Genomic DNA, 54,678 nt, shown 5'->3' on the forward strand with positions numbered 1-54,678 from the left:
CGCCCAGCATCTTTTCCATGAAGCCGACGGTCAGCAGGTTCTGCGCGGCGGCGGTCTGGATGCCGACGTTCCAGATGCTGGTGGCCTGCGCCACGATGATCATGATGCCGGCGGCGATGTTGGAACGCTTGTCCACGCCGAAGGCTGCGATGACGCCCATCATGATGGGCACCACGGCCGCGCTGCGCGCGGTGGCGCTGGGCACCACGAGGCTCAGCACGATGGTCACGGCGATACATCCGATCAGGATGCGGCGCGTGCTGGTGCCCACCTTGGCCAGCGTCACCAGGGCGATGCGCCGGTCCAGCCCGGTGAAGGTCATGGCGGCCGCAATGAACAAGGCGCCGGTGACCAGCGCCAGCGCCGAGTTCGCGAAGCCGGTCAGCGCCATGCTGATCGCGGCCGAGGTGCCATAAACCACTTGCGGGTCTTTGATTGTCGGAGCCGTGCCCAGCAGGAAGGCCATCAGCGTCGTGATCATGATCGCGCTGGCTTCGTAGGACACGGCTTCGGTAATCCAGACCACCACTGCGAATGCCAGGATGGCGAGCATCCGGTGACCCGCGACGGGCAGGTCGGCGGGCAAAGGCATCATCAGTACGCCGATCATCACTAGGACGCCGGCGATGAGTCCGATTGGAATTTTGGTTTTCTTTGGGGCTTGCGAGGCAGGGACGGCGGCTTGCGCGGTCATATCCATCTCCGGTTGAGGTCAAACTGCCGACACACCGCCCCGCGAGCAACGGGATAGGTCAAATCGGTGTGTCGACGCTACAGCATGATCGTGACGGCATTGCGGAAAACCCGTATTGATACTGATCAAGCCTGTGGAGATTTGGGCTTGTGGAAAACCTCTGACGGGCATTATGCTCGTCGCCCCGCGCCGCCGGCAAGCGGAGATTGTTGCATGGAACAATGCAAATGGGCGGAAATAGAGACGGATGGAAAATTAATTAGATCGTTTCACGATACTAATTCGCGCCAGAGCCGGCAGGCAGCCCCGGCCGCTCAGCCCAGCGCCAGGCGCAGCTGCTCGTCCAGATGCAGCGTGGGCGCGATACGCCAGCCGCTTTGCGCGTAACGTAGCCAGCGGCCCAGCACCAGATGCGTCAGCAGGCTGGCATGCGCCGCGACATTGGCCTGCGGCGGCAGGCCGCCATCGGTGACCGCGATGCGCAGCGATTGCTTCAACGACGCCTCGATGCGGTCGTTGATGTGGTTGATGCGTTCCTGCAGGCGGTTGTCTTCCGTGACCAGCGCATCGCCGGTCAGCACGCGCGTCATGCCCTTGTTGCGTTCCGAGAAGGTCAGCAGCATGGAGACGGTCTGGTGGGCCTGGGTCAGGCCTTGGGGCTCGGCGATGGCGATCTGGTTCACCAGCGTGAAGATGCTGGTTTCGATGAATTCGATCAGCCCTTCGAACATCTGCGCCTTGCTGGCGAAGTGCCGGTACAACGCGGCTTCAGAGACTTCCAGGCGCGCGGCGAGGGCCGCCGTGGTGATGCGGGAGGCGTGCGGCTGCTCCAGCATCTCGGCCAGGGTTTGCAGAATCTGGGTCTTGCGCTCGCCGGGTTTGCTCGCCATGGAAGGGTCTGCTCTCGCGCAGGCTTGACGGTGAAGGGGAGGGGAGGAGCGCGCCGCTATCCCCGCAAGGGGCGTCGGCGTAATAGCAAATCACTGACGGAGTTTACCCGCAAGTCGACATAGGCCGGCCGCTGCGAACGGCCGCGGGCGAACGGCGTGCCGGGGTGATACACGTGCACCGTGCGCAGCCCTGCCTGGCGCGCGCCGCGCAGATTGGCCAAGGTGTCTTCCACCAGCACCGCGTTGCGCGCCTGCACGCCTTCGCGGGCCAGCACGTGGCGCAGCAGAGTGGGCGAAGGCTTGGGCCGGAACTCGCCGTGCAGCCGCATGTGCTCGATGGCCCAGAGGCTGTCGAACTGGCGCAGGATGCCCAGGCGCGCGAGCACCGCACGCGCATAGTGCAGCGGCGCGTTGGTCAGCAGCACCTTGCGGCCCGGCAGTCGGCTCAGCTTGTAGGCCAGCGCCTTTTCCGCGCGCACCAGGGGGCCGACGTCGAAGTCATGGCTGCGGTGCAGGAAATCATGGGCGTCCACGCCGTGATGGCGCACCATGCCTATCATGGTGGCGCCGTAGCGTTTCCAGTACTGCGAGCGCAGGTGGTTGGCAGTGTCGATGTCGACGTTCAGCGCCTCGACCACGGCCATGGTCATGCCGTGGTCGATCTTCGGGAAGATGGCGTGCGAGGTGTCGTGGAGCGTGTTGTCCAGGTCGAACAGCCACAGGCGTTCGGAATCGCCCGTGGCCGCGCGGCGCGAGCGGCGCACGCGCACCGCCGGCCGCAACAGGTAACGCTGTGCCCGCATCAGTGCGAGCTGATCATCGTGCCCACGCCCTGGTCGGTCAGGATTTCCAGCAGCAGGCAGTGCGGCACGCGGCCGTCGACGATGTGCACGGAGTTCACGCCGTTCTTGGCGGCGTCCAGCGCGGACGAGATCTTGGGCAGCATGCCGCCGGAGATCGTGCCGTCGGCGAAAAGTTCGTCGATGGTCTGGGCCGACAGGCTGCGCAAGAGCTTGCCGCCCTTGTCCAGCACCCCCGGGGTGTTGGTCAGCATCAGCAGCTTTTCAGCGCCCAGCACTTCCGCCATCTTGCCGGCGACGACGTCGGCGTTGATGTTGTAGGCCGTGCCGTCCTCGCCATAGCCGATGGGCGAGATGACGGGGATGAACTGGTCGTCCTGCAGCGCCTTGACCACGGCCGGCTCGACCATCGTGATGTCGCCGACGAAACCGATGTCGATGGGTTCGGACGGATTGTCCTTGTTGGCCATCAGCTTCTTCTGGGCCTGGATCAGTCCGCCGTCCTTGCCGGTCAGGCCCACGGCCTTGCCGCCGACCTCGTTGATCATCATGACGATGTCCTGCTGGACCTGGCCGCCCAGCACCCATTCGACCACTTCCATGGTCTCGGCGTCGGTGACGCGCATGCCCTGGATGAAGGTGCCTTGCTTGCCGATGCGGCGCAGCGCGTCGTCGATCTGCGGACCGCCGCCGTGCACCACCACCGGATTCAGACCCACCAGCTTCAGCAGCACGACATCATGCGCGAAGCTACGCTGCAGACGTTCTTCCGTCATGGCGTTGCCGCCGTACTTGACCACGATGGTCTTGCCGTGAAATCGTCGGATATACGGCAGTGCTTCAGACAGCACAGCGGCTTTGACAGCAGGAGACGAAACGGCAGCAGGGTCGGGGGTGTCGGTCATGGCAGCTAAGTCGGCAAATATACGTATGAGTGGTTAGAAAAAATGCCTGCACAAAAACGCGTTCGGGACGCGGTAGCGCAAGCATACGACGGATTGTAGTACCCACAGGTTTCTTATGCTTTAAACCCATGTTCATATGCCCGACAAATAACCGGCATTCAGGTAAATTGGGGGCGATTTCGCAACGGCCGGCCCCGCAAAAGGGGGCCGGGCCACACCGGCAGGGGCATCGGCCCCGATTTTTTACCCATAAAAGAGGCAACACATGCGTTTGAACTTTGTCCGGTCCGCTCTGGCGGCGTCGGTGTTCCTGGTGGCGGCGAACGCCGCCCATGCCGAAAAAGTGGTGGTGGGCGCGACCCAGGTCCCCCATGCCGAGATCCTGGAAGTGGTGAAGCCGCAACTGGCCAAGGAAGGCGTGGAGCTCGACATCAAGGTGTTCAGCGACTACGTGCAGCCCAACCTGCAACTGGCGGATAAGCAGCTGGATGCCAACTTCTTCCAGCACAAGCCCTATCTGGATTCCTTCAACAAGGACCGCAAGGCCACGCTGGTGCCGGTGGCGCTGGTGCACGTCGAGCCCTTCGGCGGCTATTCCAAGAAGATCAAGAGCCTGTCCGAGCTCAAGGACGGCGCGACCGTCGCGATCCCGAACGATCCCTCCAACGGCGGCCGCGCGCTGGTGTTGCTGCAGAAGCAGGGCGTGATCAAGCTGAAGGATCCGTCCAACATCCTGGCGACGGCCGCGGACGTGGTCGAGAACCCCAAGAAGCTGAAGTTCCGCGAACTGGAAGCCGCCATGCTGCCGCGCTCGCTGGACGACGTGGACCTGGCGCTGATCAACACCAACTACGCGCTGGAGGCCGGCCTTGTCCCGACCAAGGACGCCCTCTTCATCGAAGGCTCGGATTCGCCCTACGCCAACATCCTGGTGACCCGCGCGGACAACAAGGACGCGCCCGGCATCAAGAAGCTGGTGCAGGCCCTGCACACGCCCGAGGTGAAGAAGTTCATCCAGGACAAGTACAAGGGCGCCGTGGTTCCGGCGTTCTGATTCCGGCCCGCCGTGGCCTGATCTGGAAACCGCCCATCGGGCGGTTTTTCTTTTGGGCGCCGTCGCGAAGGGGCCGGTTGCCGGGCGAAAAAAAACCGCCCTGTCGGGGCGGTCCTTTGTGGGGCTGCGGCGCTCAGCCCGCCGCCAGGGCCTTTTCCACGGTGGCATGGAATTCCGCCACGTCGTATTCGCCCAGGTAGCGCTTGATGATGCGGCCTTGCTTGTCGATCAGGAAGGCCGTGGGCGTGAGGCGGATGTCGCCGAAGGCCCGGGCAATGTCGCCCTTGGTGTCCAGGGCCACCGGGAAGGGCAGCTTGCGCGTTTCGGCGAAGTTCAGCACGAAGTTGGGCGGGTCGTAGTTCATGGCGACCGCGACCGCCTGGTAGCCCTTGGCGGCGTACTCGTTGTAGGCCGAGATCGTTTCCGGCATCTGCTTCACACAGGTCACGCAGCTGGTGGCCCAGAACTTGACCAGCACGACCTTGCCGCGCAGATCCTGCATCGAGAAGGTCTTGCCTTCCAGCGTGGTGAAGGTGACGTCGGGCGCGGTCTGGGCGGGGCGCATGACGAACCAGGCGCCGATGCCGACCGCCACCAGGACGGCCAACGCGATGATGGCTTTCTTCATTTGATGGGCATGGCCTCTACGCCGCTGCTGGTGCCGGCCGCGTTATCGCTGCTTGCGCCGGCGCCGCTTTCGATGGGCGCTTTGGTTTCCGTGGAAGTGTTGGACTTGGAACCGGTATTCGACAGCCGAATGGCTTCCTCGCGGCTGATCGTCTCGAACAGTTTAACCACCTTGGCCACGCCGCCGACGTCGGCGGTGGCGTTGGCGGCATATTCGCCTTCGGCCTGCGTCACCTTGCCCATCAGGTAGACCACGCTGTGGTCGGTCGTGACCGCGATGGTGCCGGACGGCACGTACTTGGTGTTGAGCAGGGCGGTCTTGACCTTGGAGGTCAGCCAGGTGTCGTTGGAGCGCGTGCCGAACGAGGCGATGGGGCCGACGTTCAACTGGTTGATGACCTGTTTGACGTTTTCCACGCCCTGGGCGATGGCGGTGGCCTGGTTCTTGGCTTCTTCGGTGGGCACGTCACCGGTCAGCAGCAGGTGGCCGCCGTAGGCCATGGCATTGACGCGGGCGGTGTCGCCCAGCTTCTGCGAGATCTGGCTCTGCGCCTTGAACGCCATGTTCTGGTCTTCGAGCTGGATGCCGGAGGTGCGGCGGTCCGTCACGACGACCGCGGTGGTGGCAGCCGCGCCGCCCACGATCAGGGGCGCGCAGGCCGACAGCGAGAGCGCGGCGGTGGAGAGCGCCGCGGCGAGCATCAACGGGCGGACTGCGGTACGGACGTCAGAAATCATTCGGTGTCTCCAAGCAGAAGAGCGTCAATGCCGTCGCACAGCGCGTGCAGCAGCAGAATATGGACTTCCTGGATGCGCATCGTGCGATCGCTGGGAACACATAGATGGACGTCCATCGGCGTAATGAGTTCCCCCATCACGCCACCGCCCTTGCCCGTCAGGGCAAGCACGTGCATTTCGCGGGCGCTGGCGGCTTCCATGGCGCGCACCACGTTGGGGGAATTGCCGCTGGTGGATATGGCTACCAGCACGTCGCCTGCCTGGCCGAAGGCGTTGACCTGGCGTTCGAAGATCTCGTCGAAGCCGTAATCGTTGCCCACCGCGGTGAGGATCGAGGTGTCGGTGTTGAGGGCGATGCCGGCCAGCGGCAGGCGTTCGCGTTCGAAGCGGCCCACCAGTTCGGCGATGAAATGTTGCGCATCGGCGGCCGAGCCGCCATTGCCGCAAGCCAGAATCTTGCCGTTGTTTGCCAGGGCGCCGAACAGCACGTCCACCGCCACTGCCAGCGGCTCGGCCAGGACGTTCATGCTTTGTTCGCACGCAGCCATGGCGTCGCGAAAGTGCGACGTCATACGAGAGGTCATATCCATGGGCGCGATTATCTCACGGGGCCGAGGCGTGGTTCTGTCCAGGCGTAACGACTGTTAGGCAGGTCGTTACCGGGGGAGGGGCGGACTTCAGGCCTGCCAGAATGCGCCGCGCAGCCACTGGGGATCGCCGGCGTCGAAGACGACCGCGTCAAAGCGCGCCGCCGGCAGTCTGCCGCGCCAGTGGCGCCGGGCCAGCTCCGGCAGCCAGTGGGCCGCGGCGCGGGCCAGCCGGGCCTGCTTGTCCGGCCCGATGCTGGCCGCGGCGCCACCGTAGCGGCTGGGCCCACGCGATCGGACCTCGACGAACACCAGCGTGTCGCCGTCGCGCATGGCCAGGTCGATCTCGCCGGCGCGGGTCTGCAGATTGCGCGCCAGCAGGACCAGGCCGCGCGACTGTAGCAGGCGCAAGGCGGCGTCCTCGTGGTGGTCGCCCTTGCGCTGGGCGGGCGAGCGCCGTGGCGGCGGACGATCCGCGGGCGCTGCGCGGGAGGAACGGCGCCGGCGCCTGGCGGCGCGGCGGCGGGCCGCCAGGGCCAGTTCGCAGGCCAGTCGCAAGGTGTCGTCCGTCATGGGTGCTCCGGAAGTGGCGGGCATAGGCGGCTACACTGACATGGTTTCCCGTGTCTGTAGGCTGCAATGAATCAAAATGTCTCACCTCCCCCTGCCGGAGATGCCTGGTCCCGCGTTTCTGAACGCGTGGCGGGGCAGCATTGGCCTGCCTCGACGCTGTATGTCGTGGCCACGCCGATCGGCAACCTGGGCGACCTGGGGCTGCGCGCCTGGCACGCTTTGCAGCGGGCCGACGTGATCGCCGCCGAAGACACGCGCGCCAGCCGCGCCTTGCTGGACGCCTGGGGCGTGGGCACGCCGCTCATGGCCGCCCACCGCCACAATGAAGCCGCCGCGGCCCAGGCCATCTGCGAACGGTTGGCCCAGGGCCAGCGCGTGGCGCTGGTATCGGACGCCGGCGCACCCGCCGTCAGCGATCCGGGCGCACGCATCGTGCGTGCCGTGCGTGAAGCCGGCTTCGGCGTGGTGCCAGTGCCGGGTCCCAGCGCGGTCATCGCCGCGCTGATGGGTAGCGGCGTCACCACCGACGAAAACCCGGGCTATGCCTTTGCCGGATTTCCGCCGCCCAAGGCGGCAGCGCGCCAGCGCTGGCTGCGCACCTGGTGCGCCTTGCCCGCGCCGGTCGTCATGTTCGAATCGCCGCATCGGCTCGCGGCTACGCTGGCCGACCTGCTGGAAGTGTGCGGTCCGGACCGGCTCCTGACCGTGGCGCGCGAACTGACCAAGCGCTTCGAAGAAATCGCGACCTTCCCGATGGGCGAGGGCGCAGCCTGGCTGGCCGCGGATACGCACCGCGAGCAGGGTGAATTCGTGCTGATCGCGCACGCGCCCGCTGAACAGGAAGCGGATGAAGAAGCCGATCCGCGCACCGATGCGCTGCTGGACGCCTTGCTGGAGTCGCTGTCGCTGCGCGATGCCGCGCGCGTGGCCGCCAAGGTTTCCGGCCTGCCGCGGGACGTGCTGTACAACCGGGCGCTGGCCCGCAAGAAATCGGCGGAGTAAGGCATGGTGTATTCGACTATCGTGTCCAACAAGCCCGCGGATCCCGACGAACGCCTGGTCTATCGCGACATTCCTACGCCGCTGGGCGACATGCGCCTGGTCGCCAGTCCCAAGGGCCTGCGCGGCGCCTGGTTCACCGACCAGGAACTGCTGCCCGCGGCGGATGGCTGGATTCTCACGGACTCGGATCCCATCCTGGAGCAGGCGCGCCGCGAACTGGAAGAATGGTTCGCGGGCCAGCGCCGCGTCTTCGACGTGGCGCTGGACCCCGTCGGCACCACTTTCCAGCACCAGGTCTGGCATGCCCTGTGCGATCTGGAGTTCGGGGTGCTGGCCAGCTACGGCGATCTGGCGCGCACCGTGGGGCGGCCCAAGGGCGCGCAGGCGGTCGGCGGCGCCGTCGGGCGCAATCCGATCAGCATCATCATTCCCTGCCATCGTGTGATCGGGGCCGACACCTCGCTGACCGGCTTCGGCGGCGGCCTGCCGCGCAAGCAGGCCTTGCTGGCGCATGAAGGCAATCGCTACCGCAGCCGCAGCGCTAGCGCGCGCCGCGTGTGCGACGGGCAGGCCGAACTGCCTTGGTAGGCGGGCAGCCTCGATAGGTCTTGAGGTTTGCTACTGCGAGGCGATGCTGGGCAGGATGCCGATGCGGTCCGACACGATCTGCACGGCGTCCAAGGCGCTCTGCCGGTCGGGGTAGGGGCCGATCTTGACCCGATAGAGGTTATTTGACTGCTCGACCGACGCGGGCGGCGCGCCTGCGGCGCCCAGCTGCGTGTTGATGCGGCTGACCAGCGATTGCGCGTTGGCCGGCTGGCTGAACGCGCCCACTTGCAGGTAGACGCTGCCGATGCCGCCTGCGGCCGGCTGGCGCACCGGCGCTGAACCGGGTGCGGGCCCGGGTAGGGGTTCAGCCGCCAGCGCCACCGGCACGGCGGCGATGGGCGCGGCCACGGGCGAGGAGCCCGTCGCCGATGCGGGTTCGGGCGCGGCCGTGGCGGGCGCGCCTTGCGAGGCCAGCCGCCGGATCTCGTCCTGGGGGATGGCTTCCACGATCACCTGGCCGCTGCCGGGGCCGATGATGCCCAGCTTGTACGCCGCGACATAGGACAGGTCCATGATGCGGTCGCTGTGGAACGGGCCGCGGTCGTTCACCCGCACGATGATGGTCTTGCCGTTGACCATGCTGGTGACGCGGGCGTAGCTGGGCAGCGGCAGCGTGGTGTGGGCGGCCGTCATGGCGTACATGTCGTAGGACTCGCCGATGGACGTGGAATTGCCGTGGAACTTCTTGCCATACCACGAGGCGGTGCCGCGCTTTTTGTAGGGCTGGCCGCTGGTATCCGGCACGTAACGCTGGCCGAACACCACATACGGCCGGTTAGCGCCGCTGGCGTAGGGTTCGATCCTGGGCACCGCGTCGGGCACCTGGTCCAGGTTCGAGGGCGGATTCGCGTCCGGCCCGTCGTCCTTGTAATACCCGCCGCCCTTCTTGCGTCCGCCGGTGGAAGAACAGCCAGCCACGGCAATGGCCAGCAGCAGCATCACGAACAGGCGGGTCGGGCGGGACAGGGTCATGCGGATTCGTCAGGCAGTTGGGTGCGATGGCGCACCAGCAGCGGGTCGTGGTCGGCAAAGCGCAGCGCCAGCTGTTCGACCACATAGACCGAACGGTGCTGGCCGCCGGTGCAGCCGATGGCGACCGTGAGGTAATTGCGGGTGTCTTGCGTGTATTGCGGCAGCCAGCGGTTCAGGAAACCGGCGATGTCGTCGATCATCTGCCCCACCAGGTCAAAGCCCGCCAGCCAGGCGGCCACGGGCTCGTCGCGGCCGGTCAGCGGCCGCAGGTCGCGGTCGTAGTAGGGATTGGGCAGGCAGCGCACGTCGAACACCAGGTCCGCGTCGCGCGGCACGCCGCGCTTGTAGGCAAAGGATTCGAAGGTCAGCACCAGCGGCGCGCGGTCGGCCTTGATCAGGTCGCGGATCCAGACTCGCAACTGGCCCGGCGTCAGGTCCGAGGTGTCGATGACGTGTTCCTGCTCGCGCAGCGGCGCGAGCAGTTCGCGTTCCAGGGCGATGCACTCGGACAGCGTCGGGGTCTTGCCGCCATGCTGCAGACGGTCGGTCAGCGGGTGGCGGCGGCGCGATTCGGAATAGCGCTGCACCAGCGTTTCCGTGCTGGCGTCCAGGAAGACCACGCGCAGGCTGGTGCCCATGGCGCGCAGCGCGGTGACTACGTCGGGCAATTCGGCCAGTTCGCCGGGGGAGCGGACGTCGATGGCGACGGCAACGCGCTCCATGCCGTCATCCCGGGCGTTGGCGATGAACTCGGTCAGGAACCGCACCGGCAGGTTGTCGACGCAGGTATAGCTTGCGTCCTCAAGCATGCGCAGGGCGACGGACTTGCCTGAGCCTGAGATGCCGGTGACGAGGACGACTTTCAACATGGACATGATTGTGGCACGCTTTTCGAGGACGATGCCGGCGGGATGACATCTGATATGGCCGTAAACTGCCAATCTGCGCCTGTACCGCTTTGGTCCCCCTGGCGTAAGCTGGGGGCCGGATACTCGACAGATTCACATACGCGCCCCGCCGTCATGCGTTTCGGGGGAATGGAATTCGACCTAGATGTTAGCCTTCATTTCCTTTCGTAGTGTTTCACTGCCGCGTTTTTGGGCAATTTCCCTATTTGGGGTGGCTGCCGCCTTCCTCGCAGCGCCCGCGCCGGCCCAGCCCGCGCCCCAGGAAATCCTGCGTCCGGACACCATGGACGCCCGGGTTGCCGCCTGTACGGCCTGTCATGGCGCGCAGGGCAAGGCCGGCGCCGACGGCTACTATCCGCGCCTGGCCGGCAAGCCGCAGGAGTACCTGTACCACCAGTTGCTCAATTTCCGCGACGACCGGCGTCAGTACCGGCCCATGACGCACCTGTTGACCGGGCTGCCCGACGACTACCTGCGCGAGATCGCCGCGTATTTCTCTTCGCAGCATGTGCCGTATCCGGCGCCGACGCGCGCCGAGGTCTCCGCCGCCACGCTGGAAGCCGGGCGCAAGCTGGCCTTGAGCGGCGATGCTGCGCGCGGCCTGCCCGCCTGTGCCGCCTGTCACGGCGCCGCCCTGGGCGGCGTGCTGCCCGCCATTCCCGGCTTGCTTGGGCTGCCGCGCGACTACATCGGTTCGCAGATCGGCAGCTGGAAGAACGGCCTGCGCCGCGCGGCCGAGCCGGACTGCATGGCCGACATCTCCAACAAACTCACTCCCCAGGACATCGGCGCGCTGGCCGCGTGGCTGTCCTCGCAACCCGTCGTGGAACCCTACGCGCCAGAAGCCGCGGGTTCGATACGCCTGCCCGCGGAATGCGGCAGCCAGGCGCAACGGTAAGGGAGAGGCCGGATGTCGATCATGAAGAAAGTCCTGTCCCTCCTGTTGCTGCTCGCGGTCGTCGCCCTCGGCGGCCTCTACTGGTTCGGTACGCGCGACGACGCCAGCACCGGTCCCGCCGCGGCCGCGGCCGATACCGCGACGCTGGTGGAGCGCGGCCGCTACCTTGCGCTTGCCGGCAATTGCATGGCCTGCCACACCAGCCGCGGCGGCAAGGCGCTGGCGGGCGGCACGCCCATCCCCACGCCGTTCGGTACGGTCTACGGCCCGAACCTCACGCCCGACGAAAAAACCGGCATAGGCGCGTGGACCGCGGATGATTTCTGGCAGGCGCTGCACAACGGCAAATCGCGCGACGGCACGCTGCTGTATCCCGCTTTCCCCTACACCGAATACACGCGCGTGACGCGCGCCGATTCCGACGCGTTGTACGCCTATCTGCGTACCGTGGCGCCCGTGAACCAGCCCAACCGGCCGCCCGAGATGGAATTCCCCTATGACCAGCGGGCGCTGCTGGCCGCTTGGCGCGCGCTGTACTTCAAGCCGGGCGTGCAGGAGGCCGACGCGGGGCAATCGGTGCAGTGGAACCGCGGCCGCTATCTGGTCGAAGGGCTGGGGCATTGCGCCGCCTGCCATACGCCGCGCAACAGCCTGGGGGCGCTGCGTTCGGCCGACCCATTGGCCGGCGGCGTGATTCCGGTGCTGGATTGGTACGCTCCGCCGCTCACCAACGACATGGAAACCGGCATGGGCAGGTGGTCCGCCGAAGACATCGCGGCCTTGCTCAAGACTGGCATTTCCAAGCATTCCAGCGCCAGCGGGCCCATGGCCGAAGTGGTGCTGGGCAGCACACAGCACCTGACCGACGCTGACGCGCTGGCCATCGGCGTCTACATCAAATCCCTGCCCGCCACGGCGGCCTCAACGGAACGCACGCGGACGGCTGTCGCGCCGGCGGCCATGGAGCTGGGCGGCAAGATCTACCGCCAGCAATGTGTCCAATGCCATCAATCCGCGGGCGAAGGCAGCGGCACGGCGTGGCCCGCGCTGGCCGGCAATCCGACCGTGACGGCGCCGTCGCCCGTCAACGCGATCCGCATGGTGCTGGATGGCGGCTACGCTCCGGCTACGGCGGCGAATCCGCGGCCGCACGGCATGCCGCCCTTCGGACAACTGCTCAACGACGGCGACATCGCGATGCTGGTGACGTACATCCGCAATAGCTGGGGCAATGAGGCGGGCGGCGTGACACCGCTGGAAGTCAAGCGGGCGCGCGCCGCATCGACGCTGAACTGACGCGGAATCAGCGCGCCCTGATGGCCTGCGCGCAGGCCTCGCGCGCCAACTCCCCCAGCACGCGGATGGCGGCCTGCGCAGCGGCGTCCCAAGGATGCCCGTAGTTCAGGCGCAGCGCGCTGCCGAACTGGCCGCTGGCCGAAAAGATCGGTCCCGGCGCCACGCTGATGCCGCGCGCCAGCGCCTGGCGATGCAGCGTCAGCGCATCCACCGCGGCCGGCAGTTCCAGCCATAGGAAGAACCCGCCTTGCGGACGCGTCACGCGCGTACCGGCCGGGAATTCCTGGGCGATCGCCTCGGCCATGCGCTGCTGCTGTGTCTGCAGCGTTTCGCGCAGGCGGCGCAGGTGGCGGTCATAGCCGCCCTGCTCCAGGTATTCGGCGATGGCGCCCTGGGCGGGGCCGGACGCCGATAGCGTCGACGACAGTTTCAGGCGCTGCACGCGTTGCGTGTAGCGGCCGGCCGAGGTCCAGCCGATGCGGTAGCCCGGCGCCAGGCACTTCGAAAACGACGAGCAATGCAGCACCAGCCCCTGGGTGTCATAGGCCTTGGCGGGTACCGGGCGCACCGATCCGAAATACAGCTCGCCGTATACATCGTCTTCGATCAACGGAATGTCGTGGCGTGCAAGCAGCTGGACCAGTTGCCGCTTTTTCTCATCGGGCATCAGGCTGCCCAGCGGGTTCTGGAATTGCGTCATCAGCCAGCAGGCGCGCGGCGCATGACGCTCGATGGCGGCCTGCATCGCGTCCAGGTCGATGCCGGTGCGCGGATGCGTCGGTATTTCCAGCGCCTTCAGTCCATGGCGCTCAAGCGCCTGCAAGGCGCCATAGAACGTGGGGGCCTCGACCATGACCGTGTCGCCGGGCTGCGTGACCGCCTGCAGGCAGAGATTCAGCGCTTCCAGCGCGCCGTTGGTGACGACGATGTCGCTGGCCGGCACGTTGATGCCGCCGATCAGGTAGCGCAGCGCGATCTGGCGGCGCAGGCCGGGATTGCCCGGCGCCAGGTCTTCCACCGTGTCCAGCGGATCCTGGCGCTTGAGGTGCACGGCCATGGCCTGGGCCAGCCGCGGCAGCGGAAACAGCAGCGGGGAAGGGAAGGCGGAGCCCAGCGGTGTCACGTCGCGGTTGCGCACCGAGCCGAGGATGTCGAAGAGGCGTTCGCTGATCGCGAGCTCCGTCGATTCTCCGTCCGGACTGGAGGCGCCGGGTTCGGGCGGCAGGGATGCGGCAGGGGCGTTGACGTAATAGCCGGAGCGCGGCTGCGCCCGGATCAGGCCGCGCGCTTCCAGCAGATAGTAGGCCTGGAACACCGTCGACGGACTGAGGCCGCGCGCCGCGCACGCGTCCCGCACGGAGGGCAGCTTGTCGCCCGCGCGCAATACGCCGTCGCGGATCGACTTGGCGATCTCGGCGGCCAGAGTTTCATACAGGCTCAAGGTGCCGCCGGCCGATGTGCGCCTACTTGCTGCTTTGCAGGATCGCCATGGCCTGGCGTTCCATGAATTCGCCCAGCGTGTCGATGCCGCGCAGCTTCAGGATGGTGTTGCGCACGGCGGCCTCGACCAGCACCGCCAGGTTGCGGCCCGCGGCCACTTGCAGCATGACCTTGCGCACCGGCAAGCCCAGCATGTCCTGCGTGATGTCCTGCAGCGGCAGGCGCTCGAACTTGTCCTGTGCGGTGGCGCGCACCAGGTGCACGATGAGCTTGAGGCGCATCTTGCGGCGCACGGAGGTCTCGCCAAAGATGGTGCGGATGTCGAGCAGGCCCAGGCCGCGCACTTCCAGCAGGTTCTGCAGCAGCTGCGGACAGTGGCCTTCGATCATGTTGGGGGCCGTGCGCGAGAACTCCACGGCATCGTCGGCCACCAGGCCGTGTCCGCGCGAGATCAGTTCCAGCGCCAGTTCGCTCTTGCCCAGGCCGGATTCGCCGGTGATCAGCACGCCCAGTCCCAGCACGTCCAGGAACACGCCGTGCACGGTGGTGGTGGGCGCCAGCTTCTTGCCCAGGTAGATGCGCAGCAGGTCGATCAACTGCGCGGCCGCCACGGGCGTGGAGAGCAGCGGCACCTGATGCTGGTCGCACTGGTCGATGAGGTCTTGCGGCGGGGTCAGGCCGTCGGCCAGCAGGATCGCGGGCACGCCGCCGATCAGCAGCTCGTCCATGTGATGCATGCGGCGGCGCAGGTCGAAGCGGGTGTAGTACGCCAGCTCTTCCTGTCCGAACACCTGGATGCGGGACGGGTGGATCAGGTTCAAGTGGCCGACGAGGTCCGCGGCCGACATGCCGTCGTCGGGAATCGCGCGGTCCGCGGCGCCTTGGCCGGAAATCCAGTTAAAGGGGATTTTGTCGGCGTTGTCGTCGACGAGTTCCTGCACCGTGAGCATGGCAGCGCTTCCGCGTGGAGTTCAGAGTTGGCCGGTCGTGAGCATCTTGTGGACGACAGCGGGATCGGGCTCTGTGGCCAGGGCCTCGCGCAAGGCCTTGTTCGACATGAGCTGCGCCAGTTCGGCCAGGATGTCCAGGTGCTGCTGCGTGGCCGTTTCCGGCACCAGCAGGCAAAGCAGCATCGACACGGGCTGCCCGTCAGGCGCATCGAAAGTGATGGGCTGGGCCAGGCGGATGAAGGCCGCCAGGGCCTGTTCCAGGCCCTTCACCCGGCCATGCGGCACCGCCACGCCCTGCCCGAGCGCGGTGGAGCCCAGGCGTTCCCGGGCGAACAGGCTGTCGAAGACGAGCGCGCGCGCCAGGCCATGGTTGTTTTCAAAGAGAAGGCCGGCCTGTTCGAACGCACGTTTCTTGCTCGTTGCGAGCATATCGAGCACGACGTTGCCGGCGGGTAGGATGCGCGACAAATGATTCATCGGGTCATTATATGGTTATATGACGCACTGCAATAATCGGCCTCTGAGATGCGTCCTCGGCTCGGTCGCATCATGGGGCGGCAAGAGCGACAGCATAGACCGATAGCGGCGGATTGTGGGCATTCTTGCTCCCGGCGGCGGGGTTGGCCCTGGGGAAAGCGTCGGAAACCTGGAAAAAACGGAATCGCCGGCGGAACCGGGAATAGGGGGCAAATAAGGGGGGGTACTGCGGGAGGTACTACAAGGAGGGGAAGTTTGCCGATGCCCCAGCTGGACGTTGCGTCTAGCGGGACACCGGGACTCAGGCAGGATTTCTAGAATCGCTGTTTAGCTAGTCTCGCAGTGCGAGTGCTCATGAAGCGCGTTACTGCTGGGGTGGCGTTAGATTTGCCGCTTGCCGCTTCACGGACTCCGCCGTGTGACTTCGTACCTTGTCCTTGTGCTTGATGACCTGACGGTCGACTTTGTCAGCAAGAAGGTCTATGGCTGCATAGAGGTTTTCATCGGTTGCTTCACAATGAATGTCCTTACCGCTTAGACGCATGGTGATTTCGGCTCTATGCCGCAGGGGCTCTACCGAGAGCATGACCTGGGTATCGATGACGTGATCGAAATGCCGCAGCACTCGCGCCAGTTTGTTCATGACATATTCCCGGATGGCCGGGGTGACGTCGAGGTGACGACCGCAGATGCTCAGGTTCATAGTGTGCTCTCCTTCTAAAAGAGGAAAAAAGGGTGCGCAAAAAGCGCGGCTGATTCGTTAGGCGTTCTCCTTGATTGAGCGGGTTCGTTTAGTACTAGTGTATAGACTCGGGCCGATAAAACAAGCTGACCTAGCGCAAGTTCATGGCATTTTTATGGCTGAGGCCCCAGGGTGCATGCGGCTTTGCGCAGGCGGCGCCTAGGGGTCTTCCCCAGGGCCGCATTACATGCGGAAATGCTCTCCCAGATAGACCCGGCGCACGGCGGGATCGCCCACGATTTCATCGGGATGGCCGTCGGTCAGAACCTTGCCTTCGCTGATGATGTAGGCGCGGTCGCAGATGCCCAGGGTTTCGCGCACGTTGTGGTCGGTGATCAGCACGCCGATGCCGCGGCCCTTCAGGAAGCGCACGATACGCTGAATCTCGATCACGGCGATGGGGTCCACGCCGGCGAAGGGCTCGTCCAGCAGGATGAAGCGCGGGCTGGTGGCCAGCGCGCGCGCGATTTCAACGCGGCGGCGTTCGCCGCCCGACAGGGAGATCGCGGCGTTGCTGCGGATGTGGCCGATCTGCAGTTCTTCCAGCAGCGATTCCATCTGCTCGTTGATCTTGGGCGTGGACAGCGGACGTCCATCCGGCCCCAATTGCAGTTCCAGCACGGCGCGGATGTTCTGTTCCACCGTCAGGCGGCGGAACACGGAAGCATCCTGGGGCAGGTACGACAGGCCCATGTGCGCGCGCTTGTGGATCGGCATCGAAGTGATGACGGAGCCGTCGATCTCGATGCGGCCCGCATCCGCGGGCACCAGGCCCACGATCATGTAGAAGCTGGTGGTTTTGCCAGCCCCGTTGGGGCCGAGCAGGCCCACCACTTCGCCGCTGACCACGGACAGGGATACGTCCTGCACCACGGTCCGGCCGTTATAGGTCTTGCGCAAACCAGTTGCGCGCAGGCTGCCCTGCTTGACGCCCGAGGGCGCGGAGGTTACCGGAGTCGGCACTGAAGGTTGGTTCATCGTGGCTGCGAGTGGTGTTGCATGGGAGGCGTTCAACGCCCCTTCTTGGCTGCCTGCTGCTTGCGGCATTCGGCGATGGCTGCGTCCGACTTGGCGCGCGGTTCAGCCACCGAACGGACCCGGCCGCCGGCCGCGGCGGAGTTGGGGCCGCCATGGGCTTCGTAGGTGCCGGTCTTCTCGTTGTAGCGTACCCGCTCGCCGCGAATGGTATCGAACGGTTTCCCACAGACGTAGCGGATCACGACCGCCTGGCCGATCAGGTCGAAGGTGCTCTTGGTGCCGTCGTATTCGGCGCGCAGGCCGGTGCCTTCGATGAGCTCGAAGGTTTCCGGGCGTTCCTGGCGGATGGTCACGATCTTGCCCTTGTTGGCGGTGGCCGTGCCGTACTGGTTGCCTTGCGCGTCTTCGTTCATTTCCAGCACGTCGGACGTCAGGGTCATGAGGCCGCGCGTCATGTTGACGTTGCCGGTGAAGACGCTCTTCTTCTTCACGTCGTCGTAGTGCAGGGTGTCCGACAGGATCAGCGTGCTGGGCTCTTCCGCCGGCGTCGCTGCCTTGGGCGCCGGATCCGCGGCATGGGCCGGGGCCAGTGCCGAGGCCGTCAGCAGGATGGCGCCGAGCAAGCGGGTCGTCGGGGCAAGGAGAATCCGGAGGTCGGTCATGGTTTTTTCTGGTCAGTGTTGTTGGCGGGAATTTCGGTCCGGCGTTGCTGCCTGCCTTCGGAACCGGCAATTTCCACATCGGTCGATGCCGAAACCTGCAGTTGGCGCGTTTTGTTGTTGTAGTGCATGCCCGTGCCGTTCATGCGCGAACGGCCTTTGATGACTTCCGCCGGCAGGTCGGTGTAGACCACGTCGTCGTCGGGCAGGATGATCAATTGCTGGCTGCGCACGTCCAGCAGGTCGTTATTGGCGTCCGGCTGGCGGCGCACGTGGGCGTCGCCGTTCATGACGATGCGCTTGCCGCCTTGCTCCATCACGGCGGTCTTGGAGACGGCCACGGTGATGGGGTTGTCCTCGCGCTGGCCCACGGCGCGCGGCGAGGTCACATGGTAGGAATCGTCATCCGGGAAATGTTCGGCGTAGTCGCCTTCCAGCCGGTTGATGGGCTTGCCGTTCGGGTCGGTGCGCAGCATGACGAAGTCGCGCGACCAGGCGTCCATTTCGTGGGTGACGCGGCGCGGCGGATCCGTCTGGATGGCCCGCTGCGCGTAATCCGCCGCCCACCACGAGCTGGCGACCAGCACCAGCAGCAGGAACAGCGCGATCAGGGAGGGAAAACGTTCTTTCATCGGGTCTGCCGCAAGGGCGTATGGGTTGTCCTGGCGGTCATTGGATGGCGCCCGGGCCAAGCAGGCCAGGCGCCGCCAGGAAGGCGCCCAGGCGTCCCTGGGCCGCCAGCAGCAGGTCGCAGCATTCGCGCACGGCGCCGTTGCCGCCGGTGTGCGTGGAGACCCAGTGGGCGGCCTGGCTGACGTAGCCCGGCGCGTTCGGCACGCTGGCGGCGAAGCCGGCGCGCTGCAGGGCCGGCAGGTCGATGACGTCATCGCCCATGTAGCCGGTCTGGTTCAGTTGGACACCGCTGCGCTGCGCAAGTTCGGCCAGGGCGCCGCCTTTGTCCCGTACGCCCTGGATGACCTCGGCGATACCCAGCTCGGCGGCGCGGCGCGCCACGATGGGGCCGGAGCGCCCGGTCATCAGCGCAACCTTCAGGCCGCCTTCCATCAGCAGGCGCAGTCCGTGGCCGTCCAGCGCGTTGAAGCGCTTCTGGAGTTCGCCGTTGTCGCCGTAATAGAGGCTGCCGTCGGTCAGCACGCCGTCCACGTCGAACACCATCAGGCGCACTGCGGCGGCGCGTTCGCGCACGCCGGCGGGGATGCGGGCCAGGACCAGCGCTTCGGCCGGATGCGTCACGGGTACAGAAAGAGTCATAGTCATACCACTTTGGCGGCCATCAGATCATGCATGTGCAGGGCGCCGAGCAGAACGCCGTCGCTGTCCAGCACGAGCATGTGGTTGAGCCGTAGTTTGTCCATTTGCTGGGCCGCCTCGACGGCCAGCGCGTCGGGAGTGATGCTGCGGGGCGAGCGCGTCATGCCGGATTCGACGGTCAGGCTGCGGATGTCGCCCTGCCGGGCGATCAGGCGGCGCAGGTCGCCGTCGGTGAAGATGCCTAGGGGGCGGCGCTGCGCGTCGGTTACGACGGTCATGCCCATGCCCTTGGCGGACATGACTTCCAGCGCCTGGGATACCGGGGTGCCGGCCATGACGATGGGCAGGGCGTCGCCCTGGCGCATGACGTCGCGCACATGGGTCAGCAGGCGGCGGCCGAGCGCGCCGCCCGGGTGCGAACGGGCGAAATCCTGCGGGCCGAAGCCGCGGGCCTCCAGGCAGGCGACGGCCAGGGCATCGCCCAGGGCCAGCGCAGCGGTGGTGCTGGCCGTGGGCGCCAGATTCAGCGGGCAGGCTTCCTGCGCCACGCTGGCGTCCAGGTGGATGTCGGCCAGCCGGGCCAGTTCGGACTGCGGATTGCCGGTGATGGCGACCAGCTTGGCGCCCATGCGGCGGGCGACAGGCAGGATCGTCAGCAGTTCCTGACCGGAGCCGGAATAGGAAATCGCGATGAGGACGTCATCCTGGGTGATCATGCCCAGATCGCCGTGGACGGCCTCGGCGGCGTGCACGAAAAAGGCCGGCGTGCCGGTCGAGGCGAGGGTCGCCGCGATCTTGCGGGCCACGTGGCCGGTCTTGCCGATGCCGCTGACGACCACCCGGCCGCGGCAGGCCAGCAGCATCGCGACGGTCTGCGTGAAGCTGTCGTCCAGCCGGGCGGACAGGTCCATCAGGCCCTGGCATTCGATCTGCAGCGTTCTGCGCGCAGATGCCAGCGCGGTCTCGGACGATGTTGTGGGATGGTCAGTCATACGTGGATTTTAATATCAGTATGCGGGTTTGCCCCCGGAAAGGGCGTATGGCATGCTGGCGGGTCATTTCAACGGCTTTCCAACTTTTTTCCAGGCCCGCTCCATGTCCAGCATTTCCAGCCCCGTCCTTGGCACGCCTTTGTCCCCCTTGGCCACCCGCGTCATGCTGCTCGGGTCCGGCGAATTGGGCAAAGAGGTCATCATTGCCCTGCAGCGGCTGGGCGTGGAAGTCATTGCCGTGGATCGGTATGCCGACGCCCCGGGCCACCAGGTGGCGCACCGGGCGCATGTGGTCTCGATGACGGACCCGCAGGCCCTGCGCAAGGTCATCGAACAGGAACGGCCCCACGTTATTGTCCCCGAAATCGAAGCCATTGCCACCAATTTGCTGGTGGAGCTGGAAGAGGCGGGCGTGGCCCGGGTGACGCCGACCGCGCGCGCGGCCCAGTTGACCATGAACCGCGAGGGCATCCGCCGGCTGGCGGCTGAAACCCTGGGGCTGCCGACCTCGCCGTACCGATTTGTCGACACCGAAGAAGAACTGCGCGCGGCCATCGACGGCGGCATCGGCTATCCCTGCGTCATCAAGCCGGTCATGTCCTCCTCGGGCAAGGGCCAATCCGTCATCAAGAGCGCTGACGACGTCGAATCCGCCTGGCGCTACGCCCAGGAGGGCGGCCGGGTGGGCGGCGGGCGCGCCATTGTCGAGGGCTTCATCCGCTTCGACTACGAAATCACCCTGCTGACCGTGCGCGCCCGCGGCGCCGACGGCCAGGTCGAGACCCGCTACTGCGAACCCATCGGCCACAAGCAGGTCGACGGCGATTACGTGGAAAGCTGGCAGCCGCACCCGATGTCTCCCGCCGCGCTGCAACGTTCGCGGGACATCGCACTGGCGGTCACCTCCAACCTGGGAGGCCTGGGCATCTTCGGCGTGGAGCTGTTCGTGGCGGGCGACCAGGTCTGGTTCTCGGAAGTCAGCCCGCGTCCCCACGACACCGGCATGGTCACCATGATCACCCAGGTCCAGAACGAATTCGAACTCCACGCCCGGGCGTTCCTGGGACTGCCGGTGGATACCAGCCTGCGGCAGCCCGGCGCCAGCAGCGTCATCTACGGCGGGGTCGAGGCCGCGGCGGTCTCGTTCCACAACGTGGCCGAAGCGCTGGCCGAACCCGGCACCGACCTCCGTCTCTTCGGCAAGCCCGAATCCTTCGTCAAGCGCCGCATGGGCGTGGGCCTGGCCGTGGCCGAGGACGTGGCGGCGGCTCGCGCCAAGGCCAAGCGGGTGTCGGCGGCGGTGTCCGTCAAGGCCGGCTAACGCTTCTTTTTCCCCTTTTCCAGCGGCCACCAGCTCACCGGCTGGTGGCCGCTTGCGCTTGTCCGCGGCTTTTGCCAAGCCCGCGGAAGCCGTCTGTCACTGCCGCGACATCATGTCTTGCGATCATCCCCCTGCCGCCGGTGTGGTTTGCGCTTTCGCATGGATTGTTTGATAATTTCGGAAATTCCAGAATTTTCTGAAATCGGTGTAACTGTTTTTATCGGCCAGGGCGACGCGTCCTGGCCTTGCCGGCGTAGCGCAACCCATGGCCCTGTCTCCCCAAAACGAACGATTCGTCCTGCATTTCGGCGAAATGGGCAGCCGGTGGGGCGTGAACCGCACGGTCGGCCAGATCTACGCCCTCCTGTTCCTGTCGCCCAAGCCGCTGAACGCCGATGACATTGCCGAAACCCTCGGCTTCTCGCGCTCCAACGTCAGCCTTGGGCTGAAGGAGCTGCAGTCTTGGCGGCTGGTCAAGCTCATGCATCAGGTCGGCGACCGCCGCGACTACTTCGAAACTCCCAAGGACGTCTGGGAGATCTTCCGCATCCTGATGGAAGAAAAGCGCAAGCGCGAAATCGATCCCACGCTGACCCTGCTGCGGGACACCTTGCTGGAACCCCCGTCGGGTCCGGATGAGGCATACGCGCAACAACGCATGAACGACATGCTGGAGCTCATCGAACTGTCCACCGGATGGTTCGATGAGGTTCAACGACTGCCGCCAGAAACCCTGCAGAACCTGATGAAGCTCGGTTCGAAAGTGCAGAAGGTGCTGGGTTTCGCCGGCAAATTGCGGGGCAAGGGCTAAGCCTGATCCGCCCCGATTTTTCAGGAAACCTCTATGAAGTTGTATGCAACGCCCGTAACATGGCGCGAGAGACGGCCTGGGAACCATGCCGGTTGCCGCGGCACCTCAACTGCTTGGGAGCGACCCAATGATTGATCTCGACGTCGTAAATCTGTCGCGATTCCAGTTTGCCGCGACCGCGCTCTACCACTTCCTCTTCGTCCCCCTCACGCTAGGCCTGTCGTTCATCCTGGCCATCATGGAAAGCGTGTACGTCATGACCGGCCGCGCCATCTGGAAGCGGATGACGATGTTCTGGGGCACGCTCTTCGGCATCAACTTCGCATTGGGCGTCGCCACCGGCGTCGTGATGGAGTTCCAGTTCGGCATGAACTGGTCCTACTACAGCCATTACGTAGGCGACATCTTCGGCGCGCCGCTGGCGCTCGAAGGGCTGATGGCCTTCTTCCTGGAAGCGACCTTCGTCGGCCTGTTCTTCTTCGGCTGGAACCGCATGTCCAAGGTCAGCCACCTGATCGTGACCTGGCTGGTGGCGTTCGGCACCAATTTTTCGGCGCTGTGGATCCTGATCGCCAATGGCTGGATGCAGAATCCGGTCGGTTCGATCTTCAATCCCGACACCATGCGCATGGAGATGACCGACTTCGCCGCGGTGATCTTCAACCCCGTGGCGCAGGCCAAGTTCGTGCACACGGTCAGCGCAGGCTACGTCGCGGGCGCCATGTTCGTCATGTCGATCAGCGCCTGGTACCTCCTGAAGGGCCGCCACATCGACCTGGCCAAGCGCTCGATGGCGGTCGCCGCCAGCTTCGGTCTGGCCTCGGCGCTGTCGGTCGTGGTGCTGGGAGACGAAAGTGGCTACCTCACCACCGAACACCAGAAGATGAAGATCGCGGCCATCGAGTCCATGTGGCACACCGAGCCGGCCCCCGCGTCCTTCAACCTGATCGCCATCCCCAACCAGGCCGAGCGCAAGAACGACTTCGCCATCGAGATTCCCTACGTCATGGGCATCATCGGCACGCGTTCGCTCACCACGCCGCTGCTGGGCATCGACGACCTGATCCGCCGCGCCGAAAACCGCATCCGCGATGGCATGGTGGCCTATGACGCCTTGCAGAAGATCCGCGCCAATCCCAAGGACGTGGACGCGCGCATGGTGTTTGACAAGACCTGGCCCGACCTGGGCTATGCGCTGCTGGTCAAGCGCTATCAGCCCGACATGAGCAAGGTCACCGAAGACGACATCAAAAAGGCCGCCGTCGATACCGTGCCCAACGTGGCGCCGCTGTTCTGGGCGTTCCGCATCATGGTAGCGGTGGGCATGTACCTGATCCTGTTCTTCGGCGTGGCCTTCTGGCTGGCCTCGCGCGGGCGGCTGGACAGCCGGCGCGGTCTGCTCAAGGTGGCGTTGTGGAGCCTGCCGCTGCCCTGGGTCGCCATCGAAAGCGGTTGGTTCGTTGCCGAATACGGCCGCCAGCCCTGGGTGATCGAAGGCGTGCTGCCGACCTACTACGCGGCTTCCGGCCTGACCATCGTCGACCTGGCGATCAGCCTGACGATATTCCTGGTGCTGTACACGGTGCTGCTGATCATCGGCGTGAAGGTGATGCTGCACGCCGTGAGGAAGGGACCGAAATCCGATGGGCCGGCGCCCGGCGCTGCCGCCGCCGATCCTGTGCACGCTGCCGTGCGGGCCTGAAGGAGAGACAGCGATGGATACTCTTATTCCTTTCGACTACGGCACGCTGCGCGTGGTCTGGTGGGTGCTGCTGGGCGCGTTGCTCATCGGCTTCGCCGTCATGGACGGCTTTGACCTGGGCGTGGCCGCGCTGCTGCCGGTGGTAGCCAAGACCGACGCCGAGCGCCGGGTGGTGATCAACGTGGTGGGACCGGTCTGGGAAGGCAACCAGGTCTGGCTCATCACCGCGGGCGGCGCCATTTTCGCGGCATGGCCCTTGCTGTACGCCGCGTCGTTCTCCGGGTTCTATCTGGCGATGATGCTGGTGCTGATCGCGCTGATCCTGCGGCCGGTCGGCTTCAAGTACCGCAGCAAGATGGAAGGCACCAGCTGGCGCAACCGCTGGGACGGCGTGCTCTGTTTCTCGGGCGTGGTGGCCTCGCTGGTGTTCGGCGTGGCCATGGGCAACATCATCCTGGGCGTGCCGTTCACGTTCGATCCGGTGACCTTGCGTCCGATCTATGAAGGCCACTTCTACCAGTTGTTCATGCCGTTCGCGTTGTTGGCCGGCGTGCTCAGCGTGGTGATGCTGGCCATGCACGGCGCCGTGTTGCTGGCCTGGCGCACGGAAGACCCGATCTCGTCGCGCGCCCGCAACTGGGGCAGGCTGTGCGCCTTGCTGACCGCGGCGCTGTTCGCAGCGGGCGGCTTCTGGGTGGCAAGCGGCTTGCCTGGCCACGTGATCACCAGCGCGGTGGACATGGCCGGTCCGTCGGACCCGATGCTCAAGGCCGTGACGGTGCAAAACGGCGCCTGGATGGCCAACTACGCGAAATGGCCGCTGATGTGGATCGCGCCCGCGCTGGGCGTGGGCGGCGCCGTCCTGGTGGCGCTGCTGCTTAGCGTGCGCGCCAACGTGCTGGCGTTCCTGGCGTCGTCGGTGTCGATCGCTGGCGTGATCCTGACGGTGGGCTTTTCGCTCTTCCCGTTCATCATGCCCTCGTCGACCAAGCCGCAGGCCGGCCTGACCATTTGGGACGGATCCTCCAGCCACTTGACGCTATGGATCATGGTGATCGCGGTCGCCATCTTCCTGCCCATCGTGACCGTCTACACCGCCTGGGTCTACCGCGTCATGCGCGGCAAGGTCACCCATGAGTCGGTCGGCGACACGCCCAACTCATACTGATAAAGGAGCCTCCACCATGTGGTATTTCTCGTGGATACTCGGTCTGGGCCTGGCGTGCGCCTTCGCCATCCTCAATGCAATGTGGTTCGAGCTGCGCGAGGGTCATACCCATGATCCGCGCGCCAGCCGCGACGACGAGTGAGCGGCGGCGCCAGCAGCCTCGAGCACGATCCCTCGGCCACCCTGAACAAACCGCCGCGCGAACAGTCGCGGTGGTTGATGGCGCTCGCCAAGACGGCCAGGCTGCCGCTGATGCTGGCGGGCGCCGCGCCTCTGGTCAGCGGCGCCTTGCTGGTGGTGCAGGCCTGGTTGCTGGCCAGCGTGCTCGACGCGGCCATCGTCAGGCAGGCGCCCCGGCAGGAGCTGCTGGGCGACATCCTGGCTATCGCAGGGCTCATGCTGGTGCGCGCCTGCATCACCTGGGCGGGCGAGCGCGCGGGCGCGGACGCGGCCGAGCGCATCAAGCGCCACGTGAGGCTGTCGCTTTTCCGGCGTTTGGTGCAGAAGGGGCCGTACTGGAGCCGGGGGCAGGCGTCGGGAGAACTGGCGAGCGCAGTGGTGGACCAGGTCGAGGCCCTGGACGGGTTCTTTGCCAAGTACCTGCCCGCCATGGCCGCGGCCGCCATGCTGCCGGTCGCTTTTTCGGTGGTGCTGCTGCCGATGGACGTGATTGCCGGACTGGTCCTGCTGATCACGGCGCCGTTGATTCCCTTGTTCATGGCCCTGGTGGGCTGGGGCGCCCAGGGCGCAAGCCGCCGGCACCTGCGCGCCTTTGCGCGCTTGTCGGGCTTCTTTGCCGATCGGCTGCGCGGTCTGTCCACCCTGAAGCTCTATGGCCGCGCCGAGGCTGAAGCCGAGTCTGTCGTGGCGGCCAGCGACGCGCTGCGCCAACGCACGATGTCGGTGCTGCGCATCGCGTTTCTTTCATCGGCGGTGCTGGAGTTCTTCGCGGCGCTGGGCGTGGCCGGGGTGGCGGTCTATATCGGATTGACCTATCTGGGATTCCTGGATCTGCGCTGGTCGCCGCTCACTCTGCAGGCAGGGCTGTTCTGTCTGCTGATGGCGCCGGAGGTCTATGCACCGTTGCGCCAGTTCGCGGCGCACTATCACGATCGCGCGGCCGCGCTTGCGGCAGTTTCGCAGATCTCCCTGCTGTTCGATGGCTTGCCGCAGGCTGGCGATGCTGCAACCGATGGAGCGCCTGGCGCAGGCAAGGCCGCCGCAGGCCCGGGACGCGTTTCCAAAAGCCGCGGCCCCGGCGCCGCCCTGGCCATCGCGGGTTTGAACCTTGACGCGCCAGGCCGCAGCCAGGCGGTACTGGCGGACGCTGGCCTGACCTTGGCGCCCGGCGAGCATGCCGCGCTGATGGGGCCCAGCGGCATCGGCAAATCCTCCCTGATCGAGGCGATTGCGCGCCTGCGGCCGTTTCAAGGCGATATCCGCATCGACGGCGTGCCCTTGCCGGATTGGGGCGAGGCGGCACTGCGCCAGCGCGTGGCGCTGATTGGGCAGAAGCCGCAGCTGCTGACGGGATCCATCGCCGACAACATTCGCCTGGGGCGTCCGGAGGCTTCCGATGCCGAAGTGCAGACGGCCGCGCGCCGCGCCTGCGTGCTGGAGTTCGCCGAGGCCCTGCCGCAAGGGCTGGCGACGCAACTGGGTGGCCGCGGGCACGGCCTGTCCGGCGGCCAGGCGCAGCGCGTCGCGCTGGCGCGTCTATTCCTGCGCGATCCGGGCTTGATCCTGCTGGACGAACCCACGGCGCATCTGGACGAAGGCACGCAGGCGCGCGTGCTGGACGCGATCCTGGAATTCTCCGCCGGCCGCACCTTGTTGCTGGCAACGCACGCGCCCGCGGTGGCGGCCCGGCTGGGCAGGACGTTGCAGGTGGTTGGCGGAAAAGTGGAAGACGCATGAAGAATCTGTTGTTGCTCCTGCCGCTCTATGTGCGCCGTAAAAGCGGGCTTTTACTCGCATTGTTCTGCGCGCTGGCCACCGTGGCGGCCGGCGTGGGCCTGCTGGGCGTGTCGGGCTGGTTCCTGACCGGCGCGGCGCTGGCGGGGGCGGGCGGCGCGTTCAATCTGTTTGCGCCTTCGGCGCTGGTGCGGGGTTTGTCGTTCCTGCGCATCGTGGCGCGTTACGCCGACCGCGTAGTGGGCCATTCCGCCACGCTGCGCCTGCTGGCGGACCTGCGCGCCAAAGTGTTCTCGGCCTTGATCCGGCTTACGCCGCGGCAATTGGCGCGCTATCGCGACGGCGATCTGGTGGCGCGCATGACGGGCGACGTCGACGCGCTCGATACGGTCTTCCTGTTTGTGCTGGCGCCCTTGATCACCGCCATCCTGGCGGGAGCGGTGTTGACCGCGGTGTTGGGATCGTGGGTGCCCGCCGCCGCACTGGCGCTGGCCCTGGCCTTGCTGGTCGCATGCGTGCTGGTGCCCTTGTGGCTGCTGCGCGCCGCGCGCAAACCTGGCGCGGCGGCCCAGGAGAGCGCGGCGGGACTGCGCGCCGCGACGCTGGACGCGGTGGATGGGCATGCCGACATGGTGGCCTTGCACGCGCAGGCGCAGACGGCCGCGCATTTCGAACGTCTGTGCGACGCCAGTGCGCTCGCCCGCCGCAGCCAGGCGCGGGTGGCTGCGCGGGGACAGTTTTTCCTGCAGGCCGCCGCCGGCGCATCGGTGCTGGCCTTGCTCTGGTTCGGCCTGGACACGCTGGAGATGGGGCGTATGGAAGGTCCCACGCTGGCCGGATTGTTGCTGGCGGTCATCGGCATTTTCGAAGTGGCCGGCCCGATCATGCGGGGCGCATCGCGCATGGGCTCGGCCATCTCGGCGGCCGGACGCATCCGTGAAGTCACGCAAAGCGAGCCGGACATGCAGGATCCGACGACGCCCCGGGCCTTGCCCGAGAGCGGCGCGCTGGAGCTGGACGGCGTGCGCTTTGCCTATCCCGCCCGGGGAGCGGCCGCGAGTCCGCCCGTGCTGGCCGGCGTAAGCCTGCGCGTGGCGCCGGGCGAACGGATCGCCATCGTGGGACCCAGCGGCGCGGGCAAGTCGACACTGTTGCACCTGCTCCTTCGTCTGGAAGACCCGCAGGCGGGACAGGTGCGTTTCGGCGGCTGCGACGCGCGCGCCTGTACGCAGGCGGATTGGCACCGGCGCATCGCGCTGCTGTCGCAGGACGCTCCCGTGTTCCTGGGAACCCTGCGCACCAATCTGCTCATCGGCGATCCCGAGGCGGACGACGCCGCCTTGTGGCGCGCGCTGGACGCTGCGCGGCTGGGCGACTTCGTGCGTGGCCTGCCCGATGGCCTGGACACCTGGGCGGGGGAGACGGGGTCGCAGCTGTCGGCGGGACAGGCGCGCCGCTTGTGCCTGGCGCGTGCGCTGTTGTCGCCAGCTGCGGTCATCGTGCTGGACGAACCCACTGCCGGTCTGGACGTCGAGGCCGAAGCGGCATTCTTCAGCGATCTGGCGGGCGCCTTGCGGGGACGCGCCGTGGTGCTGGCCACCCACGCTGCGTTGCCCGCAGGGGCGGTCGATCGCCGCTACGCACTGCAGGGCGGCCGGCTACAGCAATGTGAATTGTCATCGCGGACGGCAACCCTGGCTTAAGCGCTGTTGCGAGGTTATAGTTCGCCTTGCTTCAATTCTTCAGGGCCGTCTTCCATGCAGACCGACAACGCCGAGTACATCCGGCGCACCATCCGCAGCGTTCCAGACTGGCCCCAACCCGGTGTCATTTTTCGCGACATCACGCCCGTGCTGCAGGATCCGCGCGCGTTCCGGGTGCTTATCGATCTCTTCGTCTATCGCTATATGCGCCAGCGCCTGGACCTGGTGGCTGGCGTGGATGCGCGCGGCTTCATCGTGGGCAGCGTGCTGGCTTACGAACTCAATCTGGGCTTTGTGCCGGTGCGCAAGAAGGGCAAGCTGCCGTTCCGCACCGTGGCCGAGGAGTACTCGCTCGAGTACGGCAACGCGTCGGTTGAAATGCACACGGACTCCGTGCGCACCGGCCAGCGCGTCCTGCTGGTGGACGACCTGATCGCCACCGGCGGCACCATGCTGGCCGCCATCAAGCTGCTGCAGCGCCTGGGCGCCAACGTGGTCGAGGCGGCCGCCATCATCGATCTGCCCGACCTGGGCGGTTCCGCCAAGGTCGCCGCCACCGGCACGCCGCTCTACACCGTCTGTCAGTACAGCGCCGACACGCCCGCGTAACTCATCAACAACCGCCGCTCAAGCGTCCGACAACCTGGGTTGTATGAAATCCAGGAAAGCCTTGGTCTTCGCCGGCAGCATGCGCGAAGGCAGCAGCGCGAAGAGCGGCAGGGGCGTCAGGCTCCACTCCGGCAGCACCCGCACCAGGCCCGCTTGCTTGATTGCGCGTTCCATCGCGTCAAAGACCAGCAGCGGCGTGATGCCCAGGCCTTGTCCGGCCAGCCGTCCGAGCATGCCGACGTTGTTGGCCGACAGGCGTCCCGACACTTGTACGCGTTCCACCTTGTCGCCCGAATGCAGCATCCAGAAGGATGACTCCTCGCGCATGGTGGGGCGCAGACATTCGTGATGGCTGAGATCCGCGGGCACCCGAGGCTCGCCGTGGCGGGCCAGGTACTCGGGAGAGGCATATAGCTGATGGGCCATCAGCACGATCTTGCGCGAGATCAGGCTGGAGTCCGGCTGCTGGCCAAAGCGCAGGATCAGGTCGAACGGATTGCTGATGGGGTCGATCGGGCGCATGCTCAGATCGAAGTCGCATTCGATATCCGGATGCTGCTCGCGGAATTCGCTGATGACGGCGGGCAGGAACAGCTGCGCCAGGCTGGTGGGCAGCGAGATGCGCAGGCGTCCCTTGGGTTGCACCGCCATGTCCAGCAACTGATCGTGCGCAATGCGCGCTTCTTCCACGATATGACGGCAGCGTTCGAAGTAGATGGCGCCGGCCTCGGTCAGGTCGATCTTGCGCGTGCTGCGGTTGAGCAGCCGCATGCCGATGCTGCGCTCCAGTTCGCTGACGCGGCGCGAGAGCGTGGACGTGGGAATATTCAAGGCTTCGGCCGCGTGGCTGAAGTTCTTGCGCTTGGCGACTTCGACAAACAGAGCGATGTCGTTAAGCTGGATATCCATGGGGGCTCTCACGATTTAATTCCATTTCTGGGTGGATTCATATGATAAATGGAATAATTGTCCCGCCAGTAGAAATGTCTATTTCCCCACGCTGAACGGCGCATCCACCCGATCAGCTGCATATGTTCTCTTACCTAGCTTGCTTCCCGCTGAATGCTGGCAAGTCTTGCCGTCGCTGGATGGTATGGGGAACCGTGCAAAAAATGCGCAGATTCTGGCGATAACATCCCGTAATTGTCCCATCTGTGCAAATATGTTCCCCAAAATAAGGGTTTTTACTAGGCCGCAATCGCCAGATACTTCGTCCCAGCAATCAAATTGTCATATCGCACCTGCCAGCCTGGCAGAAGACGATGTGCAAGGTTTAGGATGGAGTCATCTCAATGAAAGCCCTAGCTACCGCACTCATGGTTACCGCAACGTTGGTGGGTATGTCCGCCGCTCACGCCGATGGCAAGACGCGTGAACAGGTCCAGCAGGAACTGCAAGCCGCCAAGGCCGCCGGCCAGGTCACGTTTGGTGAACTGGACTACCCGCCCGCCACCGTCGAGCGCACCAGCCTGTCGCGTGAACAAGTCCAGCAGGAACTGCAAAGCGCCAAGGCCGCTGGCCAGGTGACCTCTGCTGAACTGGACTACCCGCCCAAGGCCGCCGTGTCGCAAACCGCGGGCAAGAGCCGCGAACAAGTGCGCCAGGAACTGGCTGAAGCCAAGGCGCGCGGCGAGTACAGCTTCGGTGAACTGGACTATCCGCCCCAAGGCCGTTAAGTCGCCCCGCTACCAAGGAAAAAGCCCCTACGGACGCCGAGGGGCTTTTTTCTGCGCGGTGCGCACGGCCGCGCTTGCCAAATAGTGTCGCGTTTGCGCATCAGAATTGTGCGAATCAGCCAACAAGTCTTGTTGGTCAGTCGGGCGCGGCAGGAGAATGTCCGAGGCTTGTTTGTTTTTTTGCGAGCCTTAATTCGCATTTGATATCAACACGTTAACGCAGGTTTCCAAAGAAGGTAGCTAGTAAGAGGGCCGTGATTATCCCAACCATGGAAAGTAGTTCTTCGAAATCCGGGTTACTTCGAATTGGCGCAGGCTGGACACTGGCTTCAGTGCATGCGCCGCTAACTTGTTCGCAGCGGCACGCAGACTCCCAGCTCTGTGCGCGGTGGGTTTGCGGTTTGCCTTTCATCTCGCCATTTTGGGGACTTATATGAAGAAGACGCTATTGGCTGTCGCGCTGCTGGCTGGTTTTGCCGGCGTTGCGCAAGCCGCAGACTCCGTGACGCTGTACGGCTTGATCGACGCCGGTATTGGCTACGAGAAGGTCAAGTTCGACGGCAATTCGCAAAGCCGTTTCGGCGGCGTGCAGGGCGTGAGCAGCGGCTCGCGTTTTGGCCTGCGCGGTACCGAAGATCTGGGCGACGGCCTGCGCGCGGTGTTCACGCTGGAAGGCGGCTTCGGCCCCATGAACGGCAAGTCGCTGCAGAACGGTCGCCTGTGGGGCCGCCAGGCCACCGTGGGCCTGGACAGCGATACCTGGGGCCGCCTGGAATTCGGCCGCCAGACCAACCTGGCTTCCAAGTACTTCGGTTCGATCGACCCGTTCTCGATCAGCTACAACACCGCCAACATGGGTACCACGTTCGGTAGCGCCAACACGATGCGCCTGGACAACATGGTCCTGTACCAGACCCCCAGCATGGGCGGCTTCAAGGTGGGCGTGGGTTACTCCTTCAGCGCCGATGACGCCGTCAGCGACACCTCGCAGACCGGCTTCCAGACTGGCAACAACAACCGCGTGCTGACCGCGGGCGTGCAATACGTCAACGGCCCGTTGAACCTGGCTGCTGCGTATGACCGCTTCAATCCGTCCAACGGCCAGACCGGCGGCAAGTCCGAAGCCCGCATCCAGGAATACATCCTGGGCGGTTCGTACGACTTCGAAGTCGTGAAGGTTGCGGCGGCATTCGGTCAGACTCGCGACGGCTGGTTCGTCGGCCAGAACATGGGCACCACGCCCGCTGGCATGCAGAACCTGGGCACGTTCAAGCTGGCCGACGGCTTCCGCGCCAATTCGTACATGATCGGCGCGACCGTGCCGCTGGGCCGCCACGCGGTCTTCGGTTCGTGGCAGCGCGCGACCGCCAGCAACGACAAGCTGACGGGCGACGACGCAACGTTCAACGTCTACAGCTTGGGCTACACCTACGACTTCACCAAGCGCACCAACCTGTACGCGTACGCCTCCTACGGCGACAACTACGCGTTCCAGCGCGATGCGACCGACACGGCAGTCGCCGTGGGTGTGCGTCACCGTTTCTAAGCGCTAGGACGTCCGGCAAGACCTTGCTGAATGCGCGGCTCATCTCCGTGGGCCGCCGAGTGACAGCGAACCCCCCCACTGGTTGCCGCCGGACGTTTGTAGAGCAGGGAAGGGAAGGGCCTCCGTATGGAGGCCCTCTCGTTTTTGTGCGTCCGCGTGACGGGCGCGGCTCTACAGGAACAGCTTGTAGGCCGGATTGTCGGTCTCGTTCCAGTGGGGATAGCCCAGTTCCGCGACGAAGCTGCGGAACTGCTTCTTGTCGGCGGGCGGCACCTGGATACCGATCAGGATGCGGCCATAATCCGCGCCCTGGTTGCGGTAATGGAACAGGCTGATGTTCCAGTCCGGATTCATGGCGTTCAGAAAGCGCATCAGCGCGCCCGGGCGTTCCGGGAATTCAAAGCGGTACAGCAGTTCGTTGCGCGCCAACGCCGAGCGCCCGCCCACCATGTGGCGCAGGTGGGTCTTGGCCATTTCGTCGTGGGTCAGGTCCAGCGTGTCAAAGCCGTGGCGGCGGAAGTTTGCGGCGATCTTGTCGGGTTCGGACGCCGAGGACACCTGGATGCCGACGAAGACGTGTGCGCGGTCCGCGTCGGAGATGCGGTAGTTGAACTCGGTCACGCTGCGCTCGCCCACCAGTTCACAGAAACGGCGGAAGCTGCCGCGCTGCTCCGGCATGGTGACGGCGAACACGGCTTCGCGCATTTCGCCGACCTCGGCGCGTTCGGATACGAAGCGCAGCCGGTCAAAATTCATGTTGGCGCCGCAGGCGATCGCCACCAGCGTCTTGCCCTTCAGATTGTGTTCGGCCGCGTACTGCTTGGCGCCCGCGACCGCCATCGCGCCGGCCGGCTCCAGCACGCTGCGCGTGTCCTGGAACACGTCCTTGATGGCTGCGCAAATCGCATCGGTGTTGACCACCACGAAGTCGTCCACGTACTGGCGCGTGAGCTTGAAGGTCTCCGCGCCTACCATCTTGACCGCCGTGCCGTCCGAGAACAGCCCCACATCGTTCAACTGCACGCGGCGGCCCGCGCGCACGCTGCGCAGCATGGCGTCGGAATCTTCCGTCTGCACGCCGATGATCTTGATTTCCGGGCGCAGCTGCTTGATGTAGGCGGCCACGCCCGCGATCAGCCCGCCGCCGCCGATGGCCACGAAGATGGCGTCGATCGGGCCGGGATGCTGGCGCAGGATCTCCATGCCCACGGTGCCCTGGCCGGCGATCACGTCAGGGTCGTCGAAGGGGTGGACGAAGGTCAGCTTCTCTTTCTTTTCCAGGATCTGCGCGTGCGCGTAGGCGTCAGAAAAGCTCTCGCCGGCCAGCACGACTTCGCCGCCCAGGCGGCGCACCGCGTCGATCTTCACTTGCGGGCTGGTGGTGGGCATGACGATGACGGCGCGGCAGCCCAGCCGGCTGGCCGCCAGCGCCACACCCTGGGCGTGGTTGCCCGCCGAGGCCGCGATGACGCCGCGGTTGCGCGCGGCCGGGCTCAGGTTGGCCATCTTGTTGTAGGCCCCGCGCAGCTTGAAGCTGAACACCGCCTGGGTATCTTCGCGCTTGAGCAGCACCGTGTTCGAGATCCGCTGCGACAGCAGCGGCGCCGTCTCCAGCGGCGATTCGACCGCTACGTCGTAAACCTTGGAGGTCAGGATGCGTTTCAGATAGTCAGTGGACATGGACAGCGGGCGGGGCAAGAAGTAGGAAGGTGGGGCAGATTATGCACCCGCGCGCGGCTACACTCGCCCCACTATGGAAGAAAGTCTGTTATCCGCTGTGCATTGGATGCTGGGGGTGCTGTCGCTGCCCTCGGTCGGCCTGTCCGCGATCTTCACGGTCTCGCTGGTGTCCGCGACCCTGCTGCCCTTGGGTTCGGAACCCGCCGTGTTCGGCTACATCAAGTTGGCGCCGGACATGTTCTGGCCGGCCATCCTGGTGGCGACCGCGGGCAATACCGTGGGCGGCGCCATCAGCTATGCCATGGGCCTGGGCGCCGAGCGCGCCGTGCAGCGCTGGAAGGAACACCACCCCCATCCGCATCCTGACGCGACCGAAGGCGGACGCATGCGCGGACGCTGGAACGAGCGGGCCCATGACTGGATCCACCGCATGGGGCCGCCGGCGCTGCTGCTGTCCTGGCTGCCCGCAGTGGGCGATCCGCTGTGCGCCGTGGCAGGGTGGCTGCGGCTGTCGTTCTGGCCTTGCGTGGTCTACATGGCCATCGGCAAATTCCTGCGCTATCTGGTCATGACGGCCGGACTGCTGTGGTTTTTCCCCGGGCAGATCTAGCGCCAGGATTGCACTTAATTGGGGACGTACCACCCCTCTCGTTTCCGAGTTTCGAGCGCTTCCCTAGGGGTATTAGGGGCCAGACTCGGCCTATGGCATAAAATAATTTTTTAAGGGCCCCCTTCTTGCAGCCATGAACGCCCCACTCGCTAGCCACATCTTGAACGGGGCGATGCCGCCCGCAGCACCCGCGCGCTTGCGCGAAATCCCGTACAACTACACGTCGTTTTCCGACCGCGAGATTGTCGGCCGCTTGCTGGGCGACGACGCCTGGAGTCTGCTGAGCGACCTGCGCGGCGAACGCCGCACCGGCCGTTCCGCGCGCATGCTGTACGAGGTGCTGGGCGACATCTGGGTGGTGCGCCGCAACCCTTATCTGCAGGACGACCTGCTCGACAACCCCAAGCGCCGCAAGCAGCTCATCGAAGCCCTGCATCACCGCCTGGGCGAAATCGACCGTCGCCGCGAACCGGACGTGCCCGCCGAGGCCGGCCATGATCCGCACCGCGACGAGAAGGTCGTCGGACTGCTGGCGCGGGCGCGCTCCGCCATCGCCGCATTCGAGGGCGAATTCGACCAGACCGCCATGATGCGCAAGCAGGCGCAGAAGGTGCTGGGCCGCATCACCGCCCGCGACAACATCAAGTTCGACGGCCTGTCGCGCGTCTCGCACGTGACCGACGCCACCGACTGGCGCGTGGAATACCCCTTCGTGGTGCTGACGCCGGACTCGGAAGACGAGATCGCCGCGCTGGTCACAGCCTGTATTGAACTGGGGCTGACCATCATCCCGCGAGGCGGCGGCACCGGTTATACCGGCGGCGCCATTCCGCTGACCTGGAAGTCGGCGGTGATCAACACCGAAAAGTTCGACAAGCTGGGCAAGGTCGAGTCCTGTCTGCTGCCCGGGCTGACCGAGCCCGTGGCGGTCATCCATGCCGGCGCCGGTGTGGTGACCAAGCGCGTTTCCGAGGCCGCCGAGGCCGCGGGCTTCGTGTTCGCCGTCGACCCGACCTCGGCCGAGGCTTCCTGCGTGGGCGGCAACATCGCCATGAACGCGGGCGGCAAGAAGGCCGTGCTGTGGGGCACCGCGCTGGACAACCTGGCCTGGTGGCGCATGGTCGACCCGAACGGCAACTGGCTGGAAGTCAGCCGCCTCGACCACAACATGGGCAAGATCCATGACGTGGACGTGGCGCGCTTCGAGCTCAAGTGGTTCGACGGCCGCGGCAAGCCGGGCGAGCGCCTGCTGAAGACCGAAACCCTGGAAATCCAGGGCCGCGTGTTCCGCAAGGAAGGCCTGGGCAAGGACGTCACCGACAAGTTCCTGGCTGGCCTGCCCGGCATCCAGAAGGAAGGCTGCGACGGCCTGATCACGTCGGCGCGCTGGGTGCTGCACCGCATGCCGCGCTACACGCGCACCGTCTGTATGGAGTTCTTCGGCCAGGCGCGCGACGCGATCCCGTCGATCGTCGAGGTCAAGGGCTACCTGGACGGCGAAGGCCGCGCCCGCGGCGCCATCCTGGCAGGTCTTGAGCACCTGGACGAACGCTATCTGCGCGCGGTGGGCTACGCCACCAAGAGCAAGCGCGGCGTGCTGCCCAAGATGGTCCTGATCGGCGACATCGTCGGCGACGACGAAGACGCCGTGGCCGCGGCATCCAGCGAAGTCGTGCGCCTGGCCAACACGCGCCACGGCGAAGGCTTTGTGGCCGTCAGCCCCGAAGCGCGCAAGAAGTTCTGGCTGGACCGTTCGCGCACCGCTGCCATCGCGCGCCACACCAACGCCTTCAAGATCAACGAAGACGTGGTGATCCCGCTGCCGCGCATGGGCGAGTACACGGATCACATCGAACGCATCAACATCGAACTCTCGACCAGCAACAAGCTCAAGCTGCTGGGCGAGCTGGACGCCTATCTGTGCACGCCGTTGCCGGTCGGCAAGATCGACGACACGGACGTCGAGACGACCCGCGCCGAAATGCTGGCCGAGCGCACGCGCCAGGCGCTGGAACTGGTGGCCGCCGTCCGGCAGCGCTGGCAGTGGCTGCTGGACAACCTGGACCTGCCGCTCCTGCAGGCGCTGCCCGAGCTGCACGGCCTGGGCCTGGGTGAATTGCAACCCGCCTTGTCGGACCGCCTCGCGGCGCAGCCCGGCGCACGCGTCTTCGACGTGGTGCAGGACCGCACCATCCGCCTGTCCTGGAAGACGGAAGTGCTGGCGGGCCTGCAGCGCACGTTCTCGGGCGCAGCCTACAAGAAGATCATCGACGAGATGATCGCCATCCATGGCCGCGTGTTGAAGAGCCGCGTGTTCGTGGCGCTGCACATGCACGCCGGCGACGGCAACGTGCATACCAATATCCCGGTCAACTCGGACGACTACGGCATGCTGCAGGAGGCCCACCAGGCCGTCGAGCGCATCATGCAGATCGCCCGCGACCTGGACGGCGTGATCTCGGGCGAGCACGGCATCGGCCTGACCAAGTACGAATTCCTGACCGAGGCCGAACTGGCCCCGTTCCAGGACTACAAGCGCCGCGTCGATCCCAACGGCCACTTCAACGCCGGCAAGCTGATGCCGGGCGCGGACCTGCGCCACGCCTGGACGCCCAGCTTCAACCTGATGGGCCACGAGTCGCTGATCATGCAGCAAAGCGACATCGGCGCCATCTCCGAATCCATCAAGGACTGCCTGCGCTGCGGCAAGTGCAAGCCGGTATGCGCCACCCACGTGCCGCGAGCCAACCTGCTGTATTCGCCGCGCAACAAGATCCTGGCCACCTCGCTGCTGGTGGAAGCCTTCCTGTACGAAGAGCAGACCCGGCGCGGCGTCAGCCTCAAGCACTGGGAAGAGTTCGAGGACGTGGCCGACCATTGCACGGTCTGCCACAAGTGCTACAACCCCTGTCCGGTCGACATCGACTTCGGCGACGTGTCGATGAACATGCGCGCCGTGCTGCGCCGCATGGGCCGCAAGTCGTTCAATCCGGGCACGGCCAGCGCCATGTTCTTCCTGAACGCCAAGGATCCGGCGACCATCAACGCCACCCGCAAGGCGATGGTGGGCGTGGGCTACAAGGTCCAGCGCGCCGCGCATGACCTGCTGTCGGGCCTGGTGAAGAAGCAGACCGCCGCGCCTCCGGCCACGGTGGGCAAGCCGCCGCTGCGCGAGCAGGTGGTCCACTTCGTGAACAAGAAGATGCCCGGCGGGCTGCCCAAGCAGGCGGCGCGCAAGCTGCTGGACATCGAAGACGCGAACTACGTGCCCATCATCCGCGATCCCAAGGCCACCACGGCCGACACGGAAGCGGTGTTCTACTTCCCGGGCTGCGGCTCCGAACGCCTGTTCTCGCAGGTGGGCCTGGCCACGCAGGCCATGCTGTGGCACGCGGGCGTGCAGACCGTGCTGCCGCCGGGCTACCTGTGCTGCGGCTATCCCCAGCGCGGCAACGGCATGACGGACAAGGCCGAGCAGATCATCACCGACAACCGGGTGCTGTTCCACCGCGTTGCCAACACGCTGAACTACCTGGACATCAAGACGGTGGTGGTCAGCTGCGGCACTTGCTACGACCAGTTGGCGGGCTACGAGTTCGACAAGATCTTCCCGGGCTGCCGCCTGATCGACATCCACGAGTACCTGCTGGAAAAGGGCATCAAGCTGGAAGGGGCCAAGGGCGTGCGCTACATGTACCACGACCCCTGCCACACGCCCATGAAGCTGCAGGAACCCATGAAGACCGTGCGCGCCCTGGTTGGCGACGACGCCGTCAAGAGCGACCGCTGCTGCGGCGAATCGGGCACGCTGGCCGTGAGCCGTCCGGACATCTCCACGCAGGTGCGCTTCCGCAAGCAGGAAGAGCTGCTCAAGGGCGATGCCGCCTTGCGCAGCGACGGTTTCACCGGCGACGTGAAGGTGCTGACCTCCTGCCCGTCGTGCCTGCAGGGGCTGTCGCGCTATGAAGGCGACACCGGCATGGACGCGGACTACATCGTGGTCGAGATGGCGCGCCATATCCTGGGCGAAGGCTGGATGGAAGAGTACGTGCGCCGCGCCAACGCGGGCGGCATCGAGCGGGTGCTGGTCTAGGCCGGCAGTCCGCGCAAGATACGCGCAAGAAAAAACCGCGGCCATTGCTGGCCGCGGTTTTTTTTTCAGCTGTGGCAGTGAGCCGGAGGTTTACTCCAGCTTGATGCCGGCCTTCTTGATCACGTCCGCCCAGGCGCTGCGTTCCTGTTCGGCGTAGGCCTTGAACTCCTGCGAGGACATCGGCATCGGGATGACGCCCATGTCCAGGATCTTCTGCGATACGGCGGGCGACTTCAGCGTGGCTTCCAGGTCGGCGGCCAGCTTCTTGACGACGGGCTCCGGCAGGCCGGCCGGGCCGACCAGGCCTTGCCAGGCATAGGCGGTGAAGTTGGGCACGCCTTGTTCGGCCATGGTGGGCACGTCCGGCAGCGCGGCGACGCGTTCCGGAGTGGCCGCGGCCAACACGCGCAGCTTGCCGGCCTTGACGTTGGGCAAGCCCGAGGCCAGGTCGATGAACATCAGGTCCACCTGTCCGCCCAGCAGATCCTGCACGGCGGGCGCTGCGCCCTTGTAGGGCACGTGCAGCACGTTGGCGTTGGTACGCTGCTTGAAGAGTTCCAGCGCCAGGTGATGCGGCGAACCCGCGCCGGCGGACGCCGCCGACAGCTTGCCCGGCTCTTTCTTGGCGGCCTGGATCACGTCGTCCACGGTCTTGAACGGCGAATTGACGTTCACGGCCAGCAGCAGCGGGAACTTGGCGATGCCGCCGATGTAGGTGAACTTGGACGGATCGTAGGACAGCTTGGCGTACAGCGACGGGTTGAAGGCCAGCGTGCCCGAGTCGGCCGTGCCGACCATGTAGCCGTTGGCCTCGGCCTGGGCGATGGCGGTGGCGCCGATGATGGTGGCGGCGCCGGGGCGGTTTTCGACCACGATGGTCTGGCCCAGCGGCTTTTCCAGGCCGCTTGCCACCGTGCGCGCTACGACGTCGGTGCCGCCGCCGGCCGGGTAGGGCACGATCCAGCGGATCGGCTGGGTGGGCCAGGATTGGGCCGAGGCCGCGCCGGCGGCCAGGGACAGGGCGGCCAGCGCCAACAGGCGCTTCGCGTGCTTATGCATGGGGTGTCTCCAAGTGCGGAATTGAGTATGGGCCGCCGCCGCAGGGTATGCGGGGAGCCTGTTATGCGCCGTTATTATGCCTTGCGTCCCCGGCAATCGGCAGATGTTTTGTGCCCTGCTTTCAGCGGCTTATTGCGGATCGGGATAGCTGCGGGCGCCGAAGATCGCCGAGCCGATACGCACCTCGGTCGAGCCTTCCTCGATCGCCAGCTCGAAGTCTCCGCTCATGCCCATCGAGAGACGGTCCAGCGATACGCCTGGCAGGTTTTCCTGGCGCAGGCGGTCGCGCAACTCGCGCAGGGTGCGGAAGCAGGCGCGCACCTCGGCGGGATCCGGCGAATTCACGGCCAGCGTCATCAGGCCTTGCACGCGTAGCGTCGGAAAGTCGGCGGTGATGCGGCGCAGGAAGGCGGGCACGTCGGCGGGGTCCATGCCGTACTTGGTGGGCTCGGACGAAGTCTTGACCTGCACCAGCACGTCCAGCGTCCGGCCTTCGTTGGCCAGGCGGCGGTGCAGGGCTTCGGCCAGCTCCACCCGGTCCAGCGACTGGACTTCGGCCGCGTCGCGCGCCGCGTCGCGGGCCTTATTGGTCTGCAGATGGCCGATCAGCACCCATTGCAGGCCCAGGCCGTCCAGCGCCGCGGCTTTCTGGCGGATTTCCTGCGTCTTGTTTTCGCCGTAGCGGGTCAGCCCCAGCGCCATGCCCTCGCGGATGGCGTCCACGCCGAAGGTCTTGCTGACGGGCAGCAGCGTCACGCTGTCCGGGCTGCGGCCGGCGCGCGCGCAGGCGTCGGCGATGCGTTGCTGGATCTGGGCAAGGCGCCCGGCCATGGTGTCTACGGCGGTCATTCAGCTCTCTGGTAGGAACGGGATGTCCCATAGTGTAGGACTGCGCCCGATCGTTTCGCCACAGCGCCCGTGCGCGTCGTTGACCCTGTCTGATCGGCAGGCTTAGAATTTGAAGATATTTGTTTATATTTCAATGTTCTATGCCATCCGGCGCCGCCCCAGCGGGCGACACGGTATCCAACCTACACAGTCTCCCGCCATGTCCACCGCAGCGCCTGAATACGCTTTCGCCACGCCTTTCCTGAATCCCCCAGCTTCCCCCATCCGATCGCTCATGCCGTATGCCATGCGGCCGGGCACCATTTCGCTGGCGGGCGGCTATCCCGCGCAGGAACTGTTCGACGTGGAAGGCCTGTCGATCGCGTCGACCCAGGTCCTGGCCCGCCTGGGCGCCTGCCTGCAGTATTCCAACATCGACGGCCAGGCCAGCCTGCGCCACGAGCTGGCGCGTCTGTCGGCCGAGCGCGGCCTTATCTGCAACGCGGATACCGAGCTGGTCGTGACCGGCGGCTCGCAGCAGGCCCTGGCTTTGCTGACCCGCGTCATGCTGCAGCCCGGCGACCATGCCATCATCGAATCGCCCGCGTTTCCGAATTCCGTGCAGGCGCTGCGTTACACCGGCGCAACGGTGCATACGGTGCAGTCGGGTCCCGAAGGCATCGACGTGGACGCGCTGGACGAACTGGCCGGCCGCATCAAGCCCAAGATGGTGTGCGTGGTCGCATCGTTCTCCAACCCCTGCGGCGCGACCCTGACGCGCGAGCGCCGCCTGCGGCTGCTGGAACTGGCGGTCAAGCACCGCTTCCTGATCGTTGAAGACGATCCCTACAGCGAACTGCGCTTTGCCGGCGAAGCAGTGCCGCCCATCGCCGCGCTGGCCGAGGGCGAAGCGCGCCACTGGGCCGTGTACCTGGCCAGCATGTCCAAGACCATGGCGCCGGCGCTGCGCATCGGCTGGCTGGTGGCGCCGCCCGAAGTCCGCCGCCGCTGCGTCAGCGCCAAGGCAGCCGACGACATGGCCTCGTCCGCCTGGATCCAGGAAGTCGTGGCCCAATACCTGGCCAATGGCCGCTACGGCGAACACGTGCCGCGCATCCGCGCAGCCTACGGCCTGCGCTGTGACGCCATGGCGGAATCGCTGGCCCGCGAACTCAACGGCCGCGTCACCTTCAGCAAGCCCGAGGGCGGCATGTTCTTCTGGGCCCGCCTGACGGGCGAGATCGACGCCACGCGCCTCTTGCCCTACGCCATCGAGCACGAGGTCGTCTACGTGCCGGGCAAGGCGTTCTACGCGGATGCTGCGCAGGCCGACCTGCATGCCATGCGCATGTCGTTCGCCACCATGAATGAAAGCCAGATCGCCCAGGGCATGGTGCGGCTGGGCCGCGCGCTGGACGCGTGCGAGGCCAACGAACCAGTGTCGATCTCGCTGGCCGCCTGATGCCGGCTTGACGGCGCGCATGCGCCGCTGTGCGGCCTGTTGCTATGCTCTTCTGCCTGTCCGCCCCGGCGCTTGCGTGCCGGGGCGCGCATACCTAAATAAGCGCTGGTTATTTGGTTTGGGCGCTTCATGTCTATAAGCTTCTTGCCTCGGCGCGTTCCCGCGCCCGCAAAGCAGAACAGGAAACGAGGTCATGAACATTGCAAAAGGGTTGATCGGCGCAGCGTTGCTGGCGGCAGCGGCGCAGGGCGCGCAAGCGGCCACGCTGGACGTGGTGCGCCAGCGCGGCGCCGTGGCTTGCGGTACGACCACAGGCTTCGCGGGCTTCTCCGCGCCTGACGCGCAAGGCAAGTGGCAGGGGCTGGACGTCGACCTGTGCCGCGCGATTGCCGCAGCGGTCTTCGGCGACGCCAGCAAGATCAAGGTGGTGCCGCTGAATTCGCAGCAGCGCTTCACCGCCCTGCAATCCGGCGAGGTGGACGTGCTGACGCGCAACACCACGGTGACGCAGCAGCGCGATACCGCACTGGGCATCATCCACGCCGGCATCAACTTCTATGACGGCCAGGGCTTCCTGGTGCCGAAGTCCCTGGGCGTGAAGAGCGCCAAGGAGATCAACGGGGCCACCATCTGCCTGCAGACCGGCACGTCCAACGAAAACACGCTGGCCGACTGGGCCCGCGCCAACAACGTGAGCTACAAGCCGGTCGTGATCGAGACCTTCAACGAGGTGGTCAACGCCTTCGCCGCGGGCCGTTGCGACGTCTTCAGCACCGACGCCTCGGGCCTGGCCTCGATTCGCATTTCCAAGCTGCAGAACCCCGACGACTACGTGGTGCTGCCCGAGATCATCTCCAAGGAACCGCTCGGCCCCTTCGTGCGCCAGGGCGATGATGCCTGGCTGAACATCGTGCGCTGGTCGTTGTCGGCCATGATCGAAGCCGAGGAATACGGCGTGTCGTCCGCCAACGTGGACGAGCAGGCCAAGAGCGCCAACCCCAATATCAAGCGCATCCTGGGCGTCACGCCCGGCAGCGGCGCCAACCTGGGGCTGGACGAGAAATGGGCCTACAACATCGTCAAGCAGGTGGGCAATTACGGCGAAAGCTTCGAGCGCAACGTGGGCCAGGGCAGCCCGCTGAAGATCAAGCGCGGGCTGAATGCGCAATGGACGCAGGGCGGCCTGATGTACGCGTTGCCAATACGGTGATGACGGCGGGTTTCGCGCGTTGGGTACTCGATTGCCCGTGCGCGAAGCCCGATGGCTTTATCCGCGCCGGTACAACTCCGCGATCTTCACGAACGCGGCGCGCAATTCCCGCGTGCCGCCCTGGAAGATCATCGGCCGGCCGCGGTGCGTGAACACCACCAGCCGCTTGGAAAACAGCATCGGCACGAAGCGCGCGTAGCGCACGTCTTCCCAGGCGACTTCGCGGCGCGTGAACCAGGTCTGGCGCAGGCCGCGTTCATCGATGGTGGTGATGGATGTCTGCATGTGCCAGGAAACGAACAGCAGCCCCAGGAAGCACAGTCCCACCACGACGGCCAGCAAAGTGTCGAAGGGCTGCGAGGGCGCGCGGATGGCGGTGGTGACCACCTGCACGCCCAGCACTGCCAGGATGACCCAGGTCAGGATGCGGACCCAGTCGGGCCAGGCCTGGCCGGACAAGGGCAGGGGACCGATGGTCCGCAGCAGCGCCGCGTGCTCCTCGGCGGAGGGCGTGCTGGCCGGAGTATTCATGCGATCCGTCATGCCGCCCGTTTGGCGGCGATGGCGTTGCCGGCGCGGCTCGAGCCCTTGCGGTTCAGGTGGGCCGACATCCACTGGCCGATATCGACCACGGCGTCGAAATCCACGCCGGTGTCGATGTCCAGTCCGCGCAGCATGTACAGCACGTCTTCGGTGGCGACGTTGCCGGTGGCGCCCTTGGCGTAGGGGCAGCCGCCCAGGCCGGCCACCGACGTGTGGAAAATCGAGATGCCGGTTTCCAGCGCCGCCAGGATGTTGGCCAACGCCTGCCCGTAGGTGTCATGGAAGTGGCCGGAGATGCGGGCCGGGTCGGCCACGCGCGTCACCGCGGTCATCACTTCGCGCACGCGCCGGGGCGTGCCCACGCCTATGGTGTCGGCCACGTCGATCTCGTCGACCTGCATTGCCAGGTAGCGCTGCGCCACGTCCACCACCGCTTCCACCGGTACTTCGCCCTGATAGGGACAGCCCAGCGCGCAGCTGATACTGCCGCGCACGCGGATGCCGGCGGCGCGCGCGGCCTGCACCACGGGCTCGAAGCGCGCGATCGATTCGGCGATGGAACAGTTGATGTTCTTCTGCGAGAAAGCTTCGCTGGCCGCGCCGAAGATTACGATTTCGTCGGCGCCGGCGGCCAGCGCACCCTCGAAGCCCTTCATGTTGGGCGTCAGCACGGAATAGATGGTGCCGGGACGGCGCTCGATGCGGGCCATGACTTCCGCGCCGTCGGCCATTTGCGGCACCCATTTGGGCGACACGAACGAGGCGGCCTCCACGTTGGGGAAGCCTGCGGCGGATAAGCGGTTGACCAGTTCCACCTTGATGTCGGTGGGCACGAATTCCTTTTCGTTCTGCAGGCCATCGCGGGGCGACACCTCGACGATCTTCACGCGGGAGGGCAAAGCCATGTCTATTCCTGTCTCGGGATGGGGTAGGCGGCGCGGCAGGGCGGCGCTATCTGCTCAATATTAGCGCCATAGCGCCGACCCTGTTTTGCAGGGAGGTCCAGGGGGAACAACCCTATTTCATGCGTTGGTAACGGCCGTCGTCCAGCTGGACGACGCGGCCTTGCAGCTCCAGTTGCACCAGTTGCGTCTGCAGGTCGGCGGTGTCCATTCCACTGCGGGCCTGGATCGCATCCAGGTGCAGCGGATCGTAGCCCAGCGCGTCCAGCACCGGGTGGTCAGGCAAGGCCTCCGCGGCGGCAGGCTGGGCGCGCGCGGCCGGCGTGGGGTCGCCGCCCAATTCGTCGGTGATGTCGCGGGCGGTCTCCACGAGCTTGGCGCCCTGGCGGATCAGCGCATGGCAGCCGCGCGAAAGCGGTGAATGGATGGATCCGGGAATGGCGAAGACCTCGCGCCCGCCTTCGGCCGCCAGCCTGGCCGTGATCAGCGATCCGCTCTGGCGGGCGGCTTCCACTACCAGCACCCCGCGCGCCAGCCCGGCCACGATGCGGTTGCGCTTGGGGAAGTGCTGCGGCAGCGCGCCCGTGCCCAGTGGCAGTTCCGACACCAGTGCGCCGTGCGCCGCGATGCGATGCGCCAGGTCGCGATGCTTGGCGGGGTAGATGCGGTCTATGCCGGTGCCCATGACGGCCACGGTGCCGGCGCCATCGGGGCCGGCGTCCAGCGCGCCTTCATGGGCGGCGCCGTCGATGCCCAGCGCCAGCCCGCTGATGACGCGCCAGCCATGCCCAGCCAGATGCCGCGCAAAGGCGCGGGCGTTCTCCTGGCCGCCGGGCGTGGCGTTGCGCGCGCCCACCACGGCCAGCGACGGTCCCTGCAGGAAAGCGGGATCGCCCGCTACGTAGAGCAGGATGGGCGGGTCGGCGATGGTCAGCAGGCTTTGCGGATAAGTCGGATCGGCCAGCGTCAGGATGTGCCGGCCGGGCGCGGCTACCCATTCCAGCGCGCTTTCGACCTGCGCTGCCATTTCTGGCGGCATTGGGGCGGCCAGTTGCCGCGCCAGCGCCTCGGGCAGATGGCGCGACAAGGCGGTGGCGCGCTGGGCGTAGATCTGTTCGGGCAGGCCGAGCGCGCCGAGCAGGGTGCAGGCGGTGGCGGAGCCTATGTTCGGTTCCAGGGACAGGCGCAGCCAGGCGGCCAGTTCGGAAAGGGATTGCGTAAGCGGCATCGTGCGGGCGCGTAAGGGCGTCGGTGGTGCGAGAGTGTCGCATGCGGGGCGCTGGACCGCGGGCCCGAGGCGGATTGATTTGCGGCGCGGAGCGGCCAGGAAACGCCGCGGACATGGCAATCCGGCCAATCCCGGGATTAGCCGAAAACTATTAGAAATCAAGAGTCTAATGAATTAAACTCTTATGTAAACCTGACTACTGGCATTTCCCCCGCAATGGCTTTACTTCCTATTCTTCGCTACCCGGACCCGCGCCTGCACAAAAAGGCCAAGCCGGTCGCCGAGGTCGACGACCGCATCCGCCAACTGGTGCGCGACATGGCCGAAACCATGTACGACGCGCCGGGCGTAGGGCTGGCCGCGACCCAGGTCGACGTGCATGAGCGCGTCGTCGTGATCGACGTGTCCGAGGAAAGCAACCAGTTGCTGGTGCTGATCAATCCCGAGATCACCTGGCGCAGCGACGACTACAAGATCTACGAAGAGGGTTGCCTGTCCGTGCCCGGCGTCTATGACGACGTCGAGCGGGCCTCCCGCATCCGTTGCAAGGCGCTGGATATCGACGGCAAGCCCTTCGAGTTCGAGGCCGACGGCCTGCTGGCCGTGTGCGTGCAGCACGAGCTTGACCATCTGGAAGGCAAGGTGTTCGTGGAATACCTGTCCAGCCTGAAGCAGAACCGCATCAAGACCAGGCTCAAGAAGGCCGAGCGCGAAGCGTTGCGAGCGTAAGGGGCTCACCCCCTACCCGCTGCGCGGGCCCCCTCAGGCGGGCCGCCGTCCAAGGGGTGGCGCAGGCGAACCGGCAAAGCCGGATCCGCGGCGCCCCGGATCGGCCAGGCCTCCTGGCTGCGGGCAACGCGATTCTTTGAACGTCCGTTCCATTTCATTCTTCTTTTCTCGTCCCATGCGCCTAGTCTTTGCCGGCACGCCGGAATTCGCCCGTATCGCCTTTGACGCCCTGCGCGCCGCAGGCCACGAGATCCCGCTGGTCATGACCCAGCCCGACCGCCCGGCCGGGCGCGGACTGAAGCTGACGCCCAGCCCCGTGAAGCAGGCGGCGCTGGACGCCGGCATCGAGGTCGCCCAGCCGCGCAGCCTGCGCCTGGACGGCCGCTATCCCGAAGAGGCCGGCGAGGCCCGGGCCCTGCTTGAGCGTGTGGCGCCCGACGTGATGGTGGTGGCGGCCTATGGCCTGATCCTGCCGCAGTGGGTGCTGGACCTGCCGCGCCTGGGCTGCCTGAACATCCATGCCAGCCTGCTGCCGCGCTGGCGCGGCGCCGCGCCCATCCAGCGCGCCATCGAAGCCGGCGACGCGCAGACTGGCGTGACCATCATGCAAATGGATCAGGGCCTGGATACGGGTGACATGCTGCTGGAACGCATCGTGCCCATCGGCGGCGACACCACGGCGGCCGAACTGCACGATGCGTTGGCGCTGGCGGGCGGGGAGGCGATCGTTGCGGCGTTGGACGCGCTGGCTCAAGGCGGACTGACGCCGCGCAAGCAGCCCGAGGCCGGCGTGACCTACGCCGCCAAGCTCGACAAGGCCGAAGGCGCGCTGGATTGCACGCAGCCAGCCGAACTGCTGGCGCGCCGCGTGCGCGCCTTCAATCCCGTGCCGGGCGCCAGCATCCGCCTGCCCGGCCTGGCAGATCCGGTGAAGGTGTGGCGCGCGCAGGCGCTGGACCAGGCCACGACGGCTGCGCCAGGCAGCGTGCTGCGCGCCGATGCCACGGGCATCGACATCGCCACCGGCAACGGCGTGCTGCGTCTGTTGGAACTGCAGAAAGCGGGCGGCAAGCGCCAGCCCGTGGACGTGTTCGCGCGCGGCTGGCAGCCGGCCTGAACCCGCCGGGGCCTGGCGGCCCCGGGATCTTTCTTCAATACAAGGTGCTGGCCACGCGGGCAGGCAATTCGCGGTCGTAGGTGACGCCGTCGAAGGTGCCCGCCGTCAGGTCCGACAGGATGCGGCCCACGCTGGGCAGCGCGGTGCGCGGCACCTGTGTCGCCGGATCCCATAGCTTGGAGCGCAGCAAGGCGCGCGAACACTGGAAGTACACGGTGTGCACGTCCACGACCAGCACCGAGCGCGGGAGCTTGCCGTCCATCTCGAAGCGCGCCAGCAGCGCCGGGTCCACGCTGATGCGCGCCGCGCCGTTGACCCGCAGGGTCTCGCCCACGCCCGGCACCAGAAACAGCAGCGCGACCCGAGGATCGGCCAGGATGTTGCGCAGGCTGTCGATGCGGTTGTTGCCGCGGCGGTCCGGCAGCAGCAGCGTCTTGTCGTCCTCTACCACCACGAAGCCGGCGGGATCGCCGCGCGGCGAAGCGTCCAGGCCATCGGGGCCCGCAGTGGCCAGCACCGCGAAAGGCGCCGCTTCGATGAAGGCGCGGTAGTGCGGATGCACATGATCCACCTCCTTCTTGATGGAGGCTTCGCCGGACGCGCCATACAGCGCCTGCAGGGCGTTTGCGTCGGTGACCAGATGGGCGGGATCGATATGCATGGCTGCGGGTTCCAGGTTCAGGCCAGCGCGGCTGGCAGGTCGGCAACGGTCAGGAACAGCTCGTCGGGGCCGCGTTCGCGCAGGGCCTCGACATGGTTATAACCCCAGGCGACGGAACCGATACGCACGCCGGCCTTGCGGGCGGCGTCGATGTCGCGCATTTCGTCGCCCACCAGCAGGAAGCGCTCGGGGGCGGTGCCATGCTGCTTGAGCAGGCGGTCGATCTTGGCGGACTTGCCGAACAGGTCGGTGCCGCATTCGTAGTCGTCGAACAGGGCGGCGGTTTCAGCGCCCAGCACGCGCTGCACGTTCTCGATGGAGTTGGAGCTGACCACCGCCAGCCGCAGCCCGCCCGCCTTCAGGCGCGCCAGCGCGTCGGGAATGCCGTCGAACAGGTGCACGCTGGGGTCGATTTCCTGCATCAGCGTGCGCACGTGGGCCATGATGGCGGGCAGCTTCCACAGCGGGATGCCCAGAAACTTGAGGATCTCGGCGGCATCGCGATGGCGCAGCTGGTCGCGTTCGGAGGCGTCGATCTTGCGGAAGCCATATTTGTCGGCCACCGTATTCAGGATGGAGTTGAACCATGGCATGGTGTCCGCCAGGGTTCCATCAAAATCAAAAGCGGCGATGTCGTATTTCAAGTCGCGGGTCTCTGAGCCTGTTGATGCTGAAAATAGTCTTGTGCCGGCCCTAGGCGCCGTTCGGATGCAGCAAATAGTGCACGACGGGAGCCAGGCCCTCGAGCGGCGGCGCGCCGGCCACGACGCGGGCGGCGCTGGTCCAGGGATAGTCCAGACCCAGCAGCCAGCCGAACACGGCTTCGGTGTCGTGCGCGGGCAGCGTCACCATGGTTTCGATGGTGATGACGAGGTTGCTCGCGCGATAGGGCTCGGGCTGGAATTCCCAGTCATAGCGGCCACAGCCCACACGGACGTTGCCCGTGGCCTTTTCCGTCATGCCCACGATCCAGTCGCACTGGTAGGCGGGCAGGCGCGCCCCGGCCTCGGGTCGCGCCAGATAGAACGTGTAGACGTTGTCGTAGGTCTGGCCGAACTTGCGCACCAGCGTATCGGTGATGGCGGCCAGGCCGTGCGACTCGGGCGGGAAGGCGATGGCCTGCGTGCGCAAGGCCATCTTCAGCACGGCGTCCGGCGCGAACGCGCGCGCCATGTAGTGCGGGCGGTTCTCGTCCTTGGCATGAAAGTAGTCGCGCAGGACGGACTCGGTGCTGGCGGGAGTCAACGCATGGGTGGGCATTGCGGGGCTTCCGTTGTGGTCGGGTGGATGGATGGCCTCAGGCCTTGATCTGTTCGAACCACTTCGAGACATTGGGCGGTTCGTACATGGCGTAGCGGTCCAGCAGCAAAGCAGGGTCCTCTTCCACCACCAGCATGTCGCGATGCTGGGGGCGGATGAATTCTTCCTCGACCGCATGGTCCACGAACTGGACCAGCGCGTCGTAGTAGCCGGCAATGTTCAACAGGCCGCAGGGCTTCTGGTGCATGTTCAGCTGCGCCCAGGTCCAGACCTCGAAGAACTCTTCCAGCGTGCCCGCGCCGCCGGGCAGCGCGATGAAGCCGTCGGCCTTCTCCATCATCATGGCCTTGCGCTCGTGCATGTTCTGCACCAGGTGCAGCTCGGTCAGGCCGCGGTGCGCCTGCTCCTTCTTCATCAGCAGTTCGGGGATCACGCCGATCACGCGGCCGCCGGCGGCCAGCACCTCATTGGCGACCACGCCCATGATGCCCACGACCGAGCCGCCATACACCAGCCCCAGATCGCGCCGCACCAGTTCGCGGGCCAGCACGCGGGCCTGCTCGATGTAATCCGGCCGGGCGCCCGGGTTCGAGCCGCAATACACGCAAATGTTCTTCAAAGTCATAGATCTTCGGGTGATGCCCATCCCGTTACAGATTGCGTCACGGGTTTTCGGGAAGCCCATAGTTTACGCAAGGATCGAAAACCGTTTTCGCCGGGCAATTTGGGGGGGCGCAGGCAATGTTTGGACACAGCATGTTCCGCCACGATCGGTAGACTGGGTTGTACGGAGAGACTGGAAGCCCAGTGTCGCAGTGCTTTCACTTAACCAAGAGGAGCCACGATATGGAACAAGCAACCCGTACCCAAACGCAGGCGAACCGCCCGTTCGACATGGACGTGAAGGCCATACGCGCCAAGGCGCGCCAGGACATCGAGTCCGGCGCCGTGACCGACACCTATCGCGCCGACCGCCAGACCGTGCTGAAGCTGCTGAATGAAGCGCTGGCCACCGAGATCGTCTGTGTGCTGCGCTACAAGCGCCACTACTTCATGGCCCGCGGGCTGAACGCCGAGCCCGTGGCCGCGGAATTCGCCGAACACGCCACGCAGGAACAGGACCATGCCGACCGGCTCTCGGAACGCATCGTGCAGCTGGGCGGCGAGCCCAACCTGTCGCCCAAGGGGCTGTTGGAGCGCAGCCATTCCGAGTACGTCGAAGGCACGTCGCTGGAGGACATGATCAAGGAGAACCTGATCGCCGAGCGCATCGCCATCGACAGCTACCGCCAGATGATCGAGTACATCGGCGAACAGGACACCACCACGCGCCGCCTGCTGGAAGAGATCCTCGCGGTGGAGGAAGAGCACGCCGACGACATGTCGGACTTCCTGGCCAAGCGCTAGCGGACGCGGCGCGCCGCCCGGGCGTCATGGCGGCGCGCGGCCGCGTCCAGCGCCGCATGATGGGTCTCGGCCCAGCGGTCCAGCGCGATCAGGGCCACGTTCAGGGATTGGCCCAGTTCGCTCAGCCGGTAGTTCACGTGCGGCGGCACGGTGCCCAGATCCTCGCGCAGCACCAGGCCGTGACGCTCCAGTTCCTTGAGCGTCTGGGTCATGACCTTCTGTGAAATCCCGTCCAGCCTGCGCAGCAGCTCGTTGTTGCGCATGGGGCCATGTTCCAGCGCAGGCAGGATCAGCGGCACCCATTTGCCGGCAATCAGTTCCAGCGCTCGGCGCGACGGGCAGGCAGCGTCGAACACGTCGCCCGAGGGCACGGAGGCGGATGGCTTTTTCATAGTTACCAAAAGGTGCGTACTTGTCTTGTGGTAACTATAGTCTCTAAGCTAGCCGTTCCCTGGTTCTGGCAGGAGGCCGCAATGGCCTGGTTGATTCTGGTCGCCGCGAGCGCGGTGGAAATCGTGATGGCCCTGGCCTTGAAGTATGCGGATGGCTGGACGCGATTCTGGCCCAGCGTGATCGGCATTGCGGCCGCCCTGGGCAGCGTGTTCCTGCTGACGCTGGCCATGAAGCAGCTGCCTGCTGGCACGGCCTACGCCATCTGGACCGGTATCGGGTCCGTGGGCATTACCGTGCTGGGAATCATGCTGTTCGGGGATTCGCCGTCTGCCGCGCGCCTGCTGTGCATTGCGATGATCGTGGGCGGCGTGGCTGGGCTCAAGCTGCTGGAAGCCTGAGCTGCGCGCGGCGGGCGCCGCGCGCGGGAGCGGATTCAGATCGCGTCGGCCCAGAGGTCGTATTCGTCGGAATCGGTGACGCGGGCGCGCACCAGATCGCCCGCCTTCAGGGGCTTGTCCGAGCTGACGTAGACGCAGCCGTCGATTTCAGGCGCATCGGCGCTGCTGCGGCCCACGGCGCCGTCTTCGTCCACTTCGTCGATCAGCACGTCGATCTCGCGGCCGACCTTCCTGGCCAGGCGGGCGGCGGAGATCGATTGCTGCAGCTCCATGAAGCGTTCCCAGCGTTCCTGCTTGACCTCGTCCGGCACCGGATTGTCCAGCAGGTTCGCGGGCGCGCCTTCCACCGGCGAATACTGGAAACAGCCCACGCGGTCCAGCTGCGCTTCCTGCATCCAGTCCAGCAGGTACTGGAAGTCTTCCTCGGTTTCTCCGGGGAAGCCGACGATGAAGGTCGAACGGATTGTCAGGTCCGGACAGATCTCGCGCCAGCGCTTGATGCGGGCCAGGGTCTTGTCCTCGAAGGCCGGGCGCTTCATGGCCTTCAGGATGCGCGGGCTGGCGTGCTGGAACGGGATGTCCAGGTAGGGCAGGATCTTGCCCTCGGCCATCAGCGGGATCACTTCGTCCACGTGCGGGTACGGATACACGTAGTGCAGGCGCGTCCACACGCCCATCTCGGACAAGGCCGTACAGAGCTCGGTCATGCGGGTCTTCACCGGACGGCCGTTCCAGAAGCCGCTGCGGTACTTCACGTCCACGCCATAGGCGCTGGTGTCCTGCGAGATCACCAGCAATTCCTTCACGCCCGCCTTGACCAGGCGCTCGGCTTCGCTGAGCACATCGCCCACCGGCCGGCTGACCAGGTCGCCCCGCATCGACGGGATGATGCAGAAGCTGCAGCGGTGATTACAGCCTTCCGAAATCTTCAGATAGGCGTAGTGCCGCGGCGTGAGCTTGATGCCTTGCGGCGGCACCAGGTCCAGGTAGGGATTGTGGTCCTTCTTGGGCGGCGCTGCCTCGTGCACTGCGCGCACCACCTCTTCGTATTGCTGCGGGCCGGTCACGGCCAGCACGCTGGGGTGCACGTCGCGGATCACCGATTCCTCGACGCCCATGCAGCCGGTCACGATGACCTTGCCGTTCTCGGCCAGGGCTTCGCCAATGGCCTCCAGCGATTCCGCCTTGGCACTGTCGATGAAGCCGCAGGTATTGACGACGACCACGTCGGCATCGTTGTACTCGGGCGTGACTACGTACCCTTCGGTGCGCAGTTGGGTCAGGATGCGCTCGGAGTCGACCAGGGCCTTGGGACAGCCCAGGGAAACGAATCCCACGCGCGGGGTCCGGCCGTCGGCGTTGGCGGCGGCGATGGTGTCGGCCAGGGCGGAGGTGGCGGACGCGTTCGCGTCAGCGTCGTTGGCCTTGCCGGGGCCCTTGCCAGGCCGGGAGGTTTCGAGGATTTCCAATGTCGTTCACCAAAAAATCGCGCGGCAAGCGTGTCGCGCGGCGGATGTGTTGTTCGTGTCGGGCGAGGCCGGGGCGGCTGGCCTCAGGATTCAGCGTGTTCGTTGGCGGGCCACGGGGGCAGCTCTCGCAGGGTCTCGGGATGCATCATTGCTACCTGCAGCAGGGTCTTCGCCGCGCCCGAGGGGGTGCGCCGTCCTTGCTCCCAATCTTGCAGAGTGCGTACGCTCACGCCCAGCAGTTCAGCGAAATCCGTTTGCGGCAGGCCCACGCGGCTGCGTGCTTCGCTGATATGCGACGCCTGCCACGGTACGCTGCGCGCCGTCGGGGCAGCATTCTTCATGGCTCTTCAAAAGTCGGGCGCCTGTGTGGCGTCCCAGGGTTCAGGCCATCGCACCAGGATGGGCGGCGAAGGCGAATTTTTAATTATACGGCATTGCCGTAGGTCAAGCGCGGGGCGCTCCAATAGCGCGATGTGCCTACTGTCAGGAATCATCCCCGCGCGTAGTGCGGTCGCGAGGCGGATCGATGCATCCGCGTTGTTGGGTGCTGCCCAACGTGTATCCGCGCGGGATTTGGAATCGAGGTTGCATCAAGGCGCGCTGCGCCGATACAGCGCCAGCGTCCCCGCCAGCCCGATCAGCAGTCCCCCGCAGACGCGGTTCAGCCAGCGCAGGCCGGCGCCCTGGAAGGCGCGCACCATCTGCGCGCCCAGCGCGGCGTAGGCCAGCATCACGGCGATGTTCATCAGCGCCATGACCCCGGCCAGTACGGCGTACTGCGCCAGCAGAGGGGCGGCGGGATTGATGAACTGGGGCAGGAAGGCGGACATGAACAGCAGCGCCTTGGGGTTGGTCAGCGCCACCGCGAAGCTGCGCAGGCCCAGCGCCAAGCCGGCCGGACGCCGGGCGTCCGCCTGGGCGGCGGGCATGACCAGCGCCGCGTCCGAGCGCAGCATCTTCCAGCCCAGGTACGCCAGATAGGCCGCGCCCACCCATTTGATGAGCTGGAAGGCGATTTCGGACGCCGCCAGCACCACGCCCAGGCCCGACGCCACCGCGCCGATCAGGACCAGGTCGGCCAGCACCGCGCCGGCCATGCCCCAGCAGGCAGCGCGC

General features: G+C 66.0%; 57 protein-coding genes (2 of these 57 only partly in view). 23 read left to right on the plus strand and 34 right to left on the minus strand.

The features are described from left to right. From IB257_RS20580 to argB, 4 genes are all read right to left on the minus strand, one after another. Positions 1-694 carry the 5' end (the start) of a DASS family sodium-coupled anion symporter gene (locus IB257_RS20580; RefSeq protein ID WP_054457779.1) on the minus strand. It extends 800 nt beyond the left edge of the window, so 694 of the gene's 1,494 nt are visible here — the first part of the coding sequence; the start codon lies at positions 692-694; its stop codon lies off the left edge, out of view. A 314-nt stretch (positions 695-1,008) separates the two neighbouring features. After that, complete coding sequence (gene slmA, locus IB257_RS20585; protein ID WP_054457778.1) at positions 1,009-1,584, minus strand: nucleoid occlusion factor SlmA; 576 nt, start codon at positions 1,582-1,584, stop codon at positions 1,009-1,011. A gap of 56 nt (positions 1,585-1,640) precedes the next feature. Then, complete coding sequence (locus tag IB257_RS20590) at positions 1,641-2,387, minus strand: pyrimidine 5'-nucleotidase (protein WP_192492736.1); 747 nt, start codon at positions 2,385-2,387, stop codon at positions 1,641-1,643. Further along, positions 2,387-3,289, minus strand: coding sequence for an acetylglutamate kinase (gene argB, locus IB257_RS20595; protein ID WP_013396740.1), 903 nt, complete (start codon positions 3,287-3,289; stop codon positions 2,387-2,389). Before argB ends, IB257_RS20590 begins: the two co-directional genes overlap by 1 nt. Positions 3,290-3,554: 265 nt before the next feature. Here argB and IB257_RS20600 point away from each other — a divergent pair, with 265 nt between their 5' ends. Next, the gene (locus IB257_RS20600; RefSeq protein WP_054457776.1) at positions 3,555-4,343 is read left to right on the plus strand and encodes a MetQ/NlpA family ABC transporter substrate-binding protein; all 789 of its coding nucleotides are present in this window, start codon (positions 3,555-3,557) and stop codon (positions 4,341-4,343) included. Between the two features lie 133 nt (positions 4,344-4,476). On the opposite strand, the gene IB257_RS20605 is transcribed toward IB257_RS20600, so the two are convergent. The 4 genes from IB257_RS20605 to IB257_RS20620 all read right to left on the minus strand — a co-directional run bounded on the left by IB257_RS20605 (position 4,477) and on the right by IB257_RS20620 (position 6,868). Beyond that, positions 4,477-4,971 (minus strand): peroxiredoxin, encoded by a 495-nt coding sequence (locus IB257_RS20605; RefSeq protein WP_054457775.1) that lies wholly within the window; start codon positions 4,969-4,971, stop codon positions 4,477-4,479. Continuing rightward, entirely contained in the window at positions 4,968-5,708 is a 741-nt protein-coding gene (locus IB257_RS20610) for a BON domain-containing protein (RefSeq protein WP_119450186.1), read from the minus strand. The genes IB257_RS20605 and IB257_RS20610 overlap by 4 nt, the downstream gene beginning before the upstream one ends. After that, complete coding sequence (locus tag IB257_RS20615) at positions 5,705-6,298, minus strand: phosphoheptose isomerase (protein WP_054457773.1); 594 nt, start codon at positions 6,296-6,298, stop codon at positions 5,705-5,707. The genes IB257_RS20610 and IB257_RS20615 overlap by 4 nt, the downstream gene beginning before the upstream one ends. Positions 6,299-6,385: 87 nt before the next feature. Beyond that, complete coding sequence (locus IB257_RS20620) at positions 6,386-6,868, minus strand: YraN family protein (protein ID WP_119450187.1); 483 nt, start codon at positions 6,866-6,868, stop codon at positions 6,386-6,388. Positions 6,869-6,934: 66 nt separating this feature from the next. Between IB257_RS20620 and rsmI the strand changes: the two genes are divergently transcribed. Next, positions 6,935-7,870: a 16S rRNA (cytidine(1402)-2'-O)-methyltransferase gene (gene rsmI, locus IB257_RS20625; protein ID WP_054457771.1), complete on the plus strand. Its 936-nt coding sequence runs from the start codon at positions 6,935-6,937 to the stop codon at positions 7,868-7,870. A 3-nt stretch (positions 7,871-7,873) separates the two neighbouring features. Then, on the plus strand, positions 7,874-8,458 hold the full coding sequence (locus IB257_RS20630; RefSeq protein WP_175182291.1) for a methylated-DNA--[protein]-cysteine S-methyltransferase: 585 nt from the start codon (positions 7,874-7,876) through the stop codon (positions 8,456-8,458). 30 nt (positions 8,459-8,488) lie between these two features. On the opposite strand, the gene IB257_RS20635 is transcribed toward IB257_RS20630, so the two are convergent. Both IB257_RS20635 and rapZ read right to left on the minus strand, forming a co-directional pair. Beyond that, positions 8,489-9,451: a septal ring lytic transglycosylase RlpA family protein gene (locus IB257_RS20635; protein ID WP_054457769.1), complete on the minus strand. Its 963-nt coding sequence runs from the start codon at positions 9,449-9,451 to the stop codon at positions 8,489-8,491. After that, positions 9,448-10,320, minus strand: coding sequence for an RNase adapter RapZ (gene rapZ / locus IB257_RS20640; protein ID WP_054457793.1), 873 nt, complete (start codon positions 10,318-10,320; stop codon positions 9,448-9,450). Before rapZ ends, IB257_RS20635 begins: the two co-directional genes overlap by 4 nt. Positions 10,321-10,504: 184 nt before the next feature. Between rapZ and IB257_RS20645 the strand changes: the two genes are divergently transcribed. Next, on the plus strand, positions 10,505-11,257 hold the full coding sequence (locus tag IB257_RS20645; protein ID WP_192330259.1) for a c-type cytochrome: 753 nt from the start codon (positions 10,505-10,507) through the stop codon (positions 11,255-11,257). A gap of 12 nt (positions 11,258-11,269) precedes the next feature. Next, positions 11,270-12,553 carry a cytochrome c gene (locus tag IB257_RS20650; protein WP_192492737.1) on the plus strand — a complete coding sequence of 428 codons (1,284 nt, stop codon included), beginning with the start codon at positions 11,270-11,272 and terminating at the stop codon, positions 12,551-12,553. 7 nt (positions 12,554-12,560) lie between these two features. Here the strand turns inward: IB257_RS20650 and IB257_RS20655 are convergent, their stop codons facing one another. The 9 genes from IB257_RS20655 to IB257_RS20695 form a co-directional block, all read right to left on the minus strand. Next, entirely contained in the window at positions 12,561-13,994 is a 1,434-nt protein-coding gene (locus IB257_RS20655; protein ID WP_192492738.1) for a PLP-dependent aminotransferase family protein, read from the minus strand. 22 nt (positions 13,995-14,016) lie between these two features. After that, complete coding sequence (hprK, locus tag IB257_RS20660) at positions 14,017-14,943, minus strand: HPr(Ser) kinase/phosphatase (protein ID WP_013396727.1); 927 nt, start codon at positions 14,941-14,943, stop codon at positions 14,017-14,019. A gap of 21 nt (positions 14,944-14,964) precedes the next feature. After that, positions 14,965-15,420: a PTS sugar transporter subunit IIA gene (locus IB257_RS20665; protein ID WP_006389881.1), complete on the minus strand. Its 456-nt coding sequence runs from the start codon at positions 15,418-15,420 to the stop codon at positions 14,965-14,967. Positions 15,421-15,784: 364 nt separating this feature from the next. Continuing rightward, complete coding sequence (gene hpf, locus IB257_RS20670; RefSeq protein WP_013396726.1) at positions 15,785-16,123, minus strand: ribosome hibernation-promoting factor, HPF/YfiA family; 339 nt, start codon at positions 16,121-16,123, stop codon at positions 15,785-15,787. Between the two features lie 222 nt (positions 16,124-16,345). Beyond that, positions 16,346-17,140, minus strand: a complete 795-nt coding sequence (gene lptB / locus IB257_RS20675; protein ID WP_054457765.1) for an LPS export ABC transporter ATP-binding protein — start codon at positions 17,138-17,140, stop codon at positions 16,346-16,348. Positions 17,141-17,172: 32 nt separating this feature from the next. Then, positions 17,173-17,802: a lipopolysaccharide transport periplasmic protein LptA gene (gene lptA / locus IB257_RS20680; RefSeq protein WP_054457764.1), complete on the minus strand. Its 630-nt coding sequence runs from the start codon at positions 17,800-17,802 to the stop codon at positions 17,173-17,175. After that, positions 17,799-18,431 (minus strand): LPS export ABC transporter periplasmic protein LptC, encoded by a 633-nt coding sequence (gene lptC / locus IB257_RS20685; RefSeq protein WP_054457763.1) that lies wholly within the window; start codon positions 18,429-18,431, stop codon positions 17,799-17,801. The genes lptA and lptC overlap by 4 nt, the downstream gene beginning before the upstream one ends. Positions 18,432-18,468: 37 nt before the next feature. Then, positions 18,469-19,077, minus strand: coding sequence for an HAD family hydrolase (locus tag IB257_RS20690; protein WP_175163476.1), 609 nt, complete (start codon positions 19,075-19,077; stop codon positions 18,469-18,471). Further along, positions 19,074-20,063, minus strand: a complete 990-nt coding sequence (locus tag IB257_RS20695; protein ID WP_054457761.1) for an SIS domain-containing protein — start codon at positions 20,061-20,063, stop codon at positions 19,074-19,076. Before IB257_RS20695 ends, IB257_RS20690 begins: the two co-directional genes overlap by 4 nt. Before the next feature lie 103 nt (positions 20,064-20,166). Between IB257_RS20695 and purT the strand changes: the two genes are divergently transcribed. The 8 genes from purT to IB257_RS20735 all read left to right on the plus strand — a co-directional run bounded on the left by purT (position 20,167) and on the right by IB257_RS20735 (position 29,291). Then, positions 20,167-21,384, plus strand: coding sequence for a formate-dependent phosphoribosylglycinamide formyltransferase (purT, locus tag IB257_RS20700; RefSeq protein WP_054457792.1), 1,218 nt, complete (start codon positions 20,167-20,169; stop codon positions 21,382-21,384). A gap of 265 nt (positions 21,385-21,649) precedes the next feature. Beyond that, positions 21,650-22,195, plus strand: a complete 546-nt coding sequence (locus tag IB257_RS20705) for a GbsR/MarR family transcriptional regulator (RefSeq protein WP_059378283.1) — start codon at positions 21,650-21,652, stop codon at positions 22,193-22,195. 127 nt (positions 22,196-22,322) lie between these two features. Further along, on the plus strand, positions 22,323-23,897 hold the full coding sequence (locus IB257_RS20710; RefSeq protein ID WP_119450190.1) for a cytochrome ubiquinol oxidase subunit I: 1,575 nt from the start codon (positions 22,323-22,325) through the stop codon (positions 23,895-23,897). A gap of 13 nt (positions 23,898-23,910) precedes the next feature. Further along, on the plus strand, positions 23,911-25,065 hold the full coding sequence (gene cydB / locus IB257_RS20715; protein ID WP_054457758.1) for a cytochrome d ubiquinol oxidase subunit II: 1,155 nt from the start codon (positions 23,911-23,913) through the stop codon (positions 25,063-25,065). Positions 25,066-25,081: 16 nt separating this feature from the next. Then, positions 25,082-25,207 carry a cytochrome bd-I oxidase subunit CydX gene (cydX, locus tag IB257_RS20720; protein WP_043546919.1) on the plus strand — a complete coding sequence of 42 codons (126 nt, stop codon included), beginning with the start codon at positions 25,082-25,084 and terminating at the stop codon, positions 25,205-25,207. Next, positions 25,204-26,982 carry a thiol reductant ABC exporter subunit CydD gene (cydD, locus tag IB257_RS20725; RefSeq protein WP_192492739.1) on the plus strand — a complete coding sequence of 593 codons (1,779 nt, stop codon included), beginning with the start codon at positions 25,204-25,206 and terminating at the stop codon, positions 26,980-26,982. The genes cydX and cydD overlap by 4 nt, the downstream gene beginning before the upstream one ends. Then, positions 26,979-28,682: a thiol reductant ABC exporter subunit CydC gene (gene cydC / locus IB257_RS20730; RefSeq protein WP_119450192.1), complete on the plus strand. Its 1,704-nt coding sequence runs from the start codon at positions 26,979-26,981 to the stop codon at positions 28,680-28,682. Before cydD ends, cydC begins: the two co-directional genes overlap by 4 nt. A gap of 54 nt (positions 28,683-28,736) precedes the next feature. Then, positions 28,737-29,291 (plus strand): adenine phosphoribosyltransferase, encoded by a 555-nt coding sequence (locus IB257_RS20735; protein WP_054457754.1) that lies wholly within the window; start codon positions 28,737-28,739, stop codon positions 29,289-29,291. Positions 29,292-29,309: 18 nt separating this feature from the next. Here the strand turns inward: IB257_RS20735 and IB257_RS20740 are convergent, their stop codons facing one another. Continuing rightward, positions 29,310-30,200 carry a LysR family transcriptional regulator gene (locus tag IB257_RS20740; protein ID WP_013396712.1) on the minus strand — a complete coding sequence of 297 codons (891 nt, stop codon included), beginning with the start codon at positions 30,198-30,200 and terminating at the stop codon, positions 29,310-29,312. A gap of 383 nt (positions 30,201-30,583) precedes the next feature. On the opposite strand from IB257_RS20740, the gene IB257_RS20745 reads away from it, so the two are divergent. Both IB257_RS20745 and IB257_RS20750 read left to right on the plus strand, forming a co-directional pair. Next, a complete protein-coding gene (locus IB257_RS20745) occupies positions 30,584-30,967 on the plus strand; it encodes a DUF4148 domain-containing protein (RefSeq protein WP_054457753.1) in 384 nt (127 codons plus the stop codon). A gap of 433 nt (positions 30,968-31,400) precedes the next feature. After that, on the plus strand, positions 31,401-32,513 hold the full coding sequence (locus tag IB257_RS20750) for a porin (protein ID WP_054457752.1): 1,113 nt from the start codon (positions 31,401-31,403) through the stop codon (positions 32,511-32,513). Positions 32,514-32,684: 171 nt separating this feature from the next. On the opposite strand, the gene ilvA is transcribed toward IB257_RS20750, so the two are convergent. Beyond that, the gene (gene ilvA / locus IB257_RS20755) at positions 32,685-34,193 is read right to left on the minus strand and encodes a threonine ammonia-lyase, biosynthetic (protein WP_054457791.1); all 1,509 of its coding nucleotides are present in this window, start codon (positions 34,191-34,193) and stop codon (positions 32,685-32,687) included. Between the two features lie 73 nt (positions 34,194-34,266). Between ilvA and IB257_RS20760 the strand changes: the two genes are divergently transcribed. Both IB257_RS20760 and IB257_RS20765 read left to right on the plus strand, forming a co-directional pair. Beyond that, positions 34,267-34,803, plus strand: coding sequence for a YqaA family protein (locus IB257_RS20760; protein ID WP_054457751.1), 537 nt, complete (start codon positions 34,267-34,269; stop codon positions 34,801-34,803). Between the two features lie 133 nt (positions 34,804-34,936). Then, the gene (locus tag IB257_RS20765) at positions 34,937-38,896 is read left to right on the plus strand and encodes an FAD/FMN-binding oxidoreductase (RefSeq protein WP_119450193.1); all 3,960 of its coding nucleotides are present in this window, start codon (positions 34,937-34,939) and stop codon (positions 38,894-38,896) included. A 90-nt stretch (positions 38,897-38,986) separates the two neighbouring features. Here IB257_RS20765 and IB257_RS20770 read toward each other — a convergent pair whose 3' ends face one another. Beyond that, complete coding sequence (locus IB257_RS20770; RefSeq protein WP_054457749.1) at positions 38,987-39,955, minus strand: tripartite tricarboxylate transporter substrate binding protein; 969 nt, start codon at positions 39,953-39,955, stop codon at positions 38,987-38,989. A gap of 129 nt (positions 39,956-40,084) precedes the next feature. Next, a complete protein-coding gene (locus IB257_RS20775; RefSeq protein ID WP_175213034.1) occupies positions 40,085-40,804 on the minus strand; it encodes a YggS family pyridoxal phosphate-dependent enzyme in 720 nt (239 codons plus the stop codon). Positions 40,805-41,003: 199 nt separating this feature from the next. Between IB257_RS20775 and IB257_RS20780 the strand changes: the two genes are divergently transcribed. Next, positions 41,004-42,245, plus strand: a complete 1,242-nt coding sequence (locus tag IB257_RS20780) for a PLP-dependent aminotransferase family protein (RefSeq protein WP_054457747.1) — start codon at positions 41,004-41,006, stop codon at positions 42,243-42,245. Between the two features lie 193 nt (positions 42,246-42,438). Then, entirely contained in the window at positions 42,439-43,455 is a 1,017-nt protein-coding gene (locus IB257_RS20785; protein WP_054457746.1) for an amino acid ABC transporter substrate-binding protein, read from the plus strand. A gap of 57 nt (positions 43,456-43,512) precedes the next feature. Here the strand turns inward: IB257_RS20785 and IB257_RS20790 are convergent, their stop codons facing one another. From IB257_RS20790 to dprA, 3 genes are all read right to left on the minus strand, one after another. Then, positions 43,513-43,986 (minus strand): hypothetical protein, encoded by a 474-nt coding sequence (locus IB257_RS20790; protein ID WP_054457790.1) that lies wholly within the window; start codon positions 43,984-43,986, stop codon positions 43,513-43,515. Between the two features lie 8 nt (positions 43,987-43,994). Further along, positions 43,995-44,903 (minus strand): hydroxymethylglutaryl-CoA lyase, encoded by a 909-nt coding sequence (locus IB257_RS20795; RefSeq protein ID WP_054457745.1) that lies wholly within the window; start codon positions 44,901-44,903, stop codon positions 43,995-43,997. Positions 44,904-45,015: 112 nt separating this feature from the next. Then, positions 45,016-46,128: a DNA-processing protein DprA gene (gene dprA, locus IB257_RS20800; protein WP_192492740.1), complete on the minus strand. Its 1,113-nt coding sequence runs from the start codon at positions 46,126-46,128 to the stop codon at positions 45,016-45,018. Between the two features lie 216 nt (positions 46,129-46,344). On the opposite strand from dprA, the gene def reads away from it, so the two are divergent. Further along, complete coding sequence (gene def / locus IB257_RS20805) at positions 46,345-46,857, plus strand: peptide deformylase (RefSeq protein ID WP_054457743.1); 513 nt, start codon at positions 46,345-46,347, stop codon at positions 46,855-46,857. A 175-nt stretch (positions 46,858-47,032) separates the two neighbouring features. Beyond that, a complete protein-coding gene (fmt, locus tag IB257_RS20810; RefSeq protein WP_192492741.1) occupies positions 47,033-47,974 on the plus strand; it encodes a methionyl-tRNA formyltransferase in 942 nt (313 codons plus the stop codon). A 34-nt stretch (positions 47,975-48,008) separates the two neighbouring features. Here fmt and IB257_RS20815 read toward each other — a convergent pair whose 3' ends face one another. The 4 genes from IB257_RS20815 to IB257_RS20830 are packed head-to-tail and all read right to left on the minus strand — an operon-like array spanning position 48,009 to position 50,520. Continuing rightward, complete coding sequence (locus IB257_RS20815) at positions 48,009-48,635, minus strand: pyridoxamine 5'-phosphate oxidase family protein (protein WP_054457741.1); 627 nt, start codon at positions 48,633-48,635, stop codon at positions 48,009-48,011. A gap of 17 nt (positions 48,636-48,652) precedes the next feature. Then, positions 48,653-49,279: an HAD hydrolase-like protein gene (locus IB257_RS20820; protein WP_054457740.1), complete on the minus strand. Its 627-nt coding sequence runs from the start codon at positions 49,277-49,279 to the stop codon at positions 48,653-48,655. A 49-nt stretch (positions 49,280-49,328) separates the two neighbouring features. Continuing rightward, complete coding sequence (locus tag IB257_RS20825; RefSeq protein ID WP_175163468.1) at positions 49,329-49,895, minus strand: hypothetical protein; 567 nt, start codon at positions 49,893-49,895, stop codon at positions 49,329-49,331. A 37-nt stretch (positions 49,896-49,932) separates the two neighbouring features. Beyond that, positions 49,933-50,520, minus strand: coding sequence for a TIGR00730 family Rossman fold protein (locus tag IB257_RS20830; RefSeq protein ID WP_054457738.1), 588 nt, complete (start codon positions 50,518-50,520; stop codon positions 49,933-49,935). 221 nt (positions 50,521-50,741) lie between these two features. On the opposite strand from IB257_RS20830, the gene IB257_RS20835 reads away from it, so the two are divergent. After that, complete coding sequence (locus tag IB257_RS20835; RefSeq protein ID WP_192330248.1) at positions 50,742-51,302, plus strand: bacterioferritin; 561 nt, start codon at positions 50,742-50,744, stop codon at positions 51,300-51,302. Here IB257_RS20835 and IB257_RS20840 read toward each other — a convergent pair. Next, complete coding sequence (locus IB257_RS20840) at positions 51,299-51,694, minus strand: helix-turn-helix domain-containing protein (protein WP_119450198.1); 396 nt, start codon at positions 51,692-51,694, stop codon at positions 51,299-51,301. The two genes, IB257_RS20835 and IB257_RS20840, sit on opposite strands and share 4 nt — an antisense overlap. A gap of 81 nt (positions 51,695-51,775) precedes the next feature. On the opposite strand from IB257_RS20840, the gene IB257_RS20845 reads away from it, so the two are divergent. After that, entirely contained in the window at positions 51,776-52,093 is a 318-nt protein-coding gene (locus tag IB257_RS20845) for a multidrug efflux SMR transporter (protein WP_042796135.1), read from the plus strand. A 35-nt stretch (positions 52,094-52,128) separates the two neighbouring features. On the opposite strand, the gene rimO is transcribed toward IB257_RS20845, so the two are convergent. The 3 genes from rimO to IB257_RS20860 form a co-directional block, all read right to left on the minus strand. Further along, complete coding sequence (gene rimO, locus IB257_RS20850; protein WP_054457789.1) at positions 52,129-53,466, minus strand: 30S ribosomal protein S12 methylthiotransferase RimO; 1,338 nt, start codon at positions 53,464-53,466, stop codon at positions 52,129-52,131. 179 nt (positions 53,467-53,645) lie between these two features. Then, positions 53,646-53,903: a DNA-binding transcriptional regulator gene (locus IB257_RS20855; RefSeq protein WP_054457735.1), complete on the minus strand. Its 258-nt coding sequence runs from the start codon at positions 53,901-53,903 to the stop codon at positions 53,646-53,648. A gap of 249 nt (positions 53,904-54,152) precedes the next feature. Next, on the minus strand, positions 54,153-54,678 hold the 3' portion of the coding sequence (locus IB257_RS20860; RefSeq protein WP_192492742.1) for a LysE family translocator. Its footprint extends 107 nt past the window's final position; 526 of the gene's 633 nt are visible here — the last part of the coding sequence; its start codon lies beyond the right edge, outside the window; the stop codon is at positions 54,153-54,155.

Source organism: Achromobacter sp. ACM03, assembly GCF_014851665.1.
GTDB lineage: Bacteria > Pseudomonadota > Gammaproteobacteria > Burkholderiales > Burkholderiaceae_B > Achromobacter > Achromobacter aegrifaciens.

Bases quoted from the DNA above. Each gene is read 5' to 3' on its own strand.
- slmA (WP_054457778.1), bottom strand. From the start codon at position 1,584: ATGGCGAGCAAACCCGGCGAGCGCAAGACCCAGATTCTGCAAACCCTG.
- IB257_RS20590 (WP_192492736.1), bottom strand. From the start codon at position 2,387: ATGCGGGCACAGCGTTACCTGTTGCGGCCGGCGGTGCGCGTGCGCCGC.
- argB (WP_013396740.1), bottom strand. From the start codon at position 3,289: ATGACCGACACCCCCGACCCTGCTGCCGTTTCGTCTCCTGCTGTCAAA.
- IB257_RS20600 (WP_054457776.1), top strand. From the start codon at position 3,555: ATGCGTTTGAACTTTGTCCGGTCCGCTCTGGCGGCGTCGGTGTTCCTG.
- IB257_RS20605 (WP_054457775.1), bottom strand. From the start codon at position 4,971: ATGAAGAAAGCCATCATCGCGTTGGCCGTCCTGGTGGCGGTCGGCATC.
- IB257_RS20610 (WP_119450186.1), bottom strand. From the start codon at position 5,708: ATGATTTCTGACGTCCGTACCGCAGTCCGCCCGTTGATGCTCGCCGCG.
- IB257_RS20615 (WP_054457773.1), bottom strand. From the start codon at position 6,298: ATGGATATGACCTCTCGTATGACGTCGCACTTTCGCGACGCCATGGCT.
- IB257_RS20620 (WP_119450187.1), bottom strand. From the start codon at position 6,868: ATGACGGACGACACCTTGCGACTGGCCTGCGAACTGGCCCTGGCGGCC.
- rsmI (WP_054457771.1), top strand. From the start codon at position 6,935: ATGAATCAAAATGTCTCACCTCCCCCTGCCGGAGATGCCTGGTCCCGC.
- IB257_RS20630 (WP_175182291.1), top strand. From the start codon at position 7,874: ATGGTGTATTCGACTATCGTGTCCAACAAGCCCGCGGATCCCGACGAA.
- IB257_RS20635 (WP_054457769.1), bottom strand. From the start codon at position 9,451: ATGACCCTGTCCCGCCCGACCCGCCTGTTCGTGATGCTGCTGCTGGCC.
- rapZ (WP_054457793.1), bottom strand. From the start codon at position 10,320: ATGTTGAAAGTCGTCCTCGTCACCGGCATCTCAGGCTCAGGCAAGTCC.
- IB257_RS20645 (WP_192330259.1), top strand. From the start codon at position 10,505: ATGTTAGCCTTCATTTCCTTTCGTAGTGTTTCACTGCCGCGTTTTTGG.
- IB257_RS20650 (WP_192492737.1), top strand. From the start codon at position 11,270: ATGTCGATCATGAAGAAAGTCCTGTCCCTCCTGTTGCTGCTCGCGGTC.
- hprK (WP_013396727.1), bottom strand. From the start codon at position 14,943: ATGCTCACGGTGCAGGAACTCGTCGACGACAACGCCGACAAAATCCCC.
- IB257_RS20665 (WP_006389881.1), bottom strand. From the start codon at position 15,420: ATGAATCATTTGTCGCGCATCCTACCCGCCGGCAACGTCGTGCTCGAT.
- hpf (WP_013396726.1), bottom strand. From the start codon at position 16,123: ATGAACCTGAGCATCTGCGGTCGTCACCTCGACGTCACCCCGGCCATC.
- lptB (WP_054457765.1), bottom strand. From the start codon at position 17,140: ATGAACCAACCTTCAGTGCCGACTCCGGTAACCTCCGCGCCCTCGGGC.
- lptA (WP_054457764.1), bottom strand. From the start codon at position 17,802: ATGACCGACCTCCGGATTCTCCTTGCCCCGACGACCCGCTTGCTCGGC.
- lptC (WP_054457763.1), bottom strand. From the start codon at position 18,431: ATGAAAGAACGTTTTCCCTCCCTGATCGCGCTGTTCCTGCTGCTGGTG.
- IB257_RS20690 (WP_175163476.1), bottom strand. From the start codon at position 19,077: ATGACTATGACTCTTTCTGTACCCGTGACGCATCCGGCCGAAGCGCTG.
- IB257_RS20695 (WP_054457761.1), bottom strand. From the start codon at position 20,063: ATGACTGACCATCCCACAACATCGTCCGAGACCGCGCTGGCATCTGCG.
- purT (WP_054457792.1), top strand. From the start codon at position 20,167: ATGTCCAGCATTTCCAGCCCCGTCCTTGGCACGCCTTTGTCCCCCTTG.
- IB257_RS20705 (WP_059378283.1), top strand. From the start codon at position 21,650: ATGGCCCTGTCTCCCCAAAACGAACGATTCGTCCTGCATTTCGGCGAA.
- IB257_RS20710 (WP_119450190.1), top strand. From the start codon at position 22,323: ATGATTGATCTCGACGTCGTAAATCTGTCGCGATTCCAGTTTGCCGCG.
- cydB (WP_054457758.1), top strand. From the start codon at position 23,911: ATGGATACTCTTATTCCTTTCGACTACGGCACGCTGCGCGTGGTCTGG.
- cydX (WP_043546919.1), top strand. From the start codon at position 25,082: ATGTGGTATTTCTCGTGGATACTCGGTCTGGGCCTGGCGTGCGCCTTC.
- cydC (WP_119450192.1), top strand. From the start codon at position 26,979: ATGAAGAATCTGTTGTTGCTCCTGCCGCTCTATGTGCGCCGTAAAAGC.
- IB257_RS20735 (WP_054457754.1), top strand. From the start codon at position 28,737: ATGCAGACCGACAACGCCGAGTACATCCGGCGCACCATCCGCAGCGTT.
- IB257_RS20740 (WP_013396712.1), bottom strand. From the start codon at position 30,200: ATGGATATCCAGCTTAACGACATCGCTCTGTTTGTCGAAGTCGCCAAG.
- IB257_RS20745 (WP_054457753.1), top strand. From the start codon at position 30,584: ATGAAAGCCCTAGCTACCGCACTCATGGTTACCGCAACGTTGGTGGGT.
- IB257_RS20750 (WP_054457752.1), top strand. From the start codon at position 31,401: ATGAAGAAGACGCTATTGGCTGTCGCGCTGCTGGCTGGTTTTGCCGGC.
- ilvA (WP_054457791.1), bottom strand. From the start codon at position 34,193: ATGTCCACTGACTATCTGAAACGCATCCTGACCTCCAAGGTTTACGAC.
- IB257_RS20760 (WP_054457751.1), top strand. From the start codon at position 34,267: ATGGAAGAAAGTCTGTTATCCGCTGTGCATTGGATGCTGGGGGTGCTG.
- IB257_RS20765 (WP_119450193.1), top strand. From the start codon at position 34,937: ATGAACGCCCCACTCGCTAGCCACATCTTGAACGGGGCGATGCCGCCC.
- IB257_RS20770 (WP_054457749.1), bottom strand. From the start codon at position 39,955: ATGCATAAGCACGCGAAGCGCCTGTTGGCGCTGGCCGCCCTGTCCCTG.
- IB257_RS20775 (WP_175213034.1), bottom strand. From the start codon at position 40,804: ATGACCGCCGTAGACACCATGGCCGGGCGCCTTGCCCAGATCCAGCAA.
- IB257_RS20780 (WP_054457747.1), top strand. From the start codon at position 41,004: ATGTCCACCGCAGCGCCTGAATACGCTTTCGCCACGCCTTTCCTGAAT.
- IB257_RS20785 (WP_054457746.1), top strand. From the start codon at position 42,439: ATGAACATTGCAAAAGGGTTGATCGGCGCAGCGTTGCTGGCGGCAGCG.
- IB257_RS20790 (WP_054457790.1), bottom strand. From the start codon at position 43,986: ATGAATACTCCGGCCAGCACGCCCTCCGCCGAGGAGCACGCGGCGCTG.
- IB257_RS20795 (WP_054457745.1), bottom strand. From the start codon at position 44,903: ATGGCTTTGCCCTCCCGCGTGAAGATCGTCGAGGTGTCGCCCCGCGAT.
- dprA (WP_192492740.1), bottom strand. From the start codon at position 46,128: ATGCCGCTTACGCAATCCCTTTCCGAACTGGCCGCCTGGCTGCGCCTG.
- def (WP_054457743.1), top strand. From the start codon at position 46,345: ATGGCTTTACTTCCTATTCTTCGCTACCCGGACCCGCGCCTGCACAAA.
- fmt (WP_192492741.1), top strand. From the start codon at position 47,033: ATGCGCCTAGTCTTTGCCGGCACGCCGGAATTCGCCCGTATCGCCTTT.
- IB257_RS20815 (WP_054457741.1), bottom strand. From the start codon at position 48,635: ATGCATATCGATCCCGCCCATCTGGTCACCGACGCAAACGCCCTGCAG.
- IB257_RS20825 (WP_175163468.1), bottom strand. From the start codon at position 49,895: ATGCCCACCCATGCGTTGACTCCCGCCAGCACCGAGTCCGTCCTGCGC.
- IB257_RS20830 (WP_054457738.1), bottom strand. From the start codon at position 50,520: ATGACTTTGAAGAACATTTGCGTGTATTGCGGCTCGAACCCGGGCGCC.
- IB257_RS20835 (WP_192330248.1), top strand. From the start codon at position 50,742: ATGGAACAAGCAACCCGTACCCAAACGCAGGCGAACCGCCCGTTCGAC.
- IB257_RS20840 (WP_119450198.1), bottom strand. From the start codon at position 51,694: ATGAAAAAGCCATCCGCCTCCGTGCCCTCGGGCGACGTGTTCGACGCT.
- IB257_RS20845 (WP_042796135.1), top strand. From the start codon at position 51,776: ATGGCCTGGTTGATTCTGGTCGCCGCGAGCGCGGTGGAAATCGTGATG.
- IB257_RS20855 (WP_054457735.1), bottom strand. From the start codon at position 53,903: ATGAAGAATGCTGCCCCGACGGCGCGCAGCGTACCGTGGCAGGCGTCG.